Source organism: Streptomyces sp. NPDC002698 (genome assembly GCF_042888945.1).
Lineage (GTDB): Bacteria > Actinomycetota > Actinomycetes > Streptomycetales > Streptomycetaceae > Streptomyces.
Window position 1 is genome coordinate 1 of the sequence record NZ_JBIAQM010000050.1, and the last position, 45,736, is coordinate 45,736.

Sequence of the window (45,736 nt, forward strand, 5' to 3'; positions counted from 1 at the left end):
CCGCCCGCTGGGCATCAGTGACCGACAACGGCGGAATCCTCGGACCCGGACGACTCATGCCTGACCAACGACGAATCTCTGACTCAGGTCACTAGAGCTGGGCGAGCAGTTCCGCCTTCTTCACGGAGAACTCCTCGTCCGTGACGAGCCCCGCCTCGTGCAGCTCCCCGAGATGCCGGATCCGGTCGGCGATGTCGGCCGGGTCGCGGTGCGGCGCCGGGACCACGCCCGCCGGAGCGGGACTCGCGGAGCGTGCGGCGGCGAGCACGGCCGCCGCGAACGGCAGCGACTCGTGGACGGGCCCGTACCCGAGCCCGAAGACGACCGCCGCCGGGTCCTGGTCCGCCTGGGCGGGATGCGCCGGGGCGGGCTCCCGCCGCAGCAGCCGCAGATGCCCCTCGAACACCTCGGGGGAGCGCCACTCGACCCCGCACAGCGAGGAGACCGGGAAGGTCTGGTCGCCGGCCTTCCACTTCGCCGAGGACGCGCCCGTCCAGAACCACCGGAAGGACACGTTCTTGCCGTCGAAGGTGGCCTTTCCGTCGTAGGCCTTGAAGGTCAGCGGCCCCTCGGGGGGCTTCACGAGAAAGCGCTCGGCGGGCTCGTCGTCCGTGGTGAGCTGTCCGCGCAGCTCGTCCGCGTAGTACTCGGCGAGCGTCTCGCGTTCGGCGGGCAGCACCAGCCGATAGGGGTCGCACCCCTCCTTGAGCTGTCCCGCGGCCGCTTCCATCAGCGGATCGGCGCCGGGTCTCGGCACCGCACGCAGAACGACCGTGCCTCGCTTCCCGGGCGTCAGCGTCACCGCCGCGAGCGCCTCCAGGGGGACACGGCGTTCGCCGAGCGCCTGGAACAGCTTCGGTGTACGGATCCCCCGTTCGAAGCGGATGAGCACGGAGTCGGACTCGAACTCCCAGGCGGCATGAAAACCGGCCAGTACGTCACCCATGCGGGCCATCGTATGCGGCACGCAAGCCTCCGTCGCCTCTCTGGGCGGACCGCAGTTTCTCGTCCTCTACGCGCGTCAGGCCGATGCCCCGGCGGACAAACCCGTCCGGCAGGCGTCATCTTCACGCGCGCAGCTGACAGCGCGGTACGCGCCGATCCCGATCTCCGCGAAGTTGCGGAGACTCTCCGTGCCCGGCTCGAAGTAGCCGGCGTGACCCTTCGCCCCCTCGGCCGACAGGACGCGCGCCCCGAACCCCTTCGACACCGGGTCCGCGCCGTGTCCGAGGCCGCCGACCTCCATGTGCGGCACGTCCTGGATCCAGTCGTCCGCGTCGCGCATCGCCCAGACCCGGGCCGTGGTGTGCAGGTTGGCCGCCTTCGCCGCCCGCATGCCGGGGCTGCCCGCCACCGCTATGTCGGACACCCGGGAGGGCAGCGAAGAGGCCGCCACCCCGCAGAGGACCGAGCCGTAGCTGTGGCAGTACAGCGCCACCTCCGAACTGCCCGGCAGCGCCCGCACCAGCGCGTTCAGCCGCACCGCGCCGTCCTCGGCCCGCATGGCGGTGGCCGAGTCGATACCGAGTCCGCTGGGCGTCGTGTAGTCGGCCCACGCGATCACGGCCGTCCGCACGCCCGGGTCCGCCGAACGCTCGGCCCTGTACAGCGAGGCCGCCATGCCGACCGGCGCCGAGTACTGCTTGTACGTGCGCTGGAAGGTGAGCAGGTCGGTGTCGACACCGGGGACCACGACCGAGACCCGGTGGGCCTTGTCGAGGTCGCCGAAGACCTCGGCGACCCGGCCCGAGCCGTTGGGGTCGAAGGCCAGGATCCTGCGGTCCTTGTGCAGCAGCGCTTCGTAGCGGTGCATGCGGCGGCCCGCGTCGTACTGTCCGAGCGAGGACAGCCGGTTGTCGTGCATGCGTCCGCGCTCGACCGTGCGCTCGTGTTCGAGCGCCAGACGGTTCGCCGCGTAACGCAGGGTCACCGGCGCACCGTTCATGTTGCCGACCGCGAGCGGATAACGGTGGGCGAGCCGCGAACGCTGCTGCGCGTCGAGCGTGGTGAAGAACTGGGACAGCGAACCCGGAGCGGAGTCCGGGTCGGGCAGCTTGTGCCCGGCGATGCTGCCGCGCTCCCACGCGGAGCGCGACGCCTGGAGCGGAGATGCCGCCCGGTGGCTGTGGAGCGCGGTCCAGCCACTGGTGGCCAGCATCACGAACACCACGGCCAGCGCGAGCAGTGCGCGCCAGACGTTGAGTTGGGGGGTGGTGTCGAAGGAAGTCACTGAGAGGACACCCTAGGAGAAGTGAAGAGCCTCCCGTTAAACGAGTGACTGGGATCACGTTTCTGATGGGGTAATTAGGGCAAACCGGGTTCAGTTTGGGATAAATAGTGACGCTGTGTATGCGATTTCCCGCTATGTGTGTGCGATATATGACGCTCTGCACGGGGGTGTTGTGATGGTCCGGCGCTTTCGCGGAGCGTCTCGCGCGGGCGGCATCCGTGGAACGAGCGCGGGCACGCGCGAGGTTCCGTACGCGGGCGTACGTCAGCTCGGGTACGAGTTCTGGGCCGGACCGTGTACGCGGGAGGGCGGCGTATTACGTACGCCGACCCGAACCGGCACTCCCGCCCGGCGGGTACCGGGTGTCGCGCCGGGCTTCCAAGGGGGTCTCGCGCCGGCTTCCGGGAGGGACCTGACGGGCTCCCGAGAAGTGATCCGGCGGGTTTCCGAGGAGTGATCCGGCGGTACGAAGCGTCACCGGGCATCACCGGGCATCATCGGGCCGTCACCGCGGCGCGGTGCCCCACTTCTCCGCCAACGCGGGCCCCACGTGGTCGAGATAGGCCGCGGTCAGCTCGCGGATCGCCTCGACGCTGGTGTCCTCGCCCGCGCCCCACAGCCGGCCCGTCACCCGCATCACCCCGCCGAACACCGCGACCGCGATGCGCGGGCGCGGGTCCGTGTCCACGTCGAGGCCCTCGCGCTCGGCGATGAGCCGCGCGATCTCCTCCTCGATCTCCTCCGAGCGACGCAGGTGCGCGGCGAGCAGCGCGGGGGTCGACTCGATCAATCGGTAGGTGCGCATGTGCAGTTCGATGGGCACCACCTCCTCGATCGCCTCGCCGATCGTGTCCCAGCTCTCCAGGACGGCCCGGCGCAGTGCCTCCAACGGGGCCTCGTGGGGCGGTCGTTCGCGCACCGCGTCGATGAAATGCGCCTCCGTGAGCCGCTGGAGGAACAGGGCGGCGTCCTCCTTGCCCGCGAAGTAGCGGAAGAAGGTGCGCTGGGAGACGTCGACGGCCTCGGTGATCTCGTCGACCGTGGTCCGCTCGTAACCCTGGGTGGTGAACAGTTCGAGGGCGGCCCGCAGCAGGGCGTCCCGGGTGCGCTGCTTCTTGCGCTCCCGCAGCCCGGGTCGTGCCACCACCGGCTCCGCCGACGCCGCCGACTCCATGGGCTCCGCCGGCGCCGTCGCGCCGACGGCCGACGCCTTCGTCCCGGACGCGGACTCCGCCGACTCCGCCGCTCCGGCCGCGCCTGCCGCTCCTGCCGTGTCCACCGTTTCCGTCATGTGCCGCGTTCTCTCCCAACCGAACTGTTCGCGCAGTTCAGCCTATCTGTGAGCGACGTGACAGTTACCGACTTGTGAATCAGTTTGTCAATTGTCAGCGGCTGTCACTAGCCTCGAAAAATGACTAGTCAGACCACCATCGACAAGACGGGCCCGGAGGACAAGACTCCGGACTCCCCGTTGGACCGGGCTCCGTCCACGGGCCTGCGCGGCCATCCGTGGTTCACCCTCATCACCGTGGCCGTCGGGGTCATGATGGTGGCCCTGGACGGCACCATCGTGGCCATCGCCAACCCGGCCATCGCCAAGGACCTCGGCGCGACCTTCGCCGACGTCCAGTGGATCACCAACGCCTACTTCCTCGCCCTCGCGGTCTCCCTCATCACCGCGGGCAAGCTCGGCGACCGCTTCGGCCACCGGCAGACCTTCCTGATCGGCGTGACCGGCTTCGCCGCCGCGTCCGGCGCGATCGGCCTGTCGCACAGCATCGCCCTCGTGGTCACCTTCCGCGTGTTCCAGGGCCTGTTCGGCGCGCTGCTCATGCCGGCCGCGCTCGGCCTGCTCCGCGCGACCTTCCCGGCCGAGAAGCTGAACATGGCGATCGGCATCTGGGGCATGGTCATCGGCGCCTCCACCGCGGGCGGCCCGATCCTCGGCGGTCTGCTCGTCCAGCACGTCAGCTGGCAGTCGGTGTTCTTCATCAACGTGCCGGTCGGCCTGATCGCCCTCGTGCTGGGCCTGCTGATCCTGCTCGACCACCGTGCCGAGAACGCCCCGCGCTCCTTCGACGTCCTCGGCATCGTGCTGCTGTCCGGCGCGATGTTCTGCCTGGTGTGGGCCCTGATCAAGGCTCCGGCCTGGGGCTGGGGCGACGGCAAGACCTGGCTCTTCCTGGTGCTGTCGGTCCTGGGCTTCGGGCTGTTCTCCTTCTGGGAGACGCGGGTGAAGGAACCGCTGATCCCGCTCGCCCTCTTCCGCTCCGTCCCGCTCTCGGCGGGTGTGGTGCTGATGGTGCTCATGGCCATCGCCTTCATGGGCGGCCTGTTCTTCGTGACGTTCTACCTCCAGAGCGTGCACGGCATGAGCCCGGTCGACGCGGGCCTGCACCTGCTCCCGCTCACCGGCATGATGATCGTCGGCTCCCCGCTCGCGGGTCTGGCCATCACCAAGCTCGGCCCGCGCATCCCGCTCGCGAGCGGCATGGCGGCCACCGCGATCGCCATGTACGGCATGTCGACGCTGGAGGCCGACACCTCCAGCGGTGTGATGTCCGTCTGGTTCGCCCTGCTCGGCTTCGGCCTCGCGCCGGTCATGGTCGGCGCGACCGAGGTCATCGTCGGCAACGCGCCGATGGAGCTCTCCGGCGTCGCCGGCGGTCTCCAGCAGGCCGCCATGCAGGTCGGCGGAAGCCTCGGCACGGCCGTCCTGGGCGCCGTGATGGCCTCCAAGGTCGACAGCGACCTCCCGGGCAACTGGACCGACGCCAAGCTGCCGCCGCTCACCCCGGCCCAGCTCGACCAGGCCTCCGAGGCGGTCCGGGTCGGTGTCGCGCCGGTCACCAAGGACACCCCGGCCGCGATCGCCGCGCAGATCACCGACGTCGCCCACGAGACCTTCATCTCCGGCATGAGCCTCGCCTGCCTCGTCGCCGCGGGTGTCGCCGTCGTGGCCGTCTTCGTCGCGCTGCTCACCAAGCGGGGCGAGAACGCGGAGGCCGGCGCGGGCGTCGGCCACATCTGACGGACCCGCCCGTACGCGGGCGGGTCTGGGGGCGTGGAACGGGGGTACCCGACTCATCGACCCGAACCGACCGACAGGTCACGGGAGTTCAGGAGTTGATGATGGCGGGCTTCGGAAACGGTACGCGCAGGTACCCCCGTTCACGTGGCCGTACAGGATCACGGACCGGGCCGGACAGCGCGACCCTGGGGATCGTCGGCACCGTGTGCGCGGTGGCCGGTTTCTTCACGCTGGGGATCGTCCTCGGGCCGGCCGCGATGGTCTGCGGGTGGCTCGCGATGGGCCGCCGCTGGACCGGCTCGGGGCCGGTGCCGGCACTGATAGCCCTGGTGCTGGGAGCGATCGACACACTCCTGGCGGTCATCTGGCTGGGCGGCGGACCGGGCAACGGCCTGCTCTGACACCGGAGGGGCCGAACCGGATCCGGGCCCGTGTGTCGCCTGTGCGGCGCGCGGGCCCGTCGGCGTGTTCGGGGGCGGGTCACCGGTCTGCACGAGCGGCCCACCGGTCTGCACGAGCGGCCCACCGGCCCGTACGAGCGAGCCACCGGTCCGTACGAGCGAGCCGCCGCCCCCACCCTCTCCGCCCTAGGTGGGCGAGTGTTCCTCCGACCCCGCCGACAAGGGATGCGGCAGGATTCCCGGGCCGCCGTTCAGGGCCGCGACCTCGGCCCGCAGCGCCCGCACCTCGGCCGTCAGCGCCTCGATCGCCGCGGTCTGCCGCCGCTCCTCCACGTCGTCCTTCTCGAACCGGGAGATGAACCAGGCGGCGATGTTCGCGGTGATCACACCGAGGAGGGCGATCCCGGAGAGCATCAGCCCGACCGCGAGGACGCGGCCCATCCCCGTGGTCGGGGCGTGGTCGCCGTACCCCACGGTCGTCATCGTCGTGAACGACCACCACACCGCGTCACCCAGCGTCTTGATGTTCCCGTTCGGCGAGTCCCGCTCCACCGACAGCACGGCCAGCGAGCCGAACATCAGCAGGCCGACGACCGCGCCCCCGACGTACGTCGTCAGCCGGATCTGCGAGGCCATCCGCGCGCGCCGCCCCACCAGCATCAGCGTGGCGACGAGCCGCAGCAGCCGCAGCGGCTGGAGGATCGGCAGGATCACGGCGCACAGGTCGAGCCAGTGGCCGCGGACGAAGGACATCCGTCGCGGTGCGAGGGCGAGCCGTACGAGGTAGTCGGTCGCGAAGGCCCCCCACACCACCCACTCCACCACCGTGCAGGTGAACGTCAAGGACCGGCCGGCGCCGCTGTCCACGATCGGCACGGCGTACGCGAGGGCGAACGCCACCGCCAGGACGAGCAGGGGCCGCTGGGTGCGCAGTTCCCAACGGACCTGTGCCGAGTCTTCCTTCATGCCCGCATCGTAGAAAGAAAACGGGCGAGGGGCGGCGGGCCCACGGCCCGCCGCCCCTCGTCAGCCCTGCTCGTCAGCCCTGCTCGTCAGCCCTGCCCCGCGTCCCGCCGCATGATCGGGACGGCAGGTCCTACGCGTCGCCGCCCGCGGCGCCCGGGTCGGCCGCCCTCACGTCGAGGAGCTGGTAGCGGTCGACGGCCTGCTTCAGCACCGAACGGTCCACCTTGCCCTCACGGGCCAGCTCGGTCAGCACGGCGACCACGATCGACTGCGCGTCGATGTGGAAGAAGCGCCGGGCCGCGCCCCGCGTGTCCGCGAAGCCGAAGCCGTCCGCGCCGAGGGACTGGTAGGTGCCGGGCACCCACCGGGCGATCTGGTCGGGAACCGATCGCATCCAGTCGGAGACGGCCACGAACGGACCCTGGGCGGAGGACAGCTTCCGCGTCACGTACGGGACGCGCTGCTCCTCCTCGGGGTGCAGCAGGTTGTGCCGCTCCACGTCGACCGCCTCGCGCCGCAGCTCGTTCCAGGAGGTCGCCGACCAGACGTCGGCCCTGACGTTCCACTCCTCGGCGAGGATCCGCTGGGCCTCCAGGGCCCACGTGACGCCGATACCGGACGCCATGATCTGGGCGGGGATGGTGCCCGAGGTGCCCTCGCTGAAGCGGTAGAGGCCCTTCAGGATGCCCTCGGCGTCCACGTTCTCCGGCTCGGCCGGGTGCTGGAGCGGCTCGTTGTAGACGGTCAGGTAGTAGAAGACGTCCTCGCCGTGCGGGTACTCCTCGGACGAGCCGTACATACGGCGCAGACCGTCCTGGACGATGTGCGCGATCTCGAAGCCGAACGCCGGGTCGTAGGAGACACAGCCCGGGTTCGTCGAGGCGAGCAGCTGCGAGTGGCCGTCCGCGTGCTGGAGACCCTCACCGGTCAGTGTCGTCCGTCCGGCGGTCGCGCCCAGGACGAAACCGCGCGCCAGCTGGTCGGCCATCTGCCAGAACTGGTCACCCGTTCGCTGGAAACCGAACATCGAGTAGAAGACGTAGACCGGGATGAGCGGCTCGCCGTGCGTGGCGTACGCCGAACCCGCGGCGATCAGCGAGGCCGTGCAGCCCGCCTCCGAGATGCCGTCGTGCAGCATCTGGCCGGTCGGCGACTCCTTGTAGGCGAGCAGCAGTTCGCGGTCCACCGACTCGTACTGCTGGCCGAGCGGGTTGTAGATCTTCGCGCTCGGGAAGAACGAGTCCATGCCGAACGTGCGGTACTCGTCGGGCGCGATCAGCACGAACCGCTTGCCGATCTCCTTGTCCCGCATGAGGTCCTTGAGCAGCCGCACGAAGGCCATGGTCGTGGCGATGGACTGCTGACCCGAGCCCTTCTTCACGCTCGCGTACGTCTTGTCCTCGGGCAGGACCAGAGGCTTCGACCGCACGACGCGCGTCGGCACGTAACCACCGAGGCCCTTGCGGCGGTCGTGCATGTACTGGATCTCCTCCGAGTTCCGGCCCGGGTGGTAGTACGGCGGCGCGCCGTCCTCCAGCTCCCTGTCGGAGATCGGCAGGTGCAGCCGGTCGCGGAAACCCTTGAGGTCGGCGACCGTCAGCTTCTTCATCTGGTGCGTGGCGTTGCGGCCCTCGAAGTTCGGGCCGAGCGTCCAGCCCTTGACCGTCTGCGCCAGGATCACCGTCGGCTGGCCCGCGTGCGCCTTGGCCGCCGAGAACGCCGCGAAGATCTTCTTGTGGTCGTGACCGCCGCGCCCCAGGTGCAGGATCTGGTCGTCGGTCATGTTCTCCACCATCGCGCGCAGCCGGTGGTCGTCGCCGAAGAAGTGGTCGCGGATGTACGAACCCGTCTCCGTGGCGTACGTCTGGAACTGGCCGTCCGGCGTGGTGTTCAGCCGGTTGACGAGCACCCCGTCGCGGTCCTGCGCGAGCAGCGGGTCCCAGGTGCGGTCCCAGACCAGCTTGACGACGTTCCAGCCGGCGCCCCGGAACTGCGACTCCAGCTCCTGGATGATCTTGCCGTTGCCGCGTACCGGGCCGTCGAGGCGCTGGAGGTTGCAGTTCACGACGAAGGTCAGGTTGTCCAGGCCCTCGCGCGCGGCGATCGACAGCTGGCCCAGCGACTCCGGCTCGTCCATCTCGCCGTCGCCGAGGAACGCCCATACGTGGGACTTGGAGGTGTCCGCGATACCGCGCGCCTCCATGTAGCGGTTCATCCGCGCCTGGAAGATCGCGCCGAGCGGGCCGAGGCCCATCGAGACGGTCGGGAACTCCCAGAAGTCCGGCATCAGCCGCGGGTGCGGGTACGAGGACAGCCCGTGGGGCGCCTTCGACTTCTCCTGGCGGAACGCGTCGAGCTGCTGCTCGGAGAGCCGGTCGAGGAGGAACGCGCGGGCGTAGATGCCCGGCGAGGCGTGCCCCTGGAAGAAGATCTGGTCGCCGCCGTCGCCCTCGTCCTTGCCGCGGAAGAAGTGGTTGAAGCCGACGTCGTAGAGCGAGGCCGAGGAGGCGAAGGTCGCGATGTGGCCGCCGACGCCGATGCCGGGGCGCTGCGCCCTGGAGACCATCACGGCGGCGTTCCAGCGGGTCGCGTTGAGGATCTTGCGCTCGATCTCCTCGTTGCCGGGGAAGAACGGCTCGTCCTTGGTCGCGATCGTGTTGACGTAGTCCGTGCTGCGCATCTCGGGCACGGCCACGCGCTTCTCACGGGCTCGCTCGATCAGCCGCAGCATCAGATAGCGGGCCCGCTCCCGGCCGCGCTCGTCGACGGCGGCGTCGAGGGAGTCGAGCCACTCCTGAGTCTCCTCAGGGTCGAAGTCCGGGACCTGGCTGGGAAGGCCGCCAATGATGATCGGGTTGCGATCGGATCCGGAAGCCACGCTGTTCCTTCACTGTCAGAGGGCTGTCTTCGGTGGGTTTCCCTGCATCTGCACCGATCCCCATCGTGTACCCCGCGAACGCGTACGTCATCTCTACCAGGGGGTAATGGAGACGCCCGTGCGGACCGTTGGGGCGGTCTCGACCAAAACGTAACGATACGCTCAGGGCGTGACGCGTTCCGCAAAGTCGTTCGGCTTTCGCACGCTCCAAGGGTTCCGAAGGGAATAAATGGGGCAGAAGTGTGTGGTGCCCGTCACGCGGCGTCATGATGGCCCGTCGGGAGTTGCGTCGGCACTGCCAGGATCGTCACCGTTTCGACGGTCTCGGCGGCCGGGTACTTGCGCGATCCGCTCCGCCCGTGTGGACTACGGCCAACGCTTCGCGTACGCGCGTGGCTGAGATCCCCCGGCTCTGGACGAGCAGAGGGAGACCCCCATTCCGAAACATGATCAGGAGGCAAGCCGTGAGCGCGACCGCGGACCACGCGGAGGAGCGGACCAACCCGGCCGCCAGGCTGGGGTTCGAGCCCGGACAGGTGGTCCAGGAGATCGGCTTCGACGACGACGTTGACCACGAGCTCCGTGAAGGCATCGAATCGCTGATCGGCCAGGATCTGGTCGACGAGGACTACGACGACGTCGCAGACGTGGTGTTGTTGTGGTTCCGGGACGAGGACGGCGATCTCACGGACGCACTGGTGGACGTCATCGGTCTCCTTGAGGACGGCGGCCAGATCTGGCTGCTGACCCCGAAGACCGGCAGGGACGGTTACGTCGAGCCCAGCGACATCAGTGATGCCGCACAGACAGCCGGCCTCTCCCAGACGAAGAGCATCTCCGTCGGCAAGGAATGGTCGGGCACCCGCCTGGCCACCCCCAAGTCGAAGCGCTGAGCTGCAGCCCCGTCTGCCAGCAGAGCATCCGTGAGGCCCCCGCCGAGCCACCTCGGCGGGGGCCTCACGCATGCCCCGAACCGGCACCCGGGGGACCCGGTGGGGGTCGCGCCGCCACTGGGAGCCGATCACTGCGTACGCTGGTCGTCACCCGAACGGACCCCTGGAAGGGAAGCGAGTGACTATGGCCATCGAGGTCGGCACCAAGGCCCCGGACTTCGAGCTGAAGGACAACCACGGCGCCACCGTGAAACTGTCCGACTTCCGTGGCGAGAAGAACGTCGTACTGCTCTTCTATCCCTTCGCTTTCACCGGCGTGTGCACCGGCGAGCTGTGCTCCCTGCGTGACAGCCTGCCGCAGTTCACGGACCGCGACACCCAGCTCCTCGCGGTCTCCAACGACTCCATCCACACCCTGCGCGTCTTCGCCGAGCAGGAGGGCCTGGAGTACCCGCTTCTCTCCGACTTCTGGCCGCACGGCAACATTTCGCGCGCGTACGGCGTCTTCGACGAGGACAAGGGCTGCGCCGTGCGCGGCACGTTCATCATCGACAAGGAAGGCGTCGTCCGCTGGACGGTCGTCAACGCGCTGCCGGACGCGCGTGACCTGAACGAGTACGTCAAGGCGCTCGACACCCTGTGATTCTTCGGTTCCAAGCCCTGCAAGGCACGGGAACCCGTCACTAGGATCGAACCGTTGATCCGATACCAACGCACCTACGGGGCTCCCCGCCCCTGAACACCATTGGGAGGACTCGTGGGAGTCAGCCTCAGCAAGGGCGGCAACGTATCGCTGTCGAAGGAGGCCCCGGGACTGACCGCGGTCATCGTCGGCCTGGGATGGGACGCCCGTACCACCACCGGCGTGGACTTCGACCTCGATGCCAGCGCCATCCTCACGAACGCGGACGGCAAGGTCAGCTCCGACCAGAACTTCGTGTTCTTCAACAACCTGAAGAGCCCGGACGGATCGGTGGAGCACACCGGCGACAACATCACCGGTGAGGGCGAGGGCGACGACGAGCAGATCAAGGTCAATCTCGCCACCGTTCCCGCCGACATCACGAAGATCGTGTTCCCGGTCTCCATCTACGAGGCCGAGAACCGCCAGCAGTCCTTCGGGCAGGTCCGCAACGCGTACATCCGCGTGGTGAACCAGGCCGGCGAGGCGGAGATCGCGCGCTACGACCTCTCCGAGGACGCCTCGACGGAGACCGCGATGGTCTTCGGCGAGCTCTACCGCAACGGCGCCGAGTGGAAGTTCCGTGCCATCGGCCAGGGCTACGCCTCGGGCCTGCGCGGCATCGCGCAGGACTTCGGCGTCAACGTCTGAGTCCGCAGGCCCTCGGGCATCCCGGTCCGGTGCCGCACCGCTTCGGTGCGGCACCGGACCGGCCGTACCAACAGAAGATCGCACCTCGGGAGGACCAGCATCATGGGCGTCACGCTCGCCAAGGGGGGCAATGTCTCCCTCTCGAAGGCCGCACCGAACCTCACACACGTGTTGATCGGGCTCGGCTGGGACGCGCGCTCCACCACCGGAGCCGACTTCGACCTCGACGCCAGCGCCCTGCTGTGCAGCGGCGGCCGTGTGCTCGGGGACGAGTGGTTCATCTTCTACAACCAGCTCAAGAGCCCGGACGGCTCCGTGGAGCACACCGGCGACAACCTCACGGGTGAGGGCGACGGCGACGACGAGTCGATCCTGATCGACCTCGCCAAGGTCCCCGCCGTGGTCGACAAGATCGTCTTCCCGGTTTCCATCCATGACGCGGACAATCGCGGTCAGACCTTCGGCCAGGTCGGGAACGCCTTCATCCGGGTCGTCAACCAGGCCGACGGCCAGGAGCTCGCCCGTTACGACCTCTCCGAGGACGCCTCCACCGAAACGGCGATGATCTTCGGCGAGGTCTACCGCTACAACGCCGAGTGGAAGTTCCGTGCCGTCGGTCAGGGGTACGCGTCGGGCCTGCGGGGGATCGCGCTCGACTTCGGGGTCAATGTTTCCTAGACCCACCTGTATCGGCCGAAGGCGGCCCCTTAGACTTCGTGGTCAACAGTAGGTAAAGCCGAGTACGGCACGGGGGTTGCGCACTTCCCGAGCCACCGCTTGGGGGTGCCCCCACCACACGATGATTGGGTAGCCAGTGCTTCTGAAAACCTTCGGCTGGTCGTTCGCGATCACCGCGCTAGGTCTGGCCGCGGCGGCCGTCTACGGGGGGTGGACCGCCTTCGGCATCGTGGCGATCCTGGCCGTCCTGGAGATCTCGCTGTCCTTCGACAACGCGGTGGTCAACGCCGGGATCCTGAAGAAGATGAGTGCCTTCTGGCAGAAGATCTTCCTCACGATCGGCGTCCTGATCGCCGTCTTCGGCATGCGGCTGGTCTTCCCCGTCGTGATCGTCGCCATCAGCGCGAAGATCGGCCCGATCGACGCGGTCGATCTCGCGCTGAACGACAAGGACCAGTACCAGGAGCTGGTGACCGACGCCCACCCGTCGATCGCGGCCTTCGGTGGCATGTTCCTGCTGATGATCTTCCTCGACTTCATCTTCGAGGACCGGGACATCCAGTGGCTGCGCTGGATCGAGCGGCCGCTGGCCAAGCTCGGCAAGGTCGACATGCTGTCGGTCTGCATCGCCCTGATCATCCTGCTGATCACTTCCATGACCTTCGCGGTCCACGCCCACCAGCACGGCGGTGGACACGTCGACAAGGCACAGACGGTGCTCATCTCCGGCGTCGCCGGACTGATCACGTACATGATCGTCGGCGGCCTCTCCGGCTACTTCGAGGACAAGCTCGAAGAGGAGGAGGAGCGCGAACACGAGGCGGAGGAGGAGGCCGAGCGGACCGGCAAGAAGAAGCCGGCCGTCGTCCTCGCCGGCCAGGCCGCGTTCTTCATGTTCCTCTACCTGGAAGTGCTGGACGCCTCCTTCTCCTTCGACGGCGTCATCGGCGCTTTCGCCATCACCAACGACATCGTGCTGATGGCTCTCGGCCTCGGCATCGGCGCCATGTACGTCCGGTCGCTCACGGTCTACCTGGTCCGCCAGGGCACCCTCGACGACTACGTCTACCTGGAGCACGGCGCGCACTACGCGATCGGCGCTCTGGCGGTCATCCTTCTCGTGACCATCCAGTACGAGATCAACGAGGTCATCACCGGACTCGTCGGCGTCGTCCTGATCGGCTGGTCCTTCTGGTCCTCCGTGCGCCGCAACAAGGCGCTGGCCGAGGCCGAGGGAAAAGGCCCGACCTCGGACGAGAAGGCTGAGGTCTCGTCCGGGGTGTGACACCCCTCCGGCTGAGGAACGCTCTGAGCGGGGGGGGGGGGGGGGGGGGGGGGGGGGGGGGGGGGCGCGCCCCCGCCCCCCCCCGCCGCCCCCCCCCCCCCCCCCCCCCCCCCCCCCCCCCCCCCCCCCCCCCCCCCCCCCCCCCCCCCCCCCGCCGCATACCGACGGACGTGGGGGCCGAATGGGCATCTGGCAGGACCTGTGGCGCGGCCGCTCGGCGGACTTCGACTCCGGCAGCGCGGCGTCCAACTCCATCGAAATGACCAAGCGCAACCACACGGTCTCACTCACCAAGCAGGGCGCGGCCAGCGGCAACCTCCGTATCAACCTGTCCTGGCGGATGCGCACCTCCGACATCGGCGGGCCGCAGCGCGGCAGCCTGCTGCGCCATCCCTTCCGCACCTTCAAGCCGGAAGTGGTCCAGGCGCACACCCAGAGCATGGTCAACGTCGACCTCGACCTCGGCGTCATGTACGAGCTGGCGGACGGCACCAAAGGCGTCGTCCAACCGCTCGGCAGCTTCTTCGGCGAACTCAACGCCCCGCCGTTCGTGAAGCTCAGCGGCGACGACCGCTTCGGTTCCGGCTCGGGCGAGACGGCCTACGTCAACCTCGACCACCGCGACGACATCAAACGCCTGCTGGTCTTCGTCTACATCTACGACCAGACCCCGGCCTTCGACCGTACGCACGCCATCATCACGCTCTATCCGAGCAACGGCCCGCGCATCGAGATCGGCCTGGAGGAACGCCATCCGCAGGCCCGTTCCTGCGCCGTCGTCATGATCGAGTGCAACAAGGGCGAGGTGACCGTACGCCGCGAGGTCAGGTTCGTGTACGGCTTCCAGGCCGAACTCGACCGTCTCTACGGCTGGGGGCTCCAGTGGGGCCGCGGCTACAAGTCGAAGGCCGGCCGTTAGCGGCCGGCCGGGTCCGGCCGGCCGCGCGTGCCCACGTCCACCGGACTCAGCGGGACAGGAACTGCGGCCCCTGCGGGGGCAGCCGGAAGTCCGGGTCCGGCCCGGAGCCCACCGCCTGCGGGAAGCCGTACGCGGGCTGCGTGGCGGGCGCGCTCTGCGGCTGCGGGTAGCCGTAGGCGGAAGGATCCGCCTGCCGGCCGACAGGCTGCGGGTAGCCGTACGCCGGGCCGGTCGCGGCCGGGGCGGCGGGCCCGGGATAGCCGTAGGCGGGCTGCTGCGGGACGGGGGCCGGCTGCTGGGTGACCGGGGCGGAATGCTCGGGCGGCAGCGGCTGCGAGGCCTCGGGAGCCGTGGCGGGCGAGGCCCAGGCGGTCGGCTCCGGCGCGGAGGCGGCCGCGGCCGCCGCGGCTGCCTCCGACTCGTCCACCGAGATCCCGAAATCGGTCGCGAGCCCCACCAGACCGTTGGAGTAGCCCTCGCCGAGCGCCCGGAACTTCCATCCCTCACCGCGCCGGTACAGCTCGCCGCAGATCAGCGCGGTCTCCGCACCGGTCTCCGGCTTGATGTCGAAGTACGCCAGAGGTTCACCGTCCGCGACGGCCGCGTCGTACAGCAGAATGCGCAGATCACGTACGCGGTCGAAGGTGACGTCATCGGCCGATGCGACCAGGAGAATCTGTCCGACGCCGGGCTCGACACCCGTCAGATCCGTCTGGATCGTGTCGGTGAGGCCCTCGGCACCGCGCTTCTTGCCGAGCCGCCACACCTTGCCCGACGGATGGCGGGGCTGGTTGTAGAAGACGAAGTCCTCGTCGGATCGCACACGACCGTCGGGGCCGAGGAGCAGCGCGGAGGCGTCGACATCGGGGACACCCTGGCCGGGCGTCCAGCGCAGGACGGCGCGCACCGCTGTGGCGTCCAGCGGGACGTTCGACCCTTTCAGCATCGCGTGCGTCATGCGGTCATCCTGCCCTGTCGGTCCTGGTCACGACAATGCGGGGTCGTTCGCGAACCGGCCGGTGTTGGACATGGCGCAGTTACCTGAACTTCACGCCCGGTGGGAATCCCTGACATGGATAAGTACGTACTATTACCGGCCACATCACATTCGGCCACCTAGCCGCCGCAGGGGAGTCCCATGCGTCATTTCGGTCACGTCACCCCGGTGGAGCGGCAGCGCCTCTTCCACCGCGAACCAGGCGTCTTCACCTCCGACTCTCCGGCCAGAGTGCTCGCCGCCGCCCTCGGCGCGACGCTGTACAGCCCGGCGACCCGGCCGACACTGGCCGACGACATCGTCAAGCAGACCACGCGCGGTGTGGTCTCGATGGTGCTGTGCCTGGAGGACTCGATCGACGACTCCGAGGTCGTGGGCGCCGAGGAGAACCTGGTCCGCCAGTTCACCGACCTCGCGACCCGCCCGGGCACCGGCGAACCGCCGCTGCTGTTCGTCCGCGTCCGCCACCCCGAGCAGATCCCCGATCTCGTACGGCGCCTCGGCCCCGCCGTCCGGCTGCTGTCCGGCTTCGTGATGCCGAAGTTCACCGAGGACCGCGGCACCCCCTTCCTGGAGGCACTCGCCGACGCCGAGGCGGAGAGCGGCAGACGGCTGTTCGCCATGCCCGTCCTGGAGTCGCCCGAGCTGCTCTACCGCGAATCACGCGTGGAGACCCTGGAGGGCATCTCCCGCGCCGTCGACAAGTACCGCGACCGCGTGCTCGCGCTGCGCATCGGCGTGACGGACTTCTGCTCCTCGTACGGACTGCGCCGCGCCCCCGACATGACCGCCTACGACGTCCAGGTGGTCGCCTCCGTCATCGCCGACGTGGTGAACATGCTGGGGCGGGCCGACGGCACCGGCTTCACCGTCACCGGGCCCGTGTGGGAGTACTTCCGCGTCCAGGAACGCATGTTCAAGCCGCAGCTGCGCCGCAGCCCCTTCATGGAGGGGGAGGCGGAGAAACTGCGCGAGAGGCTGCTCGAACACGCGATGGACGGACTGCTGCGCGAGATCGCCCTCGACCAGGCCAACGGCCTGATGGGCAAGACCTGCATCCACCCCTCGCACGTGCTGCCCGTACACGCGCTGTCCGTGGTCAGCCACGAGGAATTCAGTGACGCCCAGGACATCCTCAGGCCCGAGCGCGGCGGCGGGGGTGTACTGAGGTCGGCGTACACGAACAAAATGAACGAGGTGAAGCCGCATCGCGCCTGGGCCGAGCGCACCCTGCTGCGCGCCGAGGTCTTCGGGGTCGCCCACGAGGACATCGGCTTCGTCGAGCTGCTCACCGCCGGACTCCCGGCGTGAGCCGGTCCGGCCGAGCGACGCGCACCCCCGACAGCAAGGAACAGATGAACATCCCCGCTCATGACCCGAACCACCCCGACGGCGGCAGCGGCCCGGACGGCACGAACAGCCCGGCCCCCACGGACGCCGCGGTGTGGACCGGGACCTGGGTCGCCGAGCGGCTCGGCGTCGAGCTCGTCGGCGACGAAGGGCTGAACGGCCTGCTGGGACTCGCGCTGCGGCGCAACCCCAAGCGGGCCCACCTGCTCGTCTCGAACGTCCTCGGCAAGCACGTGCCGCAGTCGCCGGCCGTGGTCCACGGGTACGGCGTCGGGCTCGGCCGCCGGGTACATGAGCTGCTGGGCACCGAGGACGCCCGCTCGGCGGTCGTCCTCGGGTACGCCGAGACGGCCACCGGGCTCGGCCACTCCGTCGCGGACGGGATCGGCGTCGCCCCCTACCTCCACTCCACGCGCCGCCCGGTCACCGGGGTCCGGCAGGCGGGCGGCTTCGAGGAGTCCCACTCGCACGCCACCTCGCACCTCCTCCTCCCCGAGGACCCGGGCCTGCTCGCGGGCTCCGGCCCGCTGGTCCTCGTCGACGACGAGTTCTCCACCGGCAACACCGTCCTCAACACGATCCGCGACCTGCACCGGCGCTACCCGCGCGAGCGGTACGTCGTCGTGGCACTGGTCGACATGCGCTCCGAGGCCGACCACGCCCGCTTCGAGAAGTTCGCCGGCGACATCGGCGCCCGCGTCGACCTCGTCGCGGCCGCCTCCGGCACGGTGCGCCTGCCCGAGGACGTCCTGGCGAAGGGCACCGCCCTGGTCGCCCGGCACGAACCGGCGGCAGCCGGGGTCCCCGCCCCCGCGAGCCCGGCCGTCCGCGTCGGCCTCGGCTGGCCGCACGGACTCCCCGACGGCGGACGGCACGGGTTCACCCCCGGACACCGAATACGCCTGGAGGCGGCCCTGCCCGCCATGGCGGCACGGCTCGCCGACGCCCTGCCCGACGGCGCGAGCCGCGTCCTGGTCCTGGGCTTCGAGGAACTGATGTACGCGCCGCTGCGACTGGCCGGTGAGCTGGAGCGGGCCGTCCCCGCCGAGGTGCGCTTCTCCACCACGACCCGCTCCCCGGTGCTCGCCCTCGACGACCCCGGCTACGCGATCCGCAGCCGCATCGCCTTCCCGGCCCACGACGACCCGGACGACGGCCCCGGCGAGCGCTACGCCTACAACGTCGCCGGCGCCGGCTTCGACGCCGTCGTGGCGGTCGTCGACTCCACCGCCGACACCCCCGAACTGCACGCACCCGACGGCCTGTTGGCACAGTTGGCGGCGCACACCCCGCACGTCCTGCTCGCCGTCGTGCCCTCGTACGTCCCCGTACGGCCGTCCACCGAAAGGCCCTCCATGCTGCCCGAGCCCCTCCGCGGCCCCGCCTTCTCCTCGTACGCCCCCGACGAGGTCGGCTGGCTGCTCCAGGACCTGTCGGACGTGACGCTGGAGGCGCCGACCGAGGAGCGCGAGGAGGCGATCCAGAGCGGCGGCGCCCACTACGCCGAATCGCTGCCGGTCGAGTACCAGCCGAGCGCCGAGTACCAGGACCTGTTCCGTGCCGCCCTCGACGCCTCCGCCGCCCGGATCGCCGAGGCCGTCGGCGCCGTGACCGAACTCGTGCTCGCCGACCGGTCCCCGCGTCCCGTCCTGGTGTCCCTGGCCCGCGCCGGCACCCCCGTCGGCGTCCTGATGCGCCGCTGGGCCCAGCACCAGCACGGCCTCGACCTGCCGCACTACGCCGTCTCGATCGTCCGCGGCCGCGGCATCGACGCCAACGCGCTGCGCTGGCTCGCCGCCCACCACGACCCGGCCGACGTCGTGTTCGTCGACGGCTGGACCGGCAAGGGCGCCATCACCCGCGAACTCGCCGACGCCATCGAGGAGTTCGAGGAGGCCGAAGGCATCACCGGCTTCGACCCGGAGATAGCGGTGCTCGCCGACCCGGGCTCCTGCGTGCGCACGTACGGCACCCGCGAGGACTTCCTCATCCCCTCCGCCTGCCTCAACTCGACCGTCTCCGGGCTCATCTCACGCACCGTCCTGCGCTCCGACCTGGTCGGCGAACACGACTTCCACGGCGCGAAGTTCTACCGCGAGCTCGCCGGTTCCGACGTCTCCGTCGAGTTCCTGGACGCCGTGGCCGCCCACTTCCCCGACGTCGCCGAATCGGCCCGCGACCGGGCGAAGGAACTCCTCGCCGCCGACCGCGAACCCACCTGGGAGGGCTGGGCCGCGGTCGAGCGGATCAGCGAGGAGTACGGCATCCACGACGTGAACCTCGTCAAGCCGGGCGTCGGAGAGACCACCCGGGTGCTGCTGCGCCGGGTCCCCTGGAAGATCCTCGCCCGCGCCGGAGCGGGCGCCGACCTCGACCACGTCCGGCTGCTCGCCGGACAGCGGGGGGTACCCGTCGAGGAGGTCGAGGAACTCCCTTACACCTGCGTGGGGTTGATCCACCCGAAGTACACGCGTGGCGCGACCGGTGCCGACGGCAAGGCGGTGACCCTCTGATGTCCACGCCCAAGGTGCTCGTCGCCAGCGACCTCGACCGCACGCTCATCTACTCCTCCGCCGCGCTCGCCCTCACCATGCCGGACGCCCGCGCGCCCCGGCTGCTCTGCGTCGAGGTGCACGAGAGCAGGCCGCTCTCCTTCATGACGGAGACGGCCGCCGCACTGCTCACCGAACTCGGCGACCTCGCGCACTTCATGCCGACCACGACCCGCACCCGCAAGCAGTACCAGCGCATCAACCTGCCCGGCCCGGAGCCCGAGTACGCGATCTGCGCCAACGGCGGACACCTGCTCGTCGACGGCGTCTCCGACCCCGACTGGCACAGGAGCGTGCAGGAGCGGCTCGCCTCCGAGTGCGCGCCGCTCGACGAGGTGCGCGAGCACCTGGAGGTGACCGCGGACCCGCTCTGGGTGCGCAAGCACCGCGTCGCCGAGGACCTGTTCGCCTATCTGGTCGTGGAGCGGGAGCTGCTCCCCGAGGAGTGGGTCAAGAACCTGGCCGTGTGGGCGGAGGAGCGCGGCTGGACGGTCTCGCTGCAGGGCCGCAAGATCTACGCCGTGCCGAAGCCGCTCACCAAGAGCGCGGCCGTGCGCGAGGTCGCCCGCCGCACCGGAGCCGTCCTCACCCTCGCCGCCGGGGACTCGCTGCTCGACGCCGACCTGCTGCTCGCCGCCGACCGCGGCTGGCGTCCGGGCCACGGTGAACTCGCCGAGGACGACTGGACGGCACCGGCGGTCACCGCGCTGCCGGAGCGGGGTGTCGTGGCGGGGGAGCGGATCCTGCGCGAGTTCGTGGGCATCTGCGCCGGCCGCGGCCCCGGCGCCGGTGGCGTCCCCGGAGCGGTCTGACAGGCACACGGAACCCGGTTCCGGTCCGTACGAAGGCACACCCGGCCGGGCACGCCCCCGGCACACCCGGCCGGGCACGCCCCCGGCACACCCGCCTTCGCGCCCCCGGGACACCCGCCCTCGCGCGCTTCTGGCACACCCGCCCTCACGTGCTCCCGGCACCCCCGGCCAGATCCTTGAAGTACCCGGGTTCCAGCGCCCACTTCCCGCGCCCGGTTCATGAACGGGTGGGCGGTATCGCGAGCTTCGTGCGGTGCGGGCGAATCGAGGGCCTGTAGGTCGTTTCGCGGGCGACGCGCCCGGTTCGGGGCGTCCCGGGGGATGTGGGGAGCTTGGTCCCGGCGGCGTCCTGCCGGTGTGACCGAGACCATGTTTCGGCGAACACGCCGGTGCGGATTCGGGCGTTGGCGAAGACTTGGTAAGAAATCCCCCGCGATCAGCCGCAGCAGCCTCCGCCGCAGCACCCGCCTCCGCCGCCGCCCGAACGCGGTGCGGGCGCCGGCGCGGACGCCGAACCACCCCGGGCGACGGCGACCGCCGACAGCAGTTTGACGGTGTCGCCGTGCCCGGCCGGGCACGACGCGGGAGCGGCCGATTCGGCCATGGGGCGGGTCAGTTCGAAGGTGTCGCCGCAGGTCCGGCAGCGGTACTCGTAGCGAGGCATGCGCACAGGCTATCCGGAACGGGCCGCCGTCCGGAGGGCTCGGCGGCGTTCGCCGCGCGTGGCGCGACGAGGCTCCCGGAGAGGGAGTGACGGCCGCTCGCACAGGGTGAACAAGTGGACTCCGTTGACCTCTGAGCTTTTTTGTCTCGTTGCTGATCGAAGGGATTGCATTGGTCGCTGATAATTTAATAGTGCCGCGACGAGCCGCAAGGTCGGGGAGGGGGGCTCGCAGCCGCGAAAGCGGCCGCTGCAACTACCCGCGCGCGCAGATCCGGAGTGCGGAGGGAGACGCAGTCGTGACCAGGACCAGGCATCGCAACGATGCCTCGAATCCCCTGTCTTTGGGCCGCCGAGGCACGGGAGTGCGCCATGGCTGACGCACCCGGACCGCAGCGCGGTCGCGGCAGCCGTCGCAAGCCCTCGCAGCCCTCCGCGCCGGCCCGGCTGGCCGCACGCCTCACGCCGTACGCCCGGCGCCTCAAGCCCGCCTATCCGCGTCCCGGCCGGGCCGGCCTGCGGCGCTGGCTGCCCTCCTGGCGGCAATGGCTCGGCGCCTTCGCGCTGTCCATAGGCCTGAGCGGTTCGCTGCTCGTCATCGCCTACGCGGCAACGGACATACCCCAGAACCTGAACACATATGCCACCCAGCAGGACAATGTCTACTTCTGGTCGGACGGCAGCCCGATGGCCCGTACCGGCTGGGTGCGACGCCAGGACATGCCGCTGAAGGACATACCCGAGGACGTGCGCTCGGCGGTCCTCGCGGCGGAGAACGAGAGCTTCTACAGCGACCCCGGCATCTCCGGCAAGGGTCTGGTCCGCGCCCTGGTGAAGACGGTCGGCCAAGGGGACACCCAGGGCGGCTCCACCATCACCCAGCAGTACGTCAAGAACGTCTACCTGACCCAGAACCGCTCGTTGACCCGCAAGTTCACCGAAGCCATGATCGCCCTCAAGCTCGACAACAAGATGAGCAAGGACAAGATCCTCGAGGGCTATCTCAACACGAGCTGGTTCGGACGCGGCACCTACGGCCTCCAGCGCGCCTCGCAGGCCTACTACGGCAAGGACGTGAGCCGCCTCAACGCCAGCGAGGGCGCCCTCCTCGCCTCGCTCCTCAAGGGCGCCGGCCTCTACGACCCGACCCTGAGCAAGGCCAACCACGAACGCGCCGAGGAACGCTGGTCCTGGATCCTCGACCGCATGGTCAAGACCGGCAAGCTCTCGGCCGCCGAGCGGGCCAAGTACACGAAGTTCCCCGAGCCGATCAAACAGACCGGGAGCTACGACACCGGAAAGCAGAGCGACTACCTGGTCCAGCTGGCGACCCAGTACGCCAAGAAGGCCGGGCACATCTCCGACCGGGACTTCGACCTCGGCGGCTACCAGATCTACACGACCTTCGACCGCAAGCGCGAGACCGCGCTCACCGACGCCGTCGCCAAGGCCCGCAAGCAGGCGAAGAAGGACGACCCGGCCAACGCGAAGGCCGCCCACTACGGTGCCGCCTCGATCGCCGACGACGGCCGGATCCTCGCCGTCTACGGCGGTCCCGACCACCGCAAGCAGGGCTACAACGAGTCCAACGCGACCACCGTCCCCGCCGGCTCGGCCTTCCTGCCCTTCGTCTACGCGGCCGCCCTGGAGAACGGCGTCCACAAGACCCGCGAGGGCGCGGCCACACCGGTCACCCCCGAGACGCTGTACGACGGCAACGACGGCGTCCCGGTCAGCACACCCGAGGGCCCATACTGGGACCGCGGCGGCAAGAAGGTCGCCGCCCACAACGAGGGCAACAAGAACTACGGCCAGATCTCGCTGCGTTCGGCGCTCGCCCAGAACGTGAACACCCCGTTCATGCAGCTCGGCATGGACGCCGGCCTGGACAAGGTGCGCGAGACCGCCGAGGCGTCGGGCCTGCTCCCCTCCAGCATCGGACCGCAGGTGCCGGGCATGTCCCTCGGCGCCGCCACCCCCAGCGCGATCCGCATGGCCAGCGCCTACGCCACCTTCGCCGCCGACGGAACGCACTACGAGCCGTACTCGGTCCGCCGCATCACCCGCAACGGCTCCCGCGTCCGGCTGGACATGCCCGCACCCCACCGCGCGATGCGCGCCGAGGTGGCCCGCCAGGTCACCGAGGCACTCGCGGACTCCTTCCGCATCGGCCACCCGGGCGCGGCCCCCCTCTCGGTGAAGGTGGCCGGCAAGCGGGGTGCCACGCTGGACGACAAGGCCGCCTGGTACGCGGGCTCGAACGATTCGGTGTCGACGGCGGTGGTCCTGTACCGCATCGACCTCACCAAGAGCCTCGAACCGCTCCCGCTCGAGGGGATCGCCGGCGCGCCCGTCGCCGACGTGCCGTACGGCATCTGGTCCGGTGCGATGAGCCCGCTTCGCTGATCCCGTCGGCCGACCGTCCGGCTCGGCCCCCGCCGACGGCCACCCGGTGGCCGCGCCACGCTCCTTCCGTCCCCCTCGCAGAATGTGCCCCGTATGAACTCGAAGCACAGCCGGCGCCGACGCCGTGAGTCCGATCCCGCTTCCGCCGCGGCCTCCGCACGCCAGGGCTTCGCGGCCATGACGGCCTTCCTCGTCGTCACGTCCATGGCCGCCACCTACCTGGCCCTGAACACCGACCACACCACCCCGGCCGCGTCCGCCCGCGCGCACGGTCCGGCCACCAAGGCGAAGAAGGGACCGGTCTGGGACGGCAAGACCCATGTACTGGGCGACGGCTCCACGTCCTACACCGGCCCGCAGAAGGGCGAGTTGAAGGCCGTACCGCTCAAGCCCGGTGAGAAACCGCCCCAGTTCGTCGTCTTCTCCTGGGACGGCGCCCTCCAGGGCGACGACGAACTCTTCTCCCACTACCGGGAGCTGGCCGCGCAGTACAACGCCCACATGACGTTCTTCCTGACCGGCATCTACCTGCTGCCCAAGGACAAGAAGGCGCTCTACGAACCGCCGATGCACTCGCCCGGTTCGGCGGCCATCAGCTACGCCACCGACGAGCACATACGCGACACGCTGGAGGAGCTCGGCAAGACGTGGAAGGCCGGCAACGAGATCGGCACCCACTTCAACGGCCACTTCTGCGGCGACAAGGGCGGCGGGGACTGGAGCGTCGAGGAGTGGGAGAGCGAGATCAACCAGTTCTTCTCCTTCGTGGAGAAGTGGAGGACCAACACCGGCTACACCGACCTGGCGTCGCTCCCCTTCGACCCGGCGAAGGCCATCAGCGGCGGGCGCGCGCCCTGCCTCGAAGGGCAGAAGAACCTGCTCAAGGCCATGAAGGCCACGGCCAAGAAGTACAACTGGCGCTACGACGCCAGCTCCGCGGGCGACTTCCAGATCTGGCCCAAGAAGAAGGAGGGCGTGTGGGACTTCCCGCTCCAGATGCTCCCCTACGAGAACGGCAAGTACCAAGGCCTGTCCATGGACTTCAACTTCCTCTACAACCAGTCCGACGGTGAGACCGAGGGGGACCCGGCCCAGTACCCGCAGTGGGAGCAGGAGACCGTCAACTCCTACATGGCCGGCTTCAACCGCGTGTACTACGGCAGCCGGGCACCGCTGTTCATCGGCAACCACTTCGAGGACTGGAACGGCGGCATCTACATGAGGGCCATCGATCAGGTCATCAAGGGTGTGTGCACGAAGAAGGGCGTCAAGTGCGTGTCCTTCCAAGAGCTGTCCGACTGGCTCGACGTGCAGAAGCCCGAGACCCTGGAACGCCTGCGCGGCCTGGACCCCGCTCAGTCGCCGGACTGGTCGACCGTGGTGAAGTAGGGCCCGCTGCCGGGTCGATGACCCTGCGGCAGCGCATTGAGATCAACTTACCTGCGACATATGGGACTTGGTTGTACTCGGCGCGAACTCCCCCCGGATTCCGCACAGTTGAGTAGGACATGTAAAGATTCCCTTCCCTGGAGTCCGACCGGGGATCAAGGAGAATCACCAGTGACACCGAAGAACTTAAGCCGCAGTTGTTCCGTCGTGGGGGCGATCACTCTCTCCGCCCTCCTGCTGCCCCTGTCCGCCGCCCACGCGGCGGCCCCCGCACCCCGGGTGACCGCGTCGACGGCCGATGCCTTCGGCCGCGTGGCCGACGCCGTCTTCACCGACCGCACCGCCGCCCTGCTGGACCGGGCCCCGACGGCCCGTACGGCCCTCAAGGCGACCACCGCGGGCATACGGGTGTCCGGCGCCCTCGCCCGCACCGAGAACACCGCTCTCTCCTCGCTGCGCGGCACGCGGTCCCGCCTCGCCGCCCTCGGCGAGGCCTACAGCGCCGCCGACACCGAGGTCGCCGTGGACCGGACCCGGGTGACGGGCCGGCTGGCCACCGCCTGGGTCACCGAGACCACCACCCTCACCTACCGGAAGATCCGCGGCGACGAACCCGCCACCACGGGCTTCCGCGCCCACCACGTCCTGACCTTCGCCGCCCAGCCGGACGGCACCTGGAGGCTGACGGGCGAGCGCTCGACGGACAAGGGCCCCCGGCAGGTCAACGAGCCCGTCACGACGGCACCGCGCAGGACCACGATGGCCGTTGTCGACGCCCCCCGGGCAGCGACCACGTACCCCGCGCCCGCCAACCCCAAGACGCTCACCGGCGGCCCGTACGACTACGCGGGCATGGCGACGTACGCCGAGAAGTACTGGAAGAACTACAACCCCGCCTACCGCAGCTTCAACTCCGTCGGCGGCGACTGCACCAACTACGTCAGCCAGGCCCTGAAGGCGGGCGGCTGGGCGACGGTCGCCGGCTCCGACGAGGAGTACGGCACCTGGAACTACACCTCGTCCACCCAGACCGACACCTGGGTCGGCGTCAACGAGTGGTCCTGGTTCACCCAGACCGCCCGGCGCTCCGCGCCCCTGGCGAACGTCTACCAGATGGACATCGGTGACGTGATGCAGATGGACTTCGACAAGGACGGGTCCAAGGACCACTCCATGATCACGTCGTACCGGAGCGCCGGCGGGGTGCCGTACCTGACCTACCACGACACCGACACCTACCGCCGCTCGCTGTCGAGCCTCCTCGCGGCGTACCCGAACGCGGCGTACTACGGGTACCGCACCTGATCGGACCCGGCCGGAGTCCGATCGGCCCCTGATCGGCCCCTGATCGGTCCCTGTGATCGGCCGGTACCCGCCATCGGTCGGTGATCGGCAGATGACCGGCCGGTGGCAGGGGCCGTGCGGGAGGACTCCGGAGAGCACTCCTGAGGGGGCTCCGAGAGAACCGTGAGGGCCCGAGGCTCCGAGGGGCCCGCGAGGGCTCGAGGGCCCCTCGAGGGCTCGGAGGGCGGCCCAGGGCCCTCCGAGCCCCTTCAGGGCTTCCTGCGCCCTCGAGGCTTCCGCCCCCTCGGGTTCTGATCCTCGGGGGCTTCCAGGCGCCGGGGGTTCCCGGCGCTCCGGGTTTCCAGCTTCCTCCGGGTTTCCGGCTCTCCCGGGGTTTCCGGTGGCGCGGGGCGTCTCAGGCGCCGCCGCGCTCCTCGCGGATCTGCGCGACCACGCGGGCCACCGTCTGCCGCACGGCCTCCGTCTCGGTCAGGAAATGCCAGTAGTCGGGGTGCCGGCTCTCCAGCGTGGCCACGGCCCGGTCGAGCCGGCTGACGGATTCGTCGAGCGGTCGTGCCTGCCGGGGGTCGGGCGTCGAGCGGCCCGCCATGGCCAGCCGCTGCGCGTCCCGGATCGCGAACCGGGTGCGGTCGATCTCCTGCTGGGGGTCCTTCTGCACGGCGTTCAGCCGCCGCAGCCGGTCACCGGCCGCGGACACCGCCTCGTCCGTGCTGTTCAGCAGCGCGCGCACGGTCGCCAGCAGCGAGGTCGCGTCCGGCCAGCGCTGCGCCTCCCGCGCGGCCCGCGCCTCGTTCAGCTTCGCCTCGGCCTGCCGCACGTTCTCCGCGGCCTGCTCCGGCACATGCTGGAGGTCCTGCCAGCACGCCGCCGAGAACCGCCGCCGCAACTCGCTCAGCACCGGCTCCACCTGCCCCGAGCGGGTCGTCAGCGCCTGCGCCCGGGTCCGCAGCGAAACGAGCCGGTGGTCGATCTCCGCGGCCCGCTCCGGCAGCCGCTCCGCCTCCGAGCGCGCCGCCGCGGCCTCGCGCGACACCCGTTCGGCCCGCTCCAGCGTCTCCGGCACGCCGTGCTGCCCGGCGCCCTGGTTGAGCTTGGTCAGCTCGGGGCCGAGAGCGGCGAGCCGGGCGGCGAGATCGTCGGCCTTCAGCCCGGACTGCCGTACGGAATCGAGGGCGTTGGACGCGGCGATCAGTGCCTGGCGGGCACGCTCGACGGCCGGGGCCAGCCGGGCGAGCTGGGTCTCGGCCTTGCCGAGCAGCGGCCCGAGGCCCTGCTCGAACCGGTCCAGATCGGCCTTCACGCGGCCGAGTTCGTCCTTCGCGGCGACGAGTTCGGCGCGGGCCCGCTCCGCGACCGACGCCTCCAGTTCGTCCCGGTCGAGATCGTGGGCGTCGACGGCGGTGATGTACTTCTGGCTGGCCTCGTCGATCCGCTGTCCCAGCGCCGCGAAGTCGGAGACCACGCGGCGGGCGGCCGGCGAGTCGTCCACGGCCGTGATGGTCTCGATCGAGATCCGCAGGTCGCGCTGGGCGGTGTCGAGTTCGTAGAACGCCGCCGCCGCGGCGTCCTTGGCGGCCTGCGCCTCGGCCCGATGGCTCTCGGACCGCCCGCCGAACCAGCGCCGGGTGCCGCCTCCCGCGAAGGCCGCGGGCAGCGCGAGGGCGGCCAGCAGGGGCAGGGCGACGAGCGTGAGAACGTCGCGGACGGCGACGTACGTACGAGGGGGGCGCCCCGACCGTGCCGGCCGGACCTGCCGACCCGGCGGGAGGCCCCGCAGGAAGCCGGGCGAGTGCGGGTGTGGGTGTGCAGGCCGCGCGGGTCCCGCGAACGGCGAATACGGCCGCGAAGGTGTCGCCGTCACATCCCTCTCCCGTGCTGTCATCCGCCTTGCCCGGCTGTCATTCTCCCACCGGTTGAAGACGAACACACGGGCCGGTCAGTTCGCTGTCCGTACCGTGATCTTTCCGTCGTCGGTGTGCGCGGAGACCCGGTGGGAGCTGGAACCGTCGCGAGGCACGTCCACGTGGACCGAGCCGTCACCGCTCCCGGCCGTCACCCGGTAGGCGGCCCGGGGCAGCACGATCGAGACGGAGCCGTCGCCGCTGCGGGAGTCCACCAGGTCCGGCACGGTGCCGAGTTCGAGCTGTACCGAGCCGTCGTCGGTACGGGCCCGCACGCTGCGGGCGTTCACGCCGACGGCCCGGACGGAACCGTCGCCGCTGCGCAGATCCAGCGCTCCCGAGGAGTCGCTGACCCGCACCGAACCGTCCGCCGTGCGAATGCTCAGCGCTGCCTCGAAGCCCCGCGCGCTCACCGACCCGTCCCCGTCCTCGACCTTGACCGCCACCCCGCGCGGCACCACGATCCGGTGCCGGGCCGAGCAGTCGGCGACGACGCCCGAGCACTTCATCCGCAGTACCAGCCGGTCCCCGCCCTCCATGACCCAGGTGACCTCCGGGCCCCCGCCGAGGGTGACGTGCCCCTGGAACCACCGGGTCACCCGGACCTCACCGGCATCGGCGGAGTCCGACACCACCAGATCGAGCGCGGAGTCGTCCGAGTCGACGGTCAGGGTCCGCCCGTGCAGCCCGAAGGACCGCGTCTCGGGCTCCTTGTCGTCCTCCGCGGACGCCCCGCACGCGCTGACACCGGCGACGAGCGCGAGCGCGAGAGCGGTGAGGGCGGTGGCGCGGGTGGCGCTGTGGGTACGGTTCCTGCTGGTGCCGCGGGTGCGCGTGCGGGCCATGACGATCTCCCCCTGGGACGGTCGGTCGGAACTTCGTGACGGCGCGCCCGGATGCCGGATACGGGATACCGGACACCTGGGCACCTCGACCGGAGCCGGTCGGCGAAGCCTCTTCGACGGTAGGCACCCACGGAGCCCCGGACGATCCGGGACGCTCCCGAATGAAGGGTGGGGATAACCCCCGGACCACGGGCCCCGAGCCCCCGCCGCCCCCGCCACGGACCGGCCTGGCGGGCCCCGTCATCCCGAGCCTTCGTCGCCCCCGCCACCCGCTCGCCCGATACGGGTTTGCGGGGCATCCCCCCGGGCCATGTAGGCTGTCGAATCGTCCTGGGCGCGTAGCTCAGCGGTAGAGCGCCGCCCTTACAAGGCGGATGTCGGCGGTTCGAAACCGTCCGCGCCCACCAGGACAAAGGCCCCCAGCCGATCATGGCTGGGGGCCTTTGGCATCCCGGTCTGACATCAGTGCCGTCGTTACTCGTGCTGTAGCCGTCGCGTGAGCAGCCGGTCCATGTGACTGACGGCCTCCCGCTGCGTGTCCTGGGCGACGTGCGCGTAGATGTTCATCGTGACGGCGATCTGGCTGTGTCCGAGGATCTCCATCACGACGCGGGGCGCCACGCCGGCCGCGGTGAGCAGGGTCGCGCAGCCGTGCCGGGCGTCGTGCAGCCGGATGACCCGTAGGCCCGCGTTCCCGGCGACCCGCTGCCGCTGCTTCCGGACCTTGAGCTCGCGCTTGTCGAGGTCGACGTCCTGCCGGCGGAGTCCGATGACCTCCCCGCGACGGAGACCGAGCGCGATGGAGAGCACGAAGGCCGGGTAGAGCGGATCGCGCCGGGCCGAACCTGATGCCGCACCCGTTCCGCCGGCCAAGCCTCACCGGGTCAGGCGCCATCGCATGGCCAGGCGGCAGGGTCCGCGCACGTTCGGACGGCAAGACGCTTTGTGCTCAAAAAGCAGGTGCGCCACGGCTGAGGCCTGTCCGATGCCGCGGGCCAAGACCTGGTGGCCCGATCAGTGTCGACGGTCACGTAATTCCCCACCAGCGGCGTCAACTTCCCCGCCCGCACGTTCGAACGAGGCCGGGTTCTCCCGCGGCTGGTGATCCGCATATGGCACCGTCTGCCGTCACCGCGTGAACACCGTCGCTAGCGCGAGGGCCGCCTCACGCCGGGCTTTTCCGCTGTCGTCGAACGGGTGGCGGACGAACTCGTGGATCATCCCCGGATACCGGGACACCGTCACCGGGACGCCCGCCTTCTCCAGGCGCCGCCCGTACTCCTCGCCCTCGTCGCGCAGCGCGTCGAACTCGGCGGTGACGATCAGCGCCGGCGGTAGACCGGTCAGGTCGGACGCCAGCAGCGGGGAGACGCGGGGGTCCAGCTTGTCCTGTTTGTTGGTGAGGTAGTTGTCCATGAACCAGTGCTGGGCGGCGCGGCTGACGTTGCCGAATTTCCCTGCGAAGGCCTGGATGCTGTGGTTGGCCCTGCGGAAGTCGACGTCCGGATAGATCAGCAGTTGGAATACCAGTGCCGGTCCGCCGAGGTCGCGTGCGAGCCGTGCGACGACAGCCGCCAGGTTCCCGCCCGCGCTGTCGCCGCCAACCGCGATCCGTGCGGGGTCTCCTCCCACGTCGCCCGCGTGCTCGGCGACCCAGACCGTGGCGGCGAGGCAGGCCTCTGGTGCGGCGGGGAACTTGTGCTCGGGAGCCAGCGGGTATTCCACCGAGACCACGACGCAGGTCGCGCCGTTGGCCAGGCTGCGGCACAGGCCGTCATGGGTGTCCAGGTCGCCCACGACGAAACCGCCGCCGTGGAAGTACACCAGCACAGGGAAGGGGCCGGTGCCGCTGGGAGTGTAGATACGCACCGGGATCGGACCGGCCTTGGTGACGATCCGTCGGTCCTCGACCGCCGCAATGGGTTCCGGCTCGCCCAGGAGGGCGATCTGCCGACGCCAGCCCTGTCGCGCCTGCTCAGGGGTGAAGGTGTGCAGCTCGCCGACGTTCGCGGCGGCCAGGCGGTCCAGGTAGGCCTGGACCTGGGGGTGCGGGGAGCCGGGCGGTGCTGTCGTGTCAGTCATGGGTTTATGCTCCGACTTGAAGCGAAGTTCAAGTCAAGGAGGGGCTTCATGACCCTGCTCGATATCGCCGAGGTGGCCGAACGGTCCGGACTGGCGCCGTCGGCGCTGCGTTACTACGAACGGCGGGGCCTCATCGCCTCCGAGGGCCGCAACGGACTGCGCCGCACCTTCCGCTCCGAGGTGCTGGCCCGCCTGTCCCTGGTCGCGTGTGCCCGTGCCTCGGGTTTCACCCTCGCCGAGATCGCCCGGTTCGTGACCGCAACCCCCGACGACACCGAACTGCGCGTCCACTTGGCGGCCAAGGCCGAGCAGTTGGACACTGAGATCGACCGGCTCACCCGTATGCGCGACAGCCTCCGCCACGCCGCCGTCTGCACCCGTTCCCCCCTGGTCGAATGCCCCGATTTCAAGCAGGCCATCTCCGACGACCCGGCCGGCTGACACCAACTCCATGACCACATCGCACGGTGGATCGCGCAAGGCTTGCTCGCTGCGGTCTTCCTGGGCTCTGGGGCCATGCTTGTGAAACCCGTCGCGACCGGATGTCGGAAAGCACCACAAGACTGACGTCACTGCACGATCCAAGTCACAACCAATACCGTGCCCCGCCAGCCCAAGAAGACCACGGTCACCAAGCCCTGAAAACTACCGCCCGGTTACTTGCTCCCCGGTGTCCGAGCCGGGACTCCGGGGCCGGCACCAGGGGGCCCCACTACAGTCGCATGCCCCTCCCGCGGAACGGGTCCCCGAAACCTGAGACGTGGCGTTCGAACGTGCGGGCGGGGAAGTCGACGCCGCTGGTGGGGAATTACGTGGCGTTTCACAGATCAGCGACTCGGCAACCGAATCCACACCTCAGAACATGCCTCCGGCGGGGGTGCTCAGGCTCCGAGATGGCGGGGGCGCCGTTCGTGGGTGCCGGCCGAGTGTGGCGTGTGCGGGATGGGAGCTGGGGTGAGTGGCGGGTTGCGGTAGGGCGGGCCGCTTGTGTCATCCCTTCGGAGCAGAGACACAAGCGGCCATCAAATGGCGGGTCAGCTGCGGTGATGCCACCAGTCGCACTGCCGAAACTCCTAGAGCGCTGCAGCCAGGACCGCGGCCAGCGCGAAAACGCTGGCCAGTGAGGACGAGGCTGCGGTACCGCTGCCGAGCTCGCTCGCACCCTTTACCGCAGTGCCGGTGGCGATCACGGGCTCAAGTCGAGCTGTGTGATGATGCGCTGAACATTCCGGTCCGGGGGAGGGTCGGGTGCGCGAGAAGGGTGGGGCCCGTCGTGGGCAAGGGTGGGGAGTCCATACCGGACGAAGAGTGGGAGCGCTTCCTTCGCGAAGCCGAAGCGGGGACCAAGGGCGCGCCCGAGGAGCCGTCGGCGCGAGCCCGTATGGTGGCGCGGCGCCTGCAGGAGACCGACCGGCCGGAGCCGTGGCGGAGTCATCGACCGGCCCGGCGGCAAAGAGGCAAGGGCTGGTACGCCGTCGGCCTGCTGGCTGCGGTCGCCTTGCTGGCCGTGGCCCTGGATCCCGGGCGGGTGACGGGATGGTTCGGAGGCGGGAGTGGCGAGAGTACGCCGCTCGCCGTGGAATCGGAACGCCCGGATCAGCCGCCACCGACGGATGCGGCAGTGCGGCAAGCGACCTTGGACGAGCCGTTCAAGGGATCGCCCGCGGTGCGGTGGGGTGACGGGACGGATGGGATCGGTCTGCCCGAGGCGCAGGCGACCGGCTGGATGAGCAAGGGGCAGGTCGCACAAGCACTCGAAAAGACCCGGGACTTCCTCGACGCGTCCAGTCTGGATCCTGGTGTGCTGCGCGGGGAGATGCCGAAGAAGGCGATCGCGTTGATCAACCCTCATCAGCAGGATGTCCAGGACTACCTGGCGACCGCGTTCCGTTCGCCGAGCCGTGAGAACGATCCTCTGCTGCTGTTCAGCCGGTTCGAGAAGTCGAAGGTCCGGCTTGTCGGGGACGTGGTCAAGACGCGGGGGCGGATCACCTACCGGGAAGGAAAGCGCGGTGCGGTCGAGGTGACCACCGATGTCACGTACGTGTATCCGGTCGTACGCGCCGCGGCGGGAAGCGACGAAGTCGTGCGCACGATCGTGCGCCGCGAGGTCGTGATGAGCTGGGACGACCCGGCGAAGGTCGTCATCGAGCCGGGTACGTTCTCCTTCGTCTCCTACAAGGTGGACAGCACCAACGGCGGCTGCGACACCTTCACCGGCTACCTCACCCCCAAGTTCGAGGCGGAGCGCGCGACTTCGAGTCCAGGAGACGGCCCTGAGGTCGACCCCTACAACCGGAGCAAGTCGATGGAAGCGCGCATGCGGGAGGCCGGCGACGCGGGGTGCGGGACGGCCACGCGAGAATGACCGGCGTTGACGACTGCCCGCGGTGCGTCAGCTCGCGGGTGGCGGCGCCCCCGGGGGCGGGGAGAGTGCTGCCGGTGTGACGGAGACCGTGAGCCCGGGTCCGGCCTTCGCGTGCTCGCTCCGCCAACTCTCCGGTTTCCGCGAGAACATGAGGCTGGGAGTCGTGGCCCTGGTCGTCCGTCGCGAGCCGTCGGCCGGCACCGAGCGCACGCCCGGCGAGCCCAACCACCGTTGCCCCGACTGCGCCAGGCGAGGTTCAGGAGCGCACACGCCGAACACCGTGACCGGCGTGCCGACGGGAAGCGGCTCGCACGGCGCGCTTTCAGCGGGCCAACGCCACCAGACCCAGAATCGCCGACCCGGCTCCCACGAACCCGGGGGCGACGGCAGCTCGTCCTCCGTCACCGGTGCCGGGGGCAGCGGCAACTCCTCCGGCAGCGGCTCCAGTTCGTCGGCGGGCGGCTCCGACGCGGCCGAGAGCGACTCCAGCGCGTCCTCGTCATCGGCCTCGTCCTCGGGCGGCTCGCCGCAGGCGCCCGTCGGCGCCACCGCCCTGTGCGGCGACGGTTCGTACGGCTATTCCGCGCACCGGCGAGGTACGTGCTCGCATCACGGCGGCGTGGCCAGCTGGCTCGTCGGCGCGCTCTCGTAGAGGACGCGGGCCCACAGCGAACCGGCCCGCGCCGCCTCAGGGCGGCGTGTCGCGGGTGTGCTTCAGCCGCATCCGGGCGTCCACCTTGTCCGGAGGGGCGACCTCCGACCAGAAGCGGTGGCCGGACACGAACACGGTGAGCTCGCGCTCTCGCTGCCGGAGCTTTTCCACCTCGGCCTGTTCGTCGTCGGTCCAGCCGGGGGAAGCGGGGCGCTCCACCTTGCGCCAGCCACCGGTGTCACTGAAGCCGTCCAGCGGCTCCACCGACCAGGGGAGTCGTTTCAGCAGGGCCAGCAGCTCGGCCCGGACCTGGTGCAGCTCCTCCTGACCGGCGAGGAGGTCACTTGGAAAGTCATAGGTCGCAGCCACGCGGCAATGCTACGCCTGTTCGATTTTGAGGTGCGAGTTCCTTCCGGGACTTCACGCGAACGGGTGTTCCGAACGCGTGTTCCAGTAAGAGTGGGAATCTCGCCCGCGGCAAGGGTGGTGGATCGCGGATCTCGGCCGCGGCGAGGGTGGTGGATTGAACAGGCTGGACTGCACAGTTTGAACTGGACAGTTTGGGCTGGCCGATCTAGCGTGGCGGTATGGATGTGAGCGGCAAGGGGCCGAACGAAGCGGGCGTCTCGGATTCCGCGGCGCGGGCCGCACAGGACCTGCGGGTCGCGTTCAGCCTGCTCAGGCGGCGGATCCGCGAGGTGTCCGAGGCGCAGGACCTCACGCCCTCCCAGATCTCCGCGCTCACCCTGGTGAGCAAGAGCGGGGCCGCCACGGCCAGCGCGCTGGCGGCGGCCGAAGGGGTGCGCCCGCAGTCGATGGCCGCCACGCTCGCGGCCCTCGACCAGTTCGGACTCATCCAGCGCAACCCCGACCCCGGGGACGGCCGGCGTCAGCTGGTGACGCTCACGGACGCCGGGCGCGAGCGCGTCGAAGGCACCCGGCAGGCCCGTTCGGAGTGGCTCGCCCGAGCCTTCGAGGAGCGCTGCACGGAGGACGAGCGACAGACCGTCATCGAGGCCATGGCGCTGCTGGAACGGCTCACCCGGTCGTGATGACCACCCTCCGCGACTGGCTCCAGCACCGGATCACCCCCGCACGTCACCGCCCGCCCGACCGCTTCGACCGCCGGCTGATCGCCCCGATGGTCCTCGGGTCCGTACTGAACCCCGTCAACTCCTCGATGATCGCCGTGGCGCTGGTGCCGATCGGCAGGGCGCTCGGAGCGTCCCCGGCGGAGACGGCGTGGCTGGTCTCCGGGCTGTATCTCGCCACCGCGGTGGGGCAGCCCGTCATCGGACGTCTCGTCGACCTGTACGGGCCCCGCCACCTCTACCTCGCCGGTACGGCCATGGTGGGCGTCGCCGGACTCCTCGGCGCCCTCTCCCCGAATCTCGGCGCGCTGGTCGCCGCCCGGGTGCTGCTCGGACTCGGCACCTCGGCCGCGTATCCCGCCGCGATGCACCTGACCCGGAGCGAGGCGGAACGCACCGGGCAGAGCAGCCCGGCCGGCGTGCTGACCGCGCTCGCCGTCTCCGCGCAGACCGTCGCCGTGGTCGGGCCGACGCTGGGCGGCCTGCTCATCGGCGTGGGCGGCTGGCGCACCCTCTTCCTCGTCAACGTGCCCCTGTCCCTGGCCTGTCTGGTCCTCGGAGCCCTGCGGCTGCCGAAAGCCGCGAAACCGACGCCGACGGAGTCACCCGCGTCCGCCTCGCGCGGTGTCGACCTCGTCGGCATGGCCCTGTTCACCGCACTGCTCGTCTCTTCGATGCTGTTCCTGATGAGACCGCGGGCCGCCGACTGGTACCTGCCGGTGCTCGCGCTCGTCGCCGGGGCCGCCTTCGCCCGGCGGGAACTCCGCGTTCCGGCCCCGTTCATCGACCTGCGGGTGCTCGGCGGCAACGGACCGATGCTCGCCACCTTCCTGCGCCAGTTCCTCGGCTACACCACCGCGTACGCCTTCCTCTACGGGTTCACGCAGTGGACGGAGGAGGGGCGCGGGCTGCACGCGGCCGGTGCCGGGCTGGTCCTGCTGCCGCTGTCGTTGGGCGGACTCGTCGTCTCCGGCGTCACCGGACGGCGGGAAGCCGTCCGCGGCAAGCTCGTGGCCGGCAGCCTCGTCCAGATCGCGGGCTGCCTGGTGCTGCTGACGACGAACTCCACCAGCGCGATCTGGCTGCTGGCCGGCGTCGGCGCCCTGATGGGCGTTCTGCAGGGTCTCAATGGCCTGGCCAATCAGAATGCCCTGTACCGGCAGGCCGACCCCGCCCGGACGGGCTCCGCGGCCGGACTGCTGCGCACCTTCACCTACCTGGGCGCGTTGGCCGCCTCCGCCGCCGACGCCGCCTTCTTCACGCACGGCGCCGACACCGGCGGCCTGCACCATCTGGCCCTTTTCATGCTCGCCGGAGCAGCGCTGCTCCTGGCGGTGACCCTCATCGACCGATCCCTTCGCGATCTCATCCCCCGAAAGGCCTGACCATGGCAGTCACCACGCTCGATCCCCGCACCGCGCTCGTCCTCATCGACCTTCAGCACGGCATCGTCGGCAACCCGGGCCTCGCCCCGCACGCCGCCGCCGACGTCGTGGAGCGCTCCGTCCGGCTCGCGGACGCCTTCCGCGGCCACGGCCTCCCGGTCGTCCTCGTCCGGGTCACCGCCGCCGCCGACGGCGCGGACGCCGTTCCCGGCCGGATCGACGGCCAGAGCCGCGGCCGCTCCTTCCCCGAGGGCTGGGACGTCATCGTCGACGACCTGGCCGGGCACCCCGAGGACATCACCGTGACCAAGCGGAACTGGGGCGCCTTCTACGGCACCGACCTCGACCTCCAGCTCCGCCGCCGCGGGATCACCCAGATTGTGCTGGCCGGCATCGCCACCAGCATCGGCGTGGAGTCCTCGGCGCGCGCCGCCCACGAACACGGCTACCACGTCACCCTCGCCACCGACGCCATGTCCGACCTCGACCCCGAGACGCACCGCAACAGCGTCGAGCGGATCTTCCCGCGCCTCGGCGAGACCGGCACGACCGAGGAGATCGTCGAGCTGCTCGACAAGACCCGAGCCTGACCGGCCAACTCCACCGGTCCGCGGGTACCTTGGGGCCGTGACCCTGGATGATCTTCGTGTGTTCGTCGCCGTCTGCCGGGCCGGGAGCCTGAGCGCGGTGGCCCGGGAACTGGGCTGCACGCAGTCGGCGGTGAGCCAGCACGTACGCCGGCTGGAACGCGAGGTCGGGCTGGGGCTCGTCGAGCGGCAGGCCCGGGGCGTGGTGCCCACCCGCGCCGGGCGGCTCCTCGAACGGGCCGCCGCCGACGGCATCGCCGGGCTCGACCTCGCGCTGCGCGGGCTCGGCGAACTGGCGCGCGGGGGCGGCGGTACGGTGCGGATCGCCACCGGCGGCACCACCGTGCGGCACTTCATGGCCGAGGCCGTGGTCGAGTTCCGGGGGCGGTACCCCAAGGTCAGCCTGGAGTTCCAGACCGAGAACTCCAGCCGGAGCTGCTTCGACGCGCTCGCCGACCACGGGCTCGACCTCGCCTGGGTCACCCTCGGCCCTCCCGTACGCGGGGTCGAGCAGCGGGCCGTCGCCGAACTCCCCTGGGTGCTCGCCGTGCACGCCGACCACGAACTCGCCGCGCGGGAACGGATCGAGGCGCGGGAGCTGGCCGGACTGCGGATCGTGGGACTGCCCGAACGGTCCACCTCTCGCGCCCATCTCGACGCGGCCTACCGGGAGTTGGGGATACCGACGGGTACCTCCGACACCAGTGTCGCGGACTGGGACACCGCGATCCTGCTCGCCGAACTCGGGCTGGGCCACGCCGTCGTCCCCGCCCTGCCCGGCCTGCCCGGACCCGGCCACCCCCGCCTCCGCTTCCTCCCCGTACCGGACCTGCCGCCCCTCGCGGTCGGCTGGGCCGTCCGCCGCTGGGACGCCCTGTCACCCGCGGCGCACGCCTTCGCCGACACGGTGGCCCGGCACTGCTCGGGCGCCGGGACGGCGGCGGGGGACTCACCCCGGCACCGGTCCCACGCCACCCGGACGCCGTCGGGCGCCGCCCCCGCCATCCCTGCACGGCGCCCTCGCTCTCGGCCTCGCCGCAGCGCTGCCGCACGGCCGCCGTAGCGCCGCCGTGCGGCCGTCAGTTGCCCGTGCCGGCGATCGGCGTCAGGTGCCGGACCAGTTCGCCCGCCACCGGTACCGGCACCCCGGTCCGCTCCGCCGCTCGCAGCAACGCGCCGCCGATCGCGTCGAGTTCGAGTGCCCGGCCCGCCTCGGCGTCGCGCTGCATGGAGGACTTGGTGGCCGCCGGGAAGGCGTCGTAGCGGGCGAGGGCGGTCGCCGGATCGGTGGCGGCTCCGCACGCACGGCCCACCGCGGCCGTCTCCTCGACGAGAGCGGCCAACTCCTCGCGGTGCAGCGTGCGCACGTCGCCCACCGGCACCCCGTACCGCGTCGTCAGCAGCGCGAACGGCGCGAGGAACGACATCTTCGCCCAGAGCGTCGCCGACTCCCCGTCCTGGACCCGGGCCCGCAGTCCGGCCCACTCCAGCGCCCCGGCGAGTGCCTCGACCCGCGCTCGGGGCGCGATGTCGGCGGTCAGATCGAGCTCGGCGAACGGACTGCCGTGCTCGACCACTCCCGGAGCGACCCGCGTCGACTCCACGCGGATCACCGCGGGGGCCACCTGCTCGGAGCGGTAGCGCTCGCGCAGCAGCGCCGGATGCTCGACACCGTTCAGGAGCGGGACGATCAGGCCCTCCTCGCCCAGGGCCTTCGCCGGGAGGCGCTCCAGCGCGGCGTCCAGGGCCGTCGCCTTGACGGCGATCAAGCACACGTCGGCCGGCTCGCGCAGTTCGGTGTCCGCCTCCACCCGCGCCGTGAAGTCGCCGAAGTGGCCGCTGCGCGCCTCGATGCCGTCCGCGGCCAGCTTCCGCACGGTCTCGCCACCGGCTAGGCAGATGACCCGGTGACCGGCACGGGACAGGAGTGCCGCGAGCAGCCCGCCGACCCCTCCCGGGCCCAGCACCGCCACCGTCAGCGCTTCGTTCGCCATAGATCCTCGCTCCTCTCCACGGGACCCGAACGGGTCCCGGAGATGATCACAACTCACGGTGATCCGAGTCAATCCTCGGAGAAGCTTGCCGAACTCCAAGCATTCGCAAGGGTATTGCGGCGAACTGGACCGCGCCCGGCTCCCCGGCTCTACGGCAGCCGTACCGAGGTCCTGGGCTCCAGCAGTCGCAGCCGGGTCCGTACCGGGCTGGAACGGCCGTCACGCGCGGGGCTCCGCCGTCCGGGTGCGCCGGGCGGGGCCTGCGGTCTTCACCGGCTTCCGCGCGCCGACGGGGTACTCGCCGGGGGCGTCGAATGCCGGATCGGTCGGAAGCCGCAGGCCGCCGATCGCGAGGAGGACGGCGGTGGGACCGCCGACGTAAGTGATCTCCGCTGAGGTCGTGTTCTGCTCGGTCCACGGATCCGGCGGCGGTGTTCCCGGCCGCGGCGGGCCGCCTTTCGCGAGCGGTGACCAGGACGGCGCCGGACGCGCGAGACTGGACCCATGTGCCGCAGCATCAAGACACTTCGCCCGCCCGTGATCCCCGAGGAAGCGACCGAGGAGGAGATCCGCGCCGCCGCCCTCCAGTACGTCCGCAAGGTCTCCGGGTTCCGTGCCCCGGCCGCCCACAACCGTGAGGTCTTCGACCGCGCCGTCGAGGCGGTCGCGGCGGCCACGGCCGAGCTGCTGGACCACCTGGAGGTGCGTGGGGCGGCGGCCCAGCGCGCCGGATGACCGGCGGGACGGCCCGCCCGGCGTACGGCCGGGGTGCCCGCGCGCCCTTGCGTGAGGGTGCCCGTACGCCTGTGTGCCCGTACGCCGGTGTGTCCGCGTGTCCTGTGCCGCCGTGCGCCCCTGGGGCGGGGCTCAGGCGCCCGCTTCCTGCTCCCGTACCGCGGGACGGCGTACGACGTAGGCGGCGCCCGCACCCGCGATGAACAGGGCCCCCACCGAGATGGCCGCCGTGAGCCAGGTGGCGCCCAGCCACTGGCCGCCGAAGTAGCCGAGGGCCACGCTGTAACCGGCCCACGCCAGGCCGGCGAGGACCGACCAGGGCAGGAAGTCGCGGACCCGGCGGTGCGCGGCGCCCGCGCCGAGCGAGACGACCGAGCGGCCGGCCGGCGCGAACCGGGCGACGACCACGAGGACACCGCCGCCGCGCGTCAGGACCTCGCCGAGACGTTCCTGCGCCCGGGTCAGGCGGCGGGACCGGGCGATGGCGCGATCCAGACGGTCGCCGCCACGCCAGGCGAGGCGGTACGCCACCAGGTCGCCGAGGACCGAGGCCGTGGCCGCGCAGAGAGTGAGCACCAGGATGTCGGGCACGGCGTGGGGGACGTCGCCGGTCGCCGTGGCGGAGCCCGCGGCGGCCGTCGCCGCCGTGATGACCAGGACGCCACTGGGCAGGACAGGCAGAAAGACGTCAAGAACGATGGACACGGCGATCACCGCGTAGATCCATGGGCTGCTTGTCAGCGACCCCACACTCTCCAGCACCGGACTCTTCCCCCGACTCCCCCGTAAGCCCGGCCGCACCGCTACTCGCGAGGGAGTGGCGTGGCAGCCTGTGACAGCCAGACAGCGTACGCCGCGGATGGGTCGGAAGATCTTCCGGGGACGCATGTGTCGGTGACATCACGTTCACGCCTCCACACGCTCCGGTATTCCGTACGACGCCGGCAACCACGAGGAATGGACCTATTCCGGGGTGATCCGGGACTCCGCCACCGTCGTCAGCCGGGCCGCTCGGCCCGTACTCCCGGTGCCGCCGCCTCGCACGGGCCGCGCCTGTTCGAGGCGCAGGGAGGCCGAACGGCCGCGCAGGGTAAGGGTCATGAGCTGATTGCCGAACCAAGGGCCGCCGGTTTTGCGCCAGTCGACCGGCGAGTGTCCGCAACGGCCGTGCCGGGCAAGGAGGGTGCCGAGCAGCCGGGCCGGTCGGCTCCAGCCGAAGCGGAAGCCGAGCCGGACGGAGAGCGGGATGGAGTTGTGGACGGGGGAGCAGGTCAGCTGGAGCACCCGGGCGGAGGGCTGCTCGGCGGGATCCGCCCAGACCGGATCGGCGACGTAGGCATGATGCACGTCTCCCGAGAGCACGCACACGGTCGCCGGTGCCCGCTCGCCCGAGCCGGCCTCGGCGATCAGCTCCGCCAACTCCCCGAACGATTCCGGGAACGCCGCCCAGTGCTCCAGGTCCGCCGCGCGCCGCAGCCGCTCGCCGAACCGCGCCCAGCGCCCGCCCCGCTCGCCCCGGCACAGGGCGGCGTCCCACGTCTCCACGTGATGGATCAGCGGGGGCAGCAGCCAGGGCAGCGACGTGCCGATCAGCAGATGGTCCCGGGAGTCCGGCGCCTCCAGGGCCTGCTCGCGCAGCCAGGCCGCCTCCCCGGGATCGAGCATCGCGCGGTGCTTCTCGTCCAGGACGCGGGCGGCGCGGGTGTCGAGCATCAGGACACGGGTCCGGCCGAAGTCGCGGCGGTAGCTCCAGCGGACCGAGGCCGGGTCGGCGTCGGCCTGGGCGGCGAAGGCGCGCAGCACGTCCGTGCCGTCGGGGGTCTCGCGTACGGCCGCGTACAGGAGGTCCGCGGAGAGCTCGGCGGGGGAGAGGTTGCCGAGGTGCTGGTGGACCCAGTACGACATCAGACCGCTGAGCACCCGCTCGCGCCACCACGGGGTCGCCCGGATCTCCGCGAGCCAGGCCTCGCTGGTGTTCCAGTCGTCGATGACGTCGTGGTCGTCGAAGATCATGCAGCTCGGCACGGTCGACAGCAGCCAGCGGATCTCGGGGTCGAGCCAGGATTCGTAGTAGAGGCGGGTGTACTCCTCGTAGTCCGCGACCTGATGGCCCGGGGGGTCCGCCAGACCCCTTCGTGCCGCGATCCACGCGCGGGTCGCCCTGGAGACCTCGTCCGCGTACACCTGGTCGCCCAGCAGCAGGAGCACGTCCGGGCGTTCGGCGTCCGGAGCCGAGGCGATCCGGGCGGCGAGGGTGTCCAGGGCATCGGGTCCCACGGGGTCCTTCTCGTCCGCGGGCGGCGAGGCCCAGCGGCAGGAACCGAAGGTGACACGGACGACGGCGTCGTCGCCCTCGGGGGTGCGGACGACCGAGGGGGGAAAGCGCGAGTCGGGCAGCGGCCACACGGGCGTGCCGTCCAGCAGGATCTCGTACGGGGTGGCCGTGCCCGGTGTCAGTCCGCTCACCGGCACGAGCGCGTAGTGATGGCCCGCCACCTGGAAGGTGCGGGTCTGTCCGCGGGCGCCGTCCGCGCAGCGCACCTCGGCGGTGCACGGGCGGCTCGCCTCGACCCAGAAGGTCGCCGACGAGCCGTCCACATACCTCAGCAGCGGTCCCAGACGCAGCTCGGCCATGGTGATCCCCTCCTCCGTCGCCCCGTACGGTACGGAACGACGGAGGCCTGTGGGGAGGTTCCGGAGACCGTGGGAACACCGTGGGGGGACGGTGACCGGAACCCTGGCGGCCTGCGGCCGCCGGTCTGTGCCGAGGGTGCGGGTCGGGGGTGCGGTCAGCAGCCGGCCAGGACCGAGCTCAGCTTGGTCTTCTCGGCGGAGTCGACCTTCAGGTTGTAGTAGTACTTCACCTGGACCCAGGCGCGGACGTAGGTGCAGGCGTACGCGGTGCGCGAGGGCATCCACGTGGCCGGGTCCTGGTCGCCCTTGGACTGGTTGACGTTGTCGGTGACGGCGATGAGCTGGGGACGGGTGAGGTCGTTGGCGAAGGCCTGGCGCTGGGCGGTGGTCCAGGCCGAGGCGCCGGAGTCCCAGGCCTCGGCGAGCGGCACCAGGTGGTCGATGTCGAGGTCGGAGGCGGCGGTCCAGGTGGCGCCGTCGTAGACCGAGTACCAGCTGCCGCTGGTGGAGGCGCAGGCGGAGTCGGTGACGACGCCGCTGCCGTCGCGCTTCAGGACCGTCTCACGGGTGTTGCAGGCGCCGGAGATGGTGATCCAGTGGGGGAAGAGGTCGCGGTTGTAGCCGGTGCGGTTCTCCGTCGCGACGGTGAGGGAGGCGAGGTAGGTGCGGGCGGTGGCCGCGCTGACCGGGGTGGGGAGGGCGGCGGAGGCGGTCGGGCCGGTGAAAACACCGGCCATGGCTATCAGACCCGTGATGCCTGCGAGTATGCTCAGCCGTCGACGCGCGTAGATCTTTGGCATGCGAACTCCCTTGTGGTGTGGGGGTGTTGGAGTGCGGGCGAACGAATGCTCGCGGCGTCGTGTTGCCGTGAGGTAAGTGCGCGGTTAGAAAATAATGACGCGTACATGACATAACAAGGTTCATGACAGAACTTTCTCCGGTGTGAGGGCGTCCGGGTCCGGGGACTTTCGGCCCTGTGGGGCCGCCGCGCGGGTCGCGTACTATGGACGGCGCAGAAGGGGAGTAGCTCTTCGCCGGACCGTCGACATACTGCTCAGCTCGTCTGAGCCGGCGCCCGGAGGCAGGTCTCGATCGCGAGGCCGGCCAGCGAGACCTTCGGCAAGCAGTGCACTTGCCCTGCCGGGCCTTTCCGGCGTGGGTGCTTGTGCCCGTGCCTCCCGGTGCGGGCGTTGCTGTGTGCTGCCGTGCCGAGGTGTCGCGCAGTCACAGCACGCGTAATCGCAACACTCTCGGCGGGGCGGCCCGACCGATTGAGGGATTTTGATCAGCTTCAGCGTGATGGCGCTCGTTTTCGGTGTCGTCTTCCTTGCCGAGCTGCCGGACAAGACCGCGCTCGCCGGCCTCGTCCTCGGCACGCGCTACCGCGCCTCGTACGTCTTCGTCGGTGTCGCCGCCGCGTTCGCCGTCCATGTGGTGCTCGCCGTCGCGGCGGGCAGTGTGCTGACGCTGCTGCCGCAGCAGATCGTGCACGCCGTCACCGGTGTGCTCTTCCTCGGCGGTGCCGCGGTGCTGCTGATGAAGAAGGACGGGGACGAGGACGAGGTCCGCAAGCCGGCGAACCAGAGCTTCTGGAAGGTGTCCGGGGCGGGCTTCATGCTCATCCTCGTCGCCGAGTTCGGCGACCTCACGCAGATCATGACGGCGAACCTCGCCGCGCGGTACGACGACCCGCTGTCGGTGGGGCTCGGCGCGGTGCTGGGGCTGTGGGCCGTCGCGGGGCTGGGGATCGTGGGCGGCAAGGCGCTGATGAAGCGGGTGCCGTTGTCGTTGATCACCAAGGTGGCGGCTGTGTTGATGACGGGGCTCGGGGTCTGGAGCCTGTACGAGGCTGTGGCGGGCTGAATTCGCTCGCCCCTGGCGTCTGTCGGTGGGCGTTGGCTGTGCCGGGGTCGGGGGTTCGGTGCCGGTTCGCTTGCGCCGGCGTTCGCGGGTGCGGTGCGGTGTGGCTCCGGTGGGTGGGTCGGGGCCGTGCCGGTGCATCAGCCCGTCGCCGTCGGGTGAGGGGTGGGCGTCGGTGGCGACGGGCATCGATGTACCGGCACGTCCCCTCACGCCGGATCCCGGCTGCGGGTGCGTCGTGGTGACCATTCCGGCCCTGGCCGGGCAAAGTTTCAGCCCCGGCCGGGCAGCAGTCCCGGCCAGGCGGCAGTTTCAGCCCCTGTCGGGAAAATCCAGCCCCTCTGGCGTTTGAGGAGCGGGGTCTGGGGTGTGGAGTCCCAGGTGTGGGTTGGGTAGGGGGGCGAAAACCCCTGGCCCAGCCCCACCCCCCTCGGGTTGGTGGGGCGAGTGGCGCTGGGCGGGGTTGTTTTGTATGTTGTAGGAACAAAGTGGTTCCCGTTCGCACCTCCCTGACCGGCGGACGGGGCCGCCTTGTTTCCCGGGGGTGCTTTTGTCCCCCTGTCTGCGTTTTGGAGCCTGCCGATGACCACGGCCACCACAGTTCTGACCGCCCGCGCCCTCCTGCTCGACATGGACGGCACCCTCGTCAACTCGGACGTCGTCGTCGAGCGCTGCTGGCGCGGCTGGGCCGACCGGCACGGGCTGGACGGGGACGAGGTCATGAAGGTCGTTCACGGCAGGCAGGGGTACGCCTCGATGGCGGTGCTGTTGCCGGACCGGCCCATGGAGCAGAACCACGCGGACAACGCGCGGATGCTGGCCGAGGAGACCGCCGACATGGAGGGCGTCGTCGCGATCCCGGGTGCGCCGGAGTTCCTCGCCTCCCTGGCCGGAGTGCCGCACGCGCTCGTCACCTCGGCGGATGTGGCGCTGTCCAGCGGGCGGATGGCCGCGGCCGGGCTCGGACTTCCCGACGTCCGTGTCACCGCCGAGTCCGTCGGGGCCAGCAAGCCCGATCCCGAAGGCTTCCTGAAGGGGGCGGCCGAGCTGGGGATCGCGCCCGAGGACTGTGTCGTCTTCGAGGACTCCGGGGCGGGGATCGCCGCGGGGCGGGCCGCCGGGATGCGGGTCGTGGGTGTCGGTCCCCGGGCCGGGATCCACGGGCCGGATGTGCTCGTACGCGATCTGACCGAGGTGCGCGTCGAGGTCGTCGGAGACGGGACCGTCCGCCTTCACATCGGCTGAGGGTTCGGATTCCCTTCGGGGCTGCGACGGGGTGGGGCCGACCCAGGTTTTTTCGCCCCCTCCGCCCCTACCCGTCCCACCCCTGGGGCTCCGCCCCAGACCCCGCTCCTCAAACGCCGGAGGGGCTGGATTTTCCCGGCAGGGGCTGAAACTGCTGCCCGGCCGGGACTGCTGCCCAGCCGGGATCCGGCGTGAGGGGACGTGCCGGTACATCGATGCCCGTCGCCACCGACGCCCACCCCTCACCCAACGGCGACGGGCTGATGCACCG

The 45,736-nt window shown here is 70.6% G+C and carries 39 protein-coding genes, 1 tRNA gene and 1 pseudogene; 25 read left to right on the forward strand and 16 right to left on the reverse strand.

The features are described from left to right. Positions 1-91 precede the first annotated feature (91 nt). From ACFYW9_RS37455 to ACFYW9_RS37465, 3 genes are all read right to left on the reverse strand, one after another. Positions 92-955 (reverse strand): DUF4429 domain-containing protein, encoded by an 864-nt coding sequence (locus ACFYW9_RS37455; RefSeq protein ID WP_389159581.1) that lies wholly within the window; start codon positions 953-955, stop codon positions 92-94. Positions 956-1,021: 66 nt separating this feature from the next. Further along, entirely contained in the window at positions 1,022-2,230 is a 1,209-nt protein-coding gene (locus ACFYW9_RS37460) for an alpha/beta hydrolase (RefSeq protein ID WP_389159556.1), read from the reverse strand. Positions 2,231-2,735: 505 nt separating this feature from the next. Then, entirely contained in the window at positions 2,736-3,404 is a 669-nt protein-coding gene (locus ACFYW9_RS37465) for a TetR family transcriptional regulator (RefSeq protein WP_389159582.1), read from the reverse strand. A gap of 237 nt (positions 3,405-3,641) precedes the next feature. Here ACFYW9_RS37465 and ACFYW9_RS37470 point away from each other — a divergent pair, with 237 nt between their 5' ends. Together ACFYW9_RS37470 and ACFYW9_RS37475 are read left to right on the forward strand one after the other, a co-directional pair. Next, positions 3,642-5,261, forward strand: a complete 1,620-nt coding sequence (locus ACFYW9_RS37470) for an MFS transporter (protein ID WP_389159557.1) — start codon at positions 3,642-3,644, stop codon at positions 5,259-5,261. Between the two features lie 98 nt (positions 5,262-5,359). After that, positions 5,360-5,662: a small hydrophobic protein gene (locus ACFYW9_RS37475; RefSeq protein WP_369482870.1), complete on the forward strand. Its 303-nt coding sequence runs from the start codon at positions 5,360-5,362 to the stop codon at positions 5,660-5,662. A 186-nt stretch (positions 5,663-5,848) separates the two neighbouring features. On the opposite strand, the gene ACFYW9_RS37480 is transcribed toward ACFYW9_RS37475, so the two are convergent. Together ACFYW9_RS37480 and aceE are read right to left on the reverse strand one after the other, a co-directional pair. Further along, the gene (locus ACFYW9_RS37480) at positions 5,849-6,628 is read right to left on the reverse strand and encodes a potassium channel family protein (RefSeq protein ID WP_351871860.1); all 780 of its coding nucleotides are present in this window, start codon (positions 6,626-6,628) and stop codon (positions 5,849-5,851) included. Positions 6,629-6,758: 130 nt separating this feature from the next. Continuing rightward, entirely contained in the window at positions 6,759-9,506 is a 2,748-nt protein-coding gene (gene aceE, locus ACFYW9_RS37485; RefSeq protein WP_389159558.1) for a pyruvate dehydrogenase (acetyl-transferring), homodimeric type, read from the reverse strand. A gap of 464 nt (positions 9,507-9,970) precedes the next feature. Here aceE and ACFYW9_RS37490 point away from each other — a divergent pair, with 464 nt between their 5' ends. From ACFYW9_RS37490 to ACFYW9_RS37515, 6 genes are all read left to right on the forward strand, one after another. Continuing rightward, positions 9,971-10,399, forward strand: a complete 429-nt coding sequence (locus ACFYW9_RS37490; RefSeq protein WP_326788028.1) for a DUF3052 domain-containing protein — start codon at positions 9,971-9,973, stop codon at positions 10,397-10,399. A 184-nt stretch (positions 10,400-10,583) separates the two neighbouring features. Then, a complete protein-coding gene (locus tag ACFYW9_RS37495; RefSeq protein WP_328668852.1) occupies positions 10,584-11,042 on the forward strand; it encodes a peroxiredoxin in 459 nt (152 codons plus the stop codon). A 114-nt stretch (positions 11,043-11,156) separates the two neighbouring features. Beyond that, the gene (locus ACFYW9_RS37500) at positions 11,157-11,732 is read left to right on the forward strand and encodes a TerD family protein (protein ID WP_261702495.1); all 576 of its coding nucleotides are present in this window, start codon (positions 11,157-11,159) and stop codon (positions 11,730-11,732) included. A gap of 102 nt (positions 11,733-11,834) precedes the next feature. Next, positions 11,835-12,410 (forward strand): TerD family protein, encoded by a 576-nt coding sequence (locus ACFYW9_RS37505; protein WP_328452882.1) that lies wholly within the window; start codon positions 11,835-11,837, stop codon positions 12,408-12,410. Positions 12,411-12,546: 136 nt separating this feature from the next. After that, the gene (locus ACFYW9_RS37510) at positions 12,547-13,695 is read left to right on the forward strand and encodes a DUF475 domain-containing protein (protein ID WP_389159559.1); all 1,149 of its coding nucleotides are present in this window, start codon (positions 12,547-12,549) and stop codon (positions 13,693-13,695) included. A gap of 181 nt (positions 13,696-13,876) precedes the next feature. After that, a complete protein-coding gene (locus ACFYW9_RS37515; RefSeq protein WP_351871849.1) occupies positions 13,877-14,614 on the forward strand; it encodes a Tellurium resistance in 738 nt (245 codons plus the stop codon). A gap of 46 nt (positions 14,615-14,660) precedes the next feature. On the opposite strand, the gene ACFYW9_RS37520 is transcribed toward ACFYW9_RS37515, so the two are convergent. Continuing rightward, positions 14,661-15,572, reverse strand: a complete 912-nt coding sequence (locus ACFYW9_RS37520) for a TerD family protein (RefSeq protein WP_389159560.1) — start codon at positions 15,570-15,572, stop codon at positions 14,661-14,663. A 180-nt stretch (positions 15,573-15,752) separates the two neighbouring features. On the opposite strand from ACFYW9_RS37520, the gene ACFYW9_RS37525 reads away from it, so the two are divergent. Genes ACFYW9_RS37525 through ACFYW9_RS37535 form a run of 3 tightly spaced genes read left to right on the forward strand, consistent with a single transcriptional unit; the run spans position 15,753 to position 20,325 of the window. Then, complete coding sequence (locus ACFYW9_RS37525; RefSeq protein ID WP_389159561.1) at positions 15,753-16,922, forward strand: HpcH/HpaI aldolase/citrate lyase family protein; 1,170 nt, start codon at positions 15,753-15,755, stop codon at positions 16,920-16,922. A gap of 44 nt (positions 16,923-16,966) precedes the next feature. After that, positions 16,967-19,474: a phosphoribosyltransferase gene (locus ACFYW9_RS37530; RefSeq protein WP_389159562.1), complete on the forward strand. Its 2,508-nt coding sequence runs from the start codon at positions 16,967-16,969 to the stop codon at positions 19,472-19,474. Beyond that, a complete protein-coding gene (locus tag ACFYW9_RS37535) occupies positions 19,474-20,325 on the forward strand; it encodes an HAD family hydrolase (RefSeq protein ID WP_389159563.1) in 852 nt (283 codons plus the stop codon). The genes ACFYW9_RS37530 and ACFYW9_RS37535 overlap by 1 nt, the downstream gene beginning before the upstream one ends. 436 nt (positions 20,326-20,761) lie before the next feature. Here the strand turns inward: ACFYW9_RS37535 and ACFYW9_RS37540 are convergent, their stop codons facing one another. Further along, a complete protein-coding gene (locus ACFYW9_RS37540) occupies positions 20,762-20,989 on the reverse strand; it encodes a zinc ribbon domain-containing protein (protein WP_389159564.1) in 228 nt (75 codons plus the stop codon). A gap of 369 nt (positions 20,990-21,358) precedes the next feature. Here ACFYW9_RS37540 and ACFYW9_RS37545 point away from each other — a divergent pair, with 369 nt between their 5' ends. From ACFYW9_RS37545 to ACFYW9_RS37555, 3 genes are all read left to right on the forward strand, one after another. Continuing rightward, positions 21,359-23,392 (forward strand): transglycosylase domain-containing protein, encoded by a 2,034-nt coding sequence (locus tag ACFYW9_RS37545; protein ID WP_389159565.1) that lies wholly within the window; start codon positions 21,359-21,361, stop codon positions 23,390-23,392. 93 nt (positions 23,393-23,485) lie between these two features. Then, positions 23,486-24,781: a hypothetical protein gene (locus ACFYW9_RS37550; RefSeq protein WP_389159566.1), complete on the forward strand. Its 1,296-nt coding sequence runs from the start codon at positions 23,486-23,488 to the stop codon at positions 24,779-24,781. Positions 24,782-24,952: 171 nt separating this feature from the next. After that, positions 24,953-26,086 carry an amidase domain-containing protein gene (locus ACFYW9_RS37555; RefSeq protein WP_389159567.1) on the forward strand — a complete coding sequence of 378 codons (1,134 nt, stop codon included), beginning with the start codon at positions 24,953-24,955 and terminating at the stop codon, positions 26,084-26,086. A 394-nt stretch (positions 26,087-26,480) separates the two neighbouring features. Here ACFYW9_RS37555 and ACFYW9_RS37560 read toward each other — a convergent pair whose 3' ends face one another. Beyond that, positions 26,481-27,947: a hypothetical protein gene (locus ACFYW9_RS37560; protein ID WP_389159568.1), complete on the reverse strand. Its 1,467-nt coding sequence runs from the start codon at positions 27,945-27,947 to the stop codon at positions 26,481-26,483. A 75-nt stretch (positions 27,948-28,022) separates the two neighbouring features. Next, positions 28,023-28,832 (reverse strand): DUF4097 family beta strand repeat-containing protein, encoded by an 810-nt coding sequence (locus tag ACFYW9_RS37565; RefSeq protein WP_389159569.1) that lies wholly within the window; start codon positions 28,830-28,832, stop codon positions 28,023-28,025. Between the two features lie 332 nt (positions 28,833-29,164). On the opposite strand from ACFYW9_RS37565, the gene ACFYW9_RS37570 reads away from it, so the two are divergent. Next, positions 29,165-29,239 (forward strand) — tRNA-Val (locus ACFYW9_RS37570). Positions 29,240-29,306: 67 nt separating this feature from the next. Here the strand turns inward: ACFYW9_RS37570 and ACFYW9_RS37575 are convergent. Beyond that, a pseudogene (locus ACFYW9_RS37575) lies at positions 29,307-29,675 on the reverse strand (site-specific integrase); the annotation flags it as partial. Positions 29,676-29,960: 285 nt separating this feature from the next. Further along, positions 29,961-30,914 carry an alpha/beta hydrolase gene (locus ACFYW9_RS37580; RefSeq protein WP_389159570.1) on the reverse strand — a complete coding sequence of 318 codons (954 nt, stop codon included), beginning with the start codon at positions 30,912-30,914 and terminating at the stop codon, positions 29,961-29,963. Between the two features lie 48 nt (positions 30,915-30,962). Between ACFYW9_RS37580 and ACFYW9_RS37585 the strand changes: the two genes are divergently transcribed. From ACFYW9_RS37585 to ACFYW9_RS37595, 3 genes are all read left to right on the forward strand, one after another. Beyond that, on the forward strand, positions 30,963-31,355 hold the full coding sequence (locus ACFYW9_RS37585; protein WP_389159571.1) for a MerR family transcriptional regulator: 393 nt from the start codon (positions 30,963-30,965) through the stop codon (positions 31,353-31,355). Positions 31,356-32,187: 832 nt separating this feature from the next. After that, positions 32,188-33,282, forward strand: a complete 1,095-nt coding sequence (locus ACFYW9_RS37590; RefSeq protein WP_389159572.1) for a hypothetical protein — start codon at positions 32,188-32,190, stop codon at positions 33,280-33,282. Positions 33,283-33,358: 76 nt separating this feature from the next. Then, positions 33,359-33,934 (forward strand): DUF3761 domain-containing protein, encoded by a 576-nt coding sequence (locus tag ACFYW9_RS37595; RefSeq protein ID WP_389159573.1) that lies wholly within the window; start codon positions 33,359-33,361, stop codon positions 33,932-33,934. A 36-nt stretch (positions 33,935-33,970) separates the two neighbouring features. Here the strand turns inward: ACFYW9_RS37595 and ACFYW9_RS37600 are convergent, their stop codons facing one another. Then, complete coding sequence (locus tag ACFYW9_RS37600; protein ID WP_351871811.1) at positions 33,971-34,303, reverse strand: hypothetical protein; 333 nt, start codon at positions 34,301-34,303, stop codon at positions 33,971-33,973. A 218-nt stretch (positions 34,304-34,521) separates the two neighbouring features. Between ACFYW9_RS37600 and ACFYW9_RS37605 the strand changes: the two genes are divergently transcribed. Genes ACFYW9_RS37605 through ACFYW9_RS37620 form a run of 4 tightly spaced genes read left to right on the forward strand, consistent with a single transcriptional unit; the run spans position 34,522 to position 38,060 of the window. Beyond that, positions 34,522-34,986 carry a MarR family transcriptional regulator gene (locus ACFYW9_RS37605; protein WP_328668824.1) on the forward strand — a complete coding sequence of 155 codons (465 nt, stop codon included), beginning with the start codon at positions 34,522-34,524 and terminating at the stop codon, positions 34,984-34,986. After that, the gene (locus ACFYW9_RS37610; RefSeq protein ID WP_389159574.1) at positions 34,986-36,410 is read left to right on the forward strand and encodes an MFS transporter; all 1,425 of its coding nucleotides are present in this window, start codon (positions 34,986-34,988) and stop codon (positions 36,408-36,410) included. The genes ACFYW9_RS37605 and ACFYW9_RS37610 overlap by 1 nt, the downstream gene beginning before the upstream one ends. Positions 36,411-36,412: 2 nt before the next feature. Then, entirely contained in the window at positions 36,413-37,000 is a 588-nt protein-coding gene (locus tag ACFYW9_RS37615; protein WP_351871805.1) for a hydrolase, read from the forward strand. A 37-nt stretch (positions 37,001-37,037) separates the two neighbouring features. Further along, positions 37,038-38,060 (forward strand): LysR family transcriptional regulator, encoded by a 1,023-nt coding sequence (locus ACFYW9_RS37620; RefSeq protein WP_389159575.1) that lies wholly within the window; start codon positions 37,038-37,040, stop codon positions 38,058-38,060. Between the two features lie 16 nt (positions 38,061-38,076). Here the strand turns inward: ACFYW9_RS37620 and ACFYW9_RS37625 are convergent, their stop codons facing one another. Next, positions 38,077-38,991 carry a ketopantoate reductase family protein gene (locus tag ACFYW9_RS37625; RefSeq protein ID WP_389159576.1) on the reverse strand — a complete coding sequence of 305 codons (915 nt, stop codon included), beginning with the start codon at positions 38,989-38,991 and terminating at the stop codon, positions 38,077-38,079. A 504-nt stretch (positions 38,992-39,495) separates the two neighbouring features. On the opposite strand from ACFYW9_RS37625, the gene ACFYW9_RS37630 reads away from it, so the two are divergent. After that, positions 39,496-39,726, forward strand: a complete 231-nt coding sequence (locus ACFYW9_RS37630) for a DUF2277 domain-containing protein (protein WP_389159577.1) — start codon at positions 39,496-39,498, stop codon at positions 39,724-39,726. 132 nt (positions 39,727-39,858) lie between these two features. Here the strand turns inward: ACFYW9_RS37630 and ACFYW9_RS37635 are convergent, their stop codons facing one another. The 3 genes from ACFYW9_RS37635 to ACFYW9_RS37645 all read right to left on the reverse strand — a co-directional run bounded on the left by ACFYW9_RS37635 (position 39,859) and on the right by ACFYW9_RS37645 (position 43,160). Continuing rightward, positions 39,859-40,488, reverse strand: coding sequence for a VTT domain-containing protein (locus tag ACFYW9_RS37635; RefSeq protein WP_351871794.1), 630 nt, complete (start codon positions 40,486-40,488; stop codon positions 39,859-39,861). 201 nt (positions 40,489-40,689) lie between these two features. After that, positions 40,690-42,360, reverse strand: a complete 1,671-nt coding sequence (locus tag ACFYW9_RS37640; protein WP_389159578.1) for an alkaline phosphatase D family protein — start codon at positions 42,358-42,360, stop codon at positions 40,690-40,692. Positions 42,361-42,515: 155 nt separating this feature from the next. Then, positions 42,516-43,160, reverse strand: a complete 645-nt coding sequence (locus tag ACFYW9_RS37645) for an HNH endonuclease family protein (RefSeq protein WP_389159579.1) — start codon at positions 43,158-43,160, stop codon at positions 42,516-42,518. Between the two features lie 481 nt (positions 43,161-43,641). On the opposite strand from ACFYW9_RS37645, the gene ACFYW9_RS37650 reads away from it, so the two are divergent. Beyond that, positions 43,642-44,223, forward strand: a complete 582-nt coding sequence (locus tag ACFYW9_RS37650) for a TMEM165/GDT1 family protein (RefSeq protein ID WP_389159580.1) — start codon at positions 43,642-43,644, stop codon at positions 44,221-44,223. A gap of 579 nt (positions 44,224-44,802) precedes the next feature. Next, the gene (locus ACFYW9_RS37655; RefSeq protein WP_326788065.1) at positions 44,803-45,465 is read left to right on the forward strand and encodes an HAD-IA family hydrolase; all 663 of its coding nucleotides are present in this window, start codon (positions 44,803-44,805) and stop codon (positions 45,463-45,465) included. The last annotated feature ends 271 nt before the right edge of the window (positions 45,466-45,736 follow it).

Coding starts and splice junctions, on each gene's coding strand:
- ACFYW9_RS37530 (WP_389159562.1), top strand. CDS start 16,967: ATGAACATCCCCGCTCATGACCCGAACCACCCCGACGGCGGCAGCGGC.
- ACFYW9_RS37505 (WP_328452882.1), top strand. CDS start 11,835: ATGGGCGTCACGCTCGCCAAGGGGGGCAATGTCTCCCTCTCGAAGGCC.
- ACFYW9_RS37610 (WP_389159574.1), top strand. CDS start 34,986: ATGACCACCCTCCGCGACTGGCTCCAGCACCGGATCACCCCCGCACGT.
- ACFYW9_RS37585 (WP_389159571.1), top strand. CDS start 30,963: ATGACCCTGCTCGATATCGCCGAGGTGGCCGAACGGTCCGGACTGGCG.
- ACFYW9_RS37615 (WP_351871805.1), top strand. CDS start 36,413: ATGGCAGTCACCACGCTCGATCCCCGCACCGCGCTCGTCCTCATCGAC.
- ACFYW9_RS37475 (WP_369482870.1), top strand. CDS start 5,360: ATGATGGCGGGCTTCGGAAACGGTACGCGCAGGTACCCCCGTTCACGT.
- ACFYW9_RS37625 (WP_389159576.1), bottom strand. CDS start 38,991: ATGGCGAACGAAGCGCTGACGGTGGCGGTGCTGGGCCCGGGAGGGGTC.
- ACFYW9_RS37640 (WP_389159578.1), bottom strand. CDS start 42,360: ATGGCCGAGCTGCGTCTGGGACCGCTGCTGAGGTATGTGGACGGCTCG.
- ACFYW9_RS37525 (WP_389159561.1), top strand. CDS start 15,753: ATGCGTCATTTCGGTCACGTCACCCCGGTGGAGCGGCAGCGCCTCTTC.
- ACFYW9_RS37470 (WP_389159557.1), top strand. CDS start 3,642: ATGACTAGTCAGACCACCATCGACAAGACGGGCCCGGAGGACAAGACT.
- ACFYW9_RS37580 (WP_389159570.1), bottom strand. CDS start 30,914: ATGACTGACACGACAGCACCGCCCGGCTCCCCGCACCCCCAGGTCCAG.
- ACFYW9_RS37455 (WP_389159581.1), bottom strand. CDS start 955: ATGGCCCGCATGGGTGACGTACTGGCCGGTTTTCATGCCGCCTGGGAG.
- ACFYW9_RS37515 (WP_351871849.1), top strand. CDS start 13,877: ATGGGCATCTGGCAGGACCTGTGGCGCGGCCGCTCGGCGGACTTCGAC.
- ACFYW9_RS37545 (WP_389159565.1), top strand. CDS start 21,359: ATGGCTGACGCACCCGGACCGCAGCGCGGTCGCGGCAGCCGTCGCAAG.
- ACFYW9_RS37520 (WP_389159560.1), bottom strand. CDS start 15,572: ATGACGCACGCGATGCTGAAAGGGTCGAACGTCCCGCTGGACGCCACA.
- ACFYW9_RS37495 (WP_328668852.1), top strand. CDS start 10,584: ATGGCCATCGAGGTCGGCACCAAGGCCCCGGACTTCGAGCTGAAGGAC.
- ACFYW9_RS37655 (WP_326788065.1), top strand. CDS start 44,803: ATGACCACGGCCACCACAGTTCTGACCGCCCGCGCCCTCCTGCTCGAC.
- ACFYW9_RS37565 (WP_389159569.1), bottom strand. CDS start 28,832: ATGGCCCGCACGCGCACCCGCGGCACCAGCAGGAACCGTACCCACAGC.
- ACFYW9_RS37605 (WP_328668824.1), top strand. CDS start 34,522: ATGGATGTGAGCGGCAAGGGGCCGAACGAAGCGGGCGTCTCGGATTCC.
- ACFYW9_RS37480 (WP_351871860.1), bottom strand. CDS start 6,628: ATGAAGGAAGACTCGGCACAGGTCCGTTGGGAACTGCGCACCCAGCGG.
- ACFYW9_RS37550 (WP_389159566.1), top strand. CDS start 23,486: ATGAACTCGAAGCACAGCCGGCGCCGACGCCGTGAGTCCGATCCCGCT.
- ACFYW9_RS37535 (WP_389159563.1), top strand. CDS start 19,474: ATGTCCACGCCCAAGGTGCTCGTCGCCAGCGACCTCGACCGCACGCTC.
- ACFYW9_RS37540 (WP_389159564.1), bottom strand. CDS start 20,989: ATGCCTCGCTACGAGTACCGCTGCCGGACCTGCGGCGACACCTTCGAA.
- ACFYW9_RS37645 (WP_389159579.1), bottom strand. CDS start 43,160: ATGCCAAAGATCTACGCGCGTCGACGGCTGAGCATACTCGCAGGCATC.
- ACFYW9_RS37465 (WP_389159582.1), bottom strand. CDS start 3,404: ATGGAGTCGGCGGCGTCGGCGGAGCCGGTGGTGGCACGACCCGGGCTG.
- ACFYW9_RS37630 (WP_389159577.1), top strand. CDS start 39,496: ATGTGCCGCAGCATCAAGACACTTCGCCCGCCCGTGATCCCCGAGGAA.